This window comes from Pseudomonas sp. GD04019, assembly GCF_029837695.1.
GTDB lineage: Bacteria > Pseudomonadota > Gammaproteobacteria > Pseudomonadales > Pseudomonadaceae > Aquipseudomonas.
The window spans coordinates 277,974-335,232 of record NZ_JAOEEA010000001.1; the positions used below are offsets into that span (position 1 = coordinate 277,974).

The 57,259-nt window shown below is 66.5% G+C and carries 50 protein-coding genes (2 of these 50 only partly in view); 22 read left to right on the top strand and 28 right to left on the bottom strand.

Annotation, left to right across the window (positions count from 1 at the left end; translation table 11 throughout):
- The 7 genes from ispC to rpsB all read right to left on the bottom strand — a co-directional run.
- A protein-coding gene (gene ispC, locus N7607_RS01320; RefSeq protein ID WP_279866746.1) for a 1-deoxy-D-xylulose-5-phosphate reductoisomerase crosses the window boundary here: on the bottom strand, positions 1-220 show its beginning. Its footprint begins 971 nt before the window's first position; 220 of the gene's 1,191 nt are visible here — the first part of the coding sequence; the start codon lies at positions 218-220; its stop codon lies beyond the left edge, outside the window.
- Positions 217-1,032 carry a phosphatidate cytidylyltransferase gene (locus tag N7607_RS01325; protein WP_279866747.1) on the bottom strand — a complete coding sequence of 272 codons (816 nt, stop codon included), beginning with the start codon at positions 1,030-1,032 and terminating at the stop codon, positions 217-219. Before N7607_RS01325 ends, ispC begins: the two co-directional genes overlap by 4 nt.
- Complete coding sequence (gene uppS, locus N7607_RS01330; RefSeq protein ID WP_137974326.1) at positions 1,026-1,784, bottom strand: polyprenyl diphosphate synthase; 759 nt, start codon at positions 1,782-1,784, stop codon at positions 1,026-1,028. Before uppS ends, N7607_RS01325 begins: the two co-directional genes overlap by 7 nt.
- A gap of 1 nt (position 1,785) precedes the next feature.
- The gene (gene frr, locus N7607_RS01335; RefSeq protein WP_043306946.1) at positions 1,786-2,343 is read right to left on the bottom strand and encodes a ribosome recycling factor; all 558 of its coding nucleotides are present in this window, start codon (positions 2,341-2,343) and stop codon (positions 1,786-1,788) included.
- Positions 2,340-3,083, bottom strand: coding sequence for a UMP kinase (gene pyrH, locus N7607_RS01340; protein WP_192396766.1), 744 nt, complete (start codon positions 3,081-3,083; stop codon positions 2,340-2,342). Before pyrH ends, frr begins: the two co-directional genes overlap by 4 nt.
- Before the next feature lie 152 nt (positions 3,084-3,235).
- Entirely contained in the window at positions 3,236-4,099 is an 864-nt protein-coding gene (tsf, locus tag N7607_RS01345; RefSeq protein WP_279866748.1) for a translation elongation factor Ts, read from the bottom strand.
- Positions 4,100-4,222: 123 nt separating this feature from the next.
- Complete coding sequence (gene rpsB / locus N7607_RS01350; RefSeq protein ID WP_043306949.1) at positions 4,223-4,963, bottom strand: 30S ribosomal protein S2; 741 nt, start codon at positions 4,961-4,963, stop codon at positions 4,223-4,225.
- A gap of 261 nt (positions 4,964-5,224) precedes the next feature.
- Between rpsB and map the strand changes: the two genes are divergently transcribed.
- The 7 genes from map (at position 5,225) to N7607_RS01385 (ending at position 13,480) form a co-directional block, all read left to right on the top strand.
- Positions 5,225-6,025 (top strand): type I methionyl aminopeptidase, encoded by an 801-nt coding sequence (map, locus tag N7607_RS01355; protein WP_279866749.1) that lies wholly within the window; start codon positions 5,225-5,227, stop codon positions 6,023-6,025.
- 31 nt (positions 6,026-6,056) lie between these two features.
- Complete coding sequence (locus N7607_RS01360; RefSeq protein ID WP_279866750.1) at positions 6,057-8,759, top strand: [protein-PII] uridylyltransferase; 2,703 nt, start codon at positions 6,057-6,059, stop codon at positions 8,757-8,759.
- A gap of 48 nt (positions 8,760-8,807) precedes the next feature.
- A complete protein-coding gene (gene dapC / locus N7607_RS01365) occupies positions 8,808-10,001 on the top strand; it encodes a succinyldiaminopimelate transaminase (protein WP_279866751.1) in 1,194 nt (397 codons plus the stop codon).
- A 196-nt stretch (positions 10,002-10,197) separates the two neighbouring features.
- Positions 10,198-10,545: an ArsC family reductase gene (locus N7607_RS01370; protein WP_279866752.1), complete on the top strand. Its 348-nt coding sequence runs from the start codon at positions 10,198-10,200 to the stop codon at positions 10,543-10,545.
- 51 nt (positions 10,546-10,596) lie between these two features.
- Positions 10,597-11,631 carry a 2,3,4,5-tetrahydropyridine-2,6-dicarboxylate N-succinyltransferase gene (dapD, locus tag N7607_RS01375; protein ID WP_279866753.1) on the top strand — a complete coding sequence of 345 codons (1,035 nt, stop codon included), beginning with the start codon at positions 10,597-10,599 and terminating at the stop codon, positions 11,629-11,631.
- Positions 11,632-11,870: 239 nt separating this feature from the next.
- Entirely contained in the window at positions 11,871-13,076 is a 1,206-nt protein-coding gene (locus N7607_RS01380) for a cysteine desulfurase (protein WP_279866754.1), read from the top strand.
- Positions 13,073-13,480, top strand: a complete 408-nt coding sequence (locus N7607_RS01385; protein ID WP_279866755.1) for a SufE family protein — start codon at positions 13,073-13,075, stop codon at positions 13,478-13,480. The genes N7607_RS01380 and N7607_RS01385 overlap by 4 nt, the downstream gene beginning before the upstream one ends.
- Here N7607_RS01385 and N7607_RS01390 read toward each other — a convergent pair whose 3' ends face one another.
- Entirely contained in the window at positions 13,481-14,212 is a 732-nt protein-coding gene (locus N7607_RS01390; protein ID WP_279866756.1) for a helix-turn-helix transcriptional regulator, read from the bottom strand.
- 118 nt (positions 14,213-14,330) lie between these two features.
- On the opposite strand from N7607_RS01390, the gene N7607_RS01395 reads away from it, so the two are divergent.
- Positions 14,331-15,089: a hypothetical protein gene (locus N7607_RS01395; RefSeq protein ID WP_279866757.1), complete on the top strand. Its 759-nt coding sequence runs from the start codon at positions 14,331-14,333 to the stop codon at positions 15,087-15,089.
- Here the strand turns inward: N7607_RS01395 and N7607_RS01400 are convergent.
- The 3 genes from N7607_RS01400 to tcdA all read right to left on the bottom strand — a co-directional run bounded on the left by N7607_RS01400 (position 15,086) and on the right by tcdA (position 17,321).
- Positions 15,086-15,859, bottom strand: a complete 774-nt coding sequence (locus N7607_RS01400; RefSeq protein WP_279866758.1) for a transporter substrate-binding domain-containing protein — start codon at positions 15,857-15,859, stop codon at positions 15,086-15,088. The genes N7607_RS01395 and N7607_RS01400 overlap by 4 nt on opposite strands.
- Positions 15,860-16,010: 151 nt before the next feature.
- The gene (locus tag N7607_RS01405; RefSeq protein ID WP_279866759.1) at positions 16,011-16,472 is read right to left on the bottom strand and encodes a DUF1456 family protein; all 462 of its coding nucleotides are present in this window, start codon (positions 16,470-16,472) and stop codon (positions 16,011-16,013) included.
- A 39-nt stretch (positions 16,473-16,511) separates the two neighbouring features.
- On the bottom strand, positions 16,512-17,321 hold the full coding sequence (gene tcdA / locus N7607_RS01410; protein ID WP_279866760.1) for a tRNA cyclic N6-threonylcarbamoyladenosine(37) synthase TcdA: 810 nt from the start codon (positions 17,319-17,321) through the stop codon (positions 16,512-16,514).
- A 91-nt stretch (positions 17,322-17,412) separates the two neighbouring features.
- Here tcdA and N7607_RS01415 point away from each other — a divergent pair, with 91 nt between their 5' ends.
- The 6 genes from N7607_RS01415 to N7607_RS01440 all read left to right on the top strand — a co-directional run bounded on the left by N7607_RS01415 (position 17,413) and on the right by N7607_RS01440 (position 24,695).
- A complete protein-coding gene (locus tag N7607_RS01415) occupies positions 17,413-18,555 on the top strand; it encodes an iron-containing alcohol dehydrogenase (protein ID WP_279866761.1) in 1,143 nt (380 codons plus the stop codon).
- A 167-nt stretch (positions 18,556-18,722) separates the two neighbouring features.
- Positions 18,723-21,320: a glycosyltransferase gene (locus N7607_RS01420; RefSeq protein WP_279866762.1), complete on the top strand. Its 2,598-nt coding sequence runs from the start codon at positions 18,723-18,725 to the stop codon at positions 21,318-21,320.
- A gap of 240 nt (positions 21,321-21,560) precedes the next feature.
- Complete coding sequence (dapE, locus tag N7607_RS01425) at positions 21,561-22,712, top strand: succinyl-diaminopimelate desuccinylase (RefSeq protein ID WP_279866763.1); 1,152 nt, start codon at positions 21,561-21,563, stop codon at positions 22,710-22,712.
- Positions 22,713-22,915: 203 nt separating this feature from the next.
- A complete protein-coding gene (locus N7607_RS01430; protein ID WP_279866764.1) occupies positions 22,916-23,719 on the top strand; it encodes a putative RNA methyltransferase in 804 nt (267 codons plus the stop codon).
- Between the two features lie 10 nt (positions 23,720-23,729).
- Complete coding sequence (locus N7607_RS01435) at positions 23,730-24,101, top strand: hypothetical protein (RefSeq protein ID WP_279866765.1); 372 nt, start codon at positions 23,730-23,732, stop codon at positions 24,099-24,101.
- 63 nt (positions 24,102-24,164) lie between these two features.
- The gene (locus N7607_RS01440; RefSeq protein WP_279866766.1) at positions 24,165-24,695 is read left to right on the top strand and encodes a demethoxyubiquinone hydroxylase family protein; all 531 of its coding nucleotides are present in this window, start codon (positions 24,165-24,167) and stop codon (positions 24,693-24,695) included.
- Between the two features lie 67 nt (positions 24,696-24,762).
- Here N7607_RS01440 and N7607_RS01445 read toward each other — a convergent pair whose 3' ends face one another.
- The 5 genes from N7607_RS01445 to N7607_RS01465 all read right to left on the bottom strand — a co-directional run bounded on the left by N7607_RS01445 (position 24,763) and on the right by N7607_RS01465 (position 29,748).
- Positions 24,763-24,972, bottom strand: a complete 210-nt coding sequence (locus N7607_RS01445) for a cold-shock protein (protein ID WP_137974306.1) — start codon at positions 24,970-24,972, stop codon at positions 24,763-24,765.
- 229 nt (positions 24,973-25,201) lie between these two features.
- Entirely contained in the window at positions 25,202-26,179 is a 978-nt protein-coding gene (locus N7607_RS01450; protein WP_279866768.1) for a DUF4340 domain-containing protein, read from the bottom strand.
- A gap of 85 nt (positions 26,180-26,264) precedes the next feature.
- On the bottom strand, positions 26,265-28,097 hold the full coding sequence (locus N7607_RS01455) for a Gldg family protein (protein WP_279866769.1): 1,833 nt from the start codon (positions 28,095-28,097) through the stop codon (positions 26,265-26,267).
- Positions 28,098-28,099: 2 nt separating this feature from the next.
- Positions 28,100-28,831, bottom strand: a complete 732-nt coding sequence (locus N7607_RS01460) for an ABC transporter permease subunit (RefSeq protein WP_192316304.1) — start codon at positions 28,829-28,831, stop codon at positions 28,100-28,102.
- Positions 28,828-29,748 (bottom strand): ABC transporter ATP-binding protein, encoded by a 921-nt coding sequence (locus tag N7607_RS01465; RefSeq protein WP_279866770.1) that lies wholly within the window; start codon positions 29,746-29,748, stop codon positions 28,828-28,830. Before N7607_RS01465 ends, N7607_RS01460 begins: the two co-directional genes overlap by 4 nt.
- A 251-nt stretch (positions 29,749-29,999) precedes the next feature.
- Here N7607_RS01465 and plsB point away from each other — a divergent pair, with 251 nt between their 5' ends.
- Both plsB and N7607_RS01475 read left to right on the top strand, forming a co-directional pair.
- Positions 30,000-32,486, top strand: a complete 2,487-nt coding sequence (plsB, locus tag N7607_RS01470) for a glycerol-3-phosphate 1-O-acyltransferase PlsB (protein ID WP_279866771.1) — start codon at positions 30,000-30,002, stop codon at positions 32,484-32,486.
- Between the two features lie 280 nt (positions 32,487-32,766).
- Complete coding sequence (locus N7607_RS01475; RefSeq protein ID WP_279866772.1) at positions 32,767-33,534, top strand: transporter substrate-binding domain-containing protein; 768 nt, start codon at positions 32,767-32,769, stop codon at positions 33,532-33,534.
- Between the two features lie 10 nt (positions 33,535-33,544).
- Here the strand turns inward: N7607_RS01475 and N7607_RS01480 are convergent, their stop codons facing one another.
- Positions 33,545-34,513, bottom strand: a complete 969-nt coding sequence (locus N7607_RS01480; RefSeq protein WP_279866773.1) for a helix-turn-helix domain-containing protein — start codon at positions 34,511-34,513, stop codon at positions 33,545-33,547.
- Between the two features lie 90 nt (positions 34,514-34,603).
- On the opposite strand from N7607_RS01480, the gene N7607_RS01485 reads away from it, so the two are divergent.
- The 4 genes from N7607_RS01485 (at position 34,604) to N7607_RS01500 (ending at position 39,365) form a co-directional block, all read left to right on the top strand.
- Positions 34,604-35,407, top strand: coding sequence for an MBL fold metallo-hydrolase (locus tag N7607_RS01485; protein ID WP_279866774.1), 804 nt, complete (start codon positions 34,604-34,606; stop codon positions 35,405-35,407).
- 92 nt (positions 35,408-35,499) lie between these two features.
- Positions 35,500-35,706 carry a hypothetical protein gene (locus N7607_RS01490; protein WP_279866775.1) on the top strand — a complete coding sequence of 69 codons (207 nt, stop codon included), beginning with the start codon at positions 35,500-35,502 and terminating at the stop codon, positions 35,704-35,706.
- A 246-nt stretch (positions 35,707-35,952) separates the two neighbouring features.
- Complete coding sequence (locus N7607_RS01495) at positions 35,953-38,532, top strand: PAS domain-containing protein (protein ID WP_279866776.1); 2,580 nt, start codon at positions 35,953-35,955, stop codon at positions 38,530-38,532.
- 155 nt (positions 38,533-38,687) lie between these two features.
- Complete coding sequence (locus N7607_RS01500; RefSeq protein WP_279924010.1) at positions 38,688-39,365, top strand: DUF4197 domain-containing protein; 678 nt, start codon at positions 38,688-38,690, stop codon at positions 39,363-39,365.
- A gap of 448 nt (positions 39,366-39,813) precedes the next feature.
- Here N7607_RS01500 and putA read toward each other — a convergent pair whose 3' ends face one another.
- The 3 genes from putA to N7607_RS01515 all read right to left on the bottom strand — a co-directional run bounded on the left by putA (position 39,814) and on the right by N7607_RS01515 (position 48,180).
- Entirely contained in the window at positions 39,814-43,749 is a 3,936-nt protein-coding gene (putA, locus tag N7607_RS01505) for a trifunctional transcriptional regulator/proline dehydrogenase/L-glutamate gamma-semialdehyde dehydrogenase (RefSeq protein ID WP_279869424.1), read from the bottom strand.
- Positions 43,750-43,992: 243 nt separating this feature from the next.
- A complete protein-coding gene (locus tag N7607_RS01510; RefSeq protein WP_279869426.1) occupies positions 43,993-47,073 on the bottom strand; it encodes an efflux RND transporter permease subunit in 3,081 nt (1,026 codons plus the stop codon).
- Positions 47,074-47,076: 3 nt separating this feature from the next.
- Complete coding sequence (locus tag N7607_RS01515) at positions 47,077-48,180, bottom strand: efflux RND transporter periplasmic adaptor subunit (RefSeq protein ID WP_279869427.1); 1,104 nt, start codon at positions 48,178-48,180, stop codon at positions 47,077-47,079.
- Between the two features lie 94 nt (positions 48,181-48,274).
- On the opposite strand from N7607_RS01515, the gene N7607_RS01520 reads away from it, so the two are divergent.
- Entirely contained in the window at positions 48,275-48,913 is a 639-nt protein-coding gene (locus tag N7607_RS01520; RefSeq protein WP_192396736.1) for a TetR/AcrR family transcriptional regulator, read from the top strand.
- Here N7607_RS01520 and N7607_RS01525 read toward each other — a convergent pair.
- Positions 48,910-49,689, bottom strand: a complete 780-nt coding sequence (locus N7607_RS01525) for a class I SAM-dependent methyltransferase (protein ID WP_279869428.1) — start codon at positions 49,687-49,689, stop codon at positions 48,910-48,912. The two genes, N7607_RS01520 and N7607_RS01525, sit on opposite strands and share 4 nt — an antisense overlap.
- Before the next feature lie 107 nt (positions 49,690-49,796).
- Here N7607_RS01525 and N7607_RS01530 point away from each other — a divergent pair, with 107 nt between their 5' ends.
- On the top strand, positions 49,797-50,549 hold the full coding sequence (locus N7607_RS01530) for a hypothetical protein (protein ID WP_279869430.1): 753 nt from the start codon (positions 49,797-49,799) through the stop codon (positions 50,547-50,549).
- A gap of 13 nt (positions 50,550-50,562) precedes the next feature.
- On the opposite strand, the gene N7607_RS01535 is transcribed toward N7607_RS01530, so the two are convergent.
- The 7 genes from N7607_RS01535 to ppc all read right to left on the bottom strand — a co-directional run.
- Positions 50,563-51,252 (bottom strand): extensin family protein, encoded by a 690-nt coding sequence (locus tag N7607_RS01535; RefSeq protein ID WP_279869431.1) that lies wholly within the window; start codon positions 51,250-51,252, stop codon positions 50,563-50,565.
- Between the two features lie 4 nt (positions 51,253-51,256).
- Positions 51,257-52,081 (bottom strand): isocitrate lyase/phosphoenolpyruvate mutase family protein, encoded by an 825-nt coding sequence (locus N7607_RS01540; protein ID WP_279869432.1) that lies wholly within the window; start codon positions 52,079-52,081, stop codon positions 51,257-51,259.
- A gap of 72 nt (positions 52,082-52,153) precedes the next feature.
- Entirely contained in the window at positions 52,154-53,008 is an 855-nt protein-coding gene (locus N7607_RS01545; protein WP_279869433.1) for a DUF72 domain-containing protein, read from the bottom strand.
- Positions 53,008-53,355 carry a hypothetical protein gene (locus N7607_RS01550; RefSeq protein ID WP_279869434.1) on the bottom strand — a complete coding sequence of 116 codons (348 nt, stop codon included), beginning with the start codon at positions 53,353-53,355 and terminating at the stop codon, positions 53,008-53,010. Before N7607_RS01550 ends, N7607_RS01545 begins: the two co-directional genes overlap by 1 nt.
- Positions 53,356-53,593: 238 nt before the next feature.
- Positions 53,594-54,277 carry a tRNA (adenosine(37)-N6)-threonylcarbamoyltransferase complex dimerization subunit type 1 TsaB gene (gene tsaB, locus N7607_RS01555; protein ID WP_279869436.1) on the bottom strand — a complete coding sequence of 228 codons (684 nt, stop codon included), beginning with the start codon at positions 54,275-54,277 and terminating at the stop codon, positions 53,594-53,596.
- 184 nt (positions 54,278-54,461) lie between these two features.
- Positions 54,462-55,109: an adenylate kinase gene (gene adk / locus N7607_RS01560; RefSeq protein ID WP_279867197.1), complete on the bottom strand. Its 648-nt coding sequence runs from the start codon at positions 55,107-55,109 to the stop codon at positions 54,462-54,464.
- A gap of 160 nt (positions 55,110-55,269) precedes the next feature.
- Positions 55,270-57,259: the 3' portion of a phosphoenolpyruvate carboxylase gene (ppc, locus tag N7607_RS01565; RefSeq protein WP_279867196.1), read on the bottom strand. The gene runs 647 nt beyond the window's last position; only the last 1,990 of its 2,637 coding nucleotides appear in the window; its start codon lies off the right edge, out of view; its stop codon occupies positions 55,270-55,272.

Here is a 57,259-nt window from a genome sequence, read left to right on the forward strand (position 1 = left end):
CCTGCAGCGCGCTCTGCAGCGCACGCGCGCTACCTTCATCGGCGGTCACGGCAAACTGCGGACGATGCCTGAGGCACAGCTGTTCGAGCTCGGCCAGACGAGAGAAACCACTGAGGGCGAAAGCCTGATAGCGCTGCGGGTGGCGCGCGATCACATCCAGGGTGCTGAGGCCGATAGAGCCGGTCGCTCCCAGTACAACTATGCGTTGCGGCTGACTCACTGCGCGCCCCAGCCTGCCAGCCAGAGCAGCACGGCGAACAGCGGAATGGCGGCGGTCAGGCTGTCGATACGATCCAGCACGCCACCATGACCGGGCAGCAGGTTACTGCTGTCCTTGATCCCGGACTGGCGCTTGAACATGCTCTCGGTCAGATCACCGATCACCGACGCCGCCACCACCAGCATGGCACCGGCCAGCGCCAGCAGCAGTCCGGAGGTCTGCCAGCCCTGCTGCAGACCAACCGCCAGGGTGATCAGCAGACTGGCGGCTAGGCCACCAAAGAAACCTTCCCAGCTCTTGCCTGGACTGACCCGCGGCGCCAGCTTGCGCTTGCCGAACGCCTTGCCGGCGAAATAGGCGCCGATATCGGCACCCCAGACCAGCACCATCACCGCGATGATCAGGCCATTGGCCTGCGGCCACTGCTTGAGCTGCACCAGCCCCTGCCAGGCCGGCAGCAAGATCAGCAGCCCGATCAGCAGCTTGCCTGGCAGGCCGCCCCAGCAGCGGCTGCTATCCGGATAGTTCAGCACCAGCAGGGTCGCCACCAGCCACCAGAGCACCGCAGCACCCAGCAACCAGGGCGCCAGAGCCGGAACCAGGTACGCACCGTAGAGCAACACCGCCACCACCAGCGCATAGGCCACACGCTGCGGCTGGGCTGGCAGCCCCGCCAGGCGCGCCCACTCCCAGGCACCCAGGGTGACGACGGCGCCGATGAACAGGGCGAACGCCCAGCCATCGAGCAGGAAGAAACCGCCCAGGGCGATGGGCAACAGGATCAGGGCAGTGATGATGCGCTGCTTCAGCATTGGCGAGCCTCGGCTTCCACCTGCTCGCTGGTCTTGCCGAAGCGACGCTGGCGGGTAGCGAAATCGGCCAGCGCCTTGCGCATGGCCTCGTGCTTGAAATCCGGCCAGAACAGGTCGGAGAAGTACAGCTCGGAATAGGCCAACTGCCAGAGCAGGAAGTTGCTGATGCGATGCTCGCCGCCGGTGCGGATGCACAGGTCAGGCAGTGGCAGATCACCGGTAGCCAGACAACTCTGTAGCAACTCGGGCGTAATGTCTTCGCTCTGCAGATGACCGGCCTGGACTTCCCGCGCCAGACGCTGGGCAGCCTGGGCGATATCCCACTGGCCGCCATAGTTGGCGGCAATCTGCAGGACGAAACGGTTCTCGCCGGCGGTCTGCAGCTCGGCATCGCGCATGGCGGCCTGCAGCTCCGGGTGGAAGCGCGAGCGATCACCGATGATGCGCAGGCTGATGGCGTTGTCCTTGAGCTTGCGCGCCTCGCGACGCAGGGCCCCGAGGAACAGCTCCATCAGCGCACCGACCTCCTCGGCCGGACGCTGCCAGTTCTCGCTGGAGAAGGCGAACAGGGTCAGCACCTCGACGCCGGCTTCGGCACATACCTCGATGACCGCACGCACCGCATCGACACCCGCCTTGTGCCCGGCCACGCCGGGCAACAGGCGCTTCTTCGCCCAGCGGTTGTTGCCATCCATGATGATGGCGACATGGCGCGGTATCGCCGGCGGCGCTTCCTGCTTGGCCTTGCTCACATCACACCGCCATCAGGTCGGCTTCTTTGGCTTCCAGGGCCTTGTCGACTTCTGCAACGAACTTGTCGGTGAGCTTCTGCACTTCGTCGGCGGCGCGGCGCTCTTCGTCCTCGCTGATTTCCTTGTCCTTGGACAGCTTCTTCAGCTCGGCCAGGGCATCGCGACGCACGTTGCGCACGGCCACCTTGGCATCTTCGGCAACGCCACGCGCCTGCTTGGTGTAGCCCTTGCGGGTCTCTTCGGTCAGGGCGGGCATCGGCACACGAATGGTGGCACCGGCGCTGCTCGGGTTCAGGCCGAGGTCGGAAGTCATAATGGCCTTCTCGATCGCCGCGCTGAGGGTCTTGTCATGGGCGACGATCTTCAGGGTGCGGGCATCTTCCACGGTGATCGCGGCAACCTGGTTCAGCGGCATGTCGCTACCGTAGGCCGGGACCTTGACGCTATCCAGAATGCTCGGATGCGCACGACCGGTACGAATGGAGGCCAGATTGCGCCCCAGGGACTCCAGGGATTTGACCATGCGCTCTTGGGCGTCTTTCTTGATCTCGTTGATCATTGTGCATCCTCCTCGATCAGGGTTCCTTCGGCGCCGCCCACCACGATATTCAGCAGGGCGCCAGGCTTGTTCATATTGAAGACCCGCAGCGGCATCTTGTGATCGCGCACCAGGCAGATGGCCGTCAGGTCCATCACGCCGAGCTTGCGGTCAAGCACCTCGTCATAGGTCAGGCGCTCGAACTTCTCCGCGTTGGGGTCCTTGAAAGGATCGGCAGTGTACACGCCATCGACCTTGGTGGCTTTCAGCACCAGGTCGGCATCGATCTCGATGGCGCGCAGGCAGGCCGCCGAGTCGGTGGTGAAGAACGGGTTGCCGGTGCCGGCGGCGAAGATCACCACTTCACCGGTGCCCAGGTGGCGCATGGCCTTGCGGCGATCGTAGTGATCGGTCACACCGACCATGGAGATGGCAGACATCACCAGTGCCGGGATGTTCGAACGCTCCAGGGCGTCGCGCATGGCCAGGGCATTCATCACGGTGGCCAGCATGCCCATGTGATCGCCGGTAACCCGATCCATGCCGGCAGCGGAGAGGGCCGCGCCGCGGAACAGGTTGCCGCCGCCGATCACCAGACCGACCTGCACGCCGATGCCGACCAGCTGGCCGACTTCCAGCGCCATGCGATCCAGCACCTTGGGATCGATACCGAACTCTTCCGAACCCATCAGGGCTTCGCCGCTTAGTTTGAGCAGAATGCGTTTATAGCGAGGTTGACGACCACTCACCTGCTGAGCCATTGCGAATCTCTCCTGCGGCGTTGTTTGGCGACTTATCTTACCCGGCAGTCAGACTGCTGCCCGGTGAATTCGTGCGGGATGCTCCCGCGCTTTGCAAAAGAGGCTGCACGCGTGAGCGGGCAGCCTCTTCGATGCGACAGTGTAGAACCGTCTTACTGCTTGGCAGCGGCTACCTGAGCGGCCACTTCGGCAGCGAAGTCAGCCTCGACCTTCTCGATACCCTCGCCCACTTCGAAGCGGGTGAAGGAAACGATTTCGGCACCGGCTTTCTTGACCAGGTCGCCAACCTTGACTTCCGGGTCCATGACGAAGGCTTGCTCGACCAGGCTGGCTTCGGCCAGGAACTTGGCGATACGGCCTTTGACCATGTTCTCGACGATGTTCTCCGGCTTGCCGGCGATCTTCTCGGCGTTCAGCTGCAGGAAGATTTCCTTTTCCTTGGCGATCAGCTCTTCGGAAACGTCCGACGGGCTCAGAACGGCAGGGTTGGAGGCAGCGACGTGCATGGCAACGTGCTTGGCCAGCTCTTCGTTGCCGCCTTTCAGGACAACCAGAACACCGATGCGGTGGCCGTGCAGGTAGGAGCCTACGACGTCGCCTTCAACGGCAGCCAGACGACGGATGTTGACGTTCTCGCCGCACTTGGCAACCAGAGCCTCACGAGCGGATTCGCGGGAAGCGATCAGCGGAGCGGCGTCGGTCAGTTTCTGGGTGAAGGCTTCGTCCAGGCTTTCTTTGACGAAGGCCTTGAAGTCGTCCTGCAGGGCCAGGAAGTCGGTCTGCGAGTTGACTTCGATCAGCAGGCCACGGCCACCTTCGACGCGAGCGGCGATGGCGCCTTCGGCGGCGACGTTGCCGGCTTTCTTGGCGGCCTTGATGGCACCGGAAGCACGCATGTCGTCGATGGCTTTCTCGATGTCGCCACCAGCGGCAACCAGCGCCTTCTTGCACTCCATCATGCCTTGGCCGGTACGCTCGCGCAGTTCTTTAACCAGGGCTGCAGTGATTTCTGCCATGTTCCTAATCCTCTTGAAGTGGTGTTTCGACCATTCAACCCGGCCACGCCGGGCACAAAATTCGTAAGTGGCAAAAAGGGGGCCTAGCCCCCTTCTCGCACAACGGGATGTTTTATCCCGTTATCAGCCTTCGCTGGCCTCGGAGGCAGCTTCTTCGACGAACTCGTCGGTGCCGCCAGCGGAGTTGCCACGACCACGGATCACGGCGTCAGCCATGGCACCCATGTACAGCTGGATGGCGCGGATGGCGTCGTCGTTACCCGGGATGATGTAGTCAACGCCTTCCGGGCTGCTGTTGGTATCGACGATGCCGATGACCGGAATGCCCAGCTTGTTGGCTTCGGTGATAGCGATGCGCTCGTGGTCAACGTCGATCACGAACAGAGCGTCCGGCAGACCGCCCATGTCCTTGATGCCGCCCAGGCTGCGATCCAGTTTTTCCAGATCACGGGAGCGCATCAGAGCTTCTTTCTTGGTCAGCTTGGCGAAGGTGCCGTCCTGGGACTGGGTTTCCAGTTCGCGCAGGCGCTTGATCGAAGCACGGATGGTCTTGAAGTTGGTCAGCATGCCGCCGAGCCAGCGGTGATCGACGTACGGGGAACCGCAACGTGCGGCTTCTTCGGCGACGATCTTGCCAGCGGAGCGCTTGGTGCCGACGAACAGAATCTTGTTCTTACCGGAAGCCAGCTTCTCGACGAACGACAGGGCGTCGTTGAACATCGGAAGGGTCTTTTCCAGGTTGATGATGTGGATCTTGTTACGCGCGCCGAAAATGAACTTGCCCATTTTCGGGTTCCAGTAACGGGTCTGGTGGCCGAAGTGCACACCGGCCTTCAGCATATCGCGCATGTTGACTTGGGACATGATAGTTCCTTGATAAGTCGGGTTAGGCCTCCACGCATCCCAATCTCCAACCCTTGCGGGCACCCAGGAAATCGTGTCGATACGTGTGCGGGTTAGTGCTTCACGAGCCTACTGGCCGTAAAGCGGCGCGTTTTATACCACACAAAGCCAGGACAGGCTAGCCAAACCCCACTTTAGCGCCATGCCGCCGCCGGGCGGCTTTCTGCTAGAATCGCCGTCTTCCCCGATTTGCCTAGCGCCGCCGGCGCCGAGAGAGACCGCATGACCGTCACCATCAAGACTCCTGCCGAAATCGAAAAGATGCGCGTGGCCGGCCGCCTGGCCGCCGAAGTGCTGGAGATGATCGGCGAACACGTCAAACCCGGGGTCACCACCGAGGAAATCGACCGCATCTGCCACGACTATATCGTCAACGTACAGAAGGCCATTCCCGCCCCGCTCAACTACGGCGCCGCACCGGGCCGCCCGGGTTTCCCCAAGTCGGTCTGCACCTCGATCAACCACGTGGTCTGCCACGGCATTCCCAACGACAAGCCGCTTAAAGATGGCGATGTGCTGAACATCGACGTCACCGTGATCAAGGACGGCTACCACGGCGACACCAGCAAGATGTTCATGGTTGGCAAGGTGCCGGAGTGGGCCCAGCGCCTGGCGCAGGTCACCCAGGAATGCATGTACAAGGGCATCCAGCTGGTCAAGCCGGGCGCGCGTCTGGGCGATATCGGCGAAGTGATCCAGAAGCACGCCGAGAAGCAGGGCTTCTCGGTGGTACGCGAATACTGCGGCCATGGTATCGGCGCCGTGTTCCACGAGGAGCCGCAGGTCCTGCACTACGGCCGCGCCGGCACCGGCATGGAGCTCAAGGAAGGCATGACCTTCACCATCGAGCCGATGATCAACCAGGGCCGCCCGGAAACCCGCCTGCTCGGCGATGGCTGGACCGCCATCACCAAGGACCGCAAGCTCTCCGCCCAGTGGGAACATACCGTGCTGGTCACCGCCGACGGCTACGAGATCCTCACCCTGCGCCAAGACGACACCCTGCCGCGCACCTCGGCCTGAGCCCATACATATAGATAGAAGGTAGGCACGCATGCCGCAGATGGACCCGGAGTTGTTTGATCGCGGCCAGTTCCAGGCGGAGCTGGCGCTCAAGTCCAGTCCCATCGCCGCCTTCAAGAAGGCCATCAAGCAGGCGCGCGAGGTGCTCGACGGGCGCTTCCGCGAGGGCCGCGACATTCGCCGCCTGGTCGAGGACCGCGCCTGGTTCGTCGACCAGATCCTGCAGGAGGCCTGGAAGCGCTTCGCCTGGAGCGAGGACGCCGACATCGCCCTGCTGGCCGTCGGCGGCTACGGCCGCGGCGAGTTGCACCCCAACTCCGACATCGACCTGCTGATCCTGCTCGACAGCGCCGACCACGAGGTCTTCCGCACGCCGATCGAGGGCTTCCTCACCCTGCTCTGGGACATCGGCCTGGAAGTCGGCCAGAGCGTGCGCAGCGTCGACGAGTGCGCCGAGGAGGCGCGCGCCGACCTGACGGTAGTCACCAACCTGATGGAAAGCCGCACCATCGCCGGCCCCGAGCGCCTGCGCCAGCGCATGCAGGATGTCACCAGCAGCACGCAGATGTGGCCGAGCAAGCACTTCTTCCTGGCCAAGCGCAAGGAAGCCAAGGCGCGCCACGCCAAGTACAACGACACCGAATACAACCTGGAGCCCAACGTGAAGGGCTCGCCCGGCGGCCTGCGCGATATCCAGACCATCCTCTGGGTCGCCCGTCGCCAGTTCGGCAGCCTCAACCTGCACTCCCTGGTGCAGCAGGGCTTCCTGGTCGACAGCGAGTACAGCATGCTGGCCTCCGCCCAGGAATTCCTGTGGAAGGTGCGCTACGCCCTGCACATGCTGGCCGGCCGCGCCGAGGACCGCCTGCTGTTCGACCACCAGCGCAAGATCGCCGGCCTGCTCGGCTTCGAGGATGGCGACGGCAAGCTGGCCGTCGAGCGCTTCATGCAGAAGTACTACCGGGTGGTGATGGGCGTCGCCGAGCTGTCCGAACTGATCAACCAGCACTTCGAGGACGTGCTGCTGCGCGAGGGTGAGCGCGGTGCGGCGCAACCGCTGAACAGCCGCTTCCAGGTGCGCGATGGCTATATCGAGGTAACCAGCCCCGGCGTGTTCAAACGCACCCCGTTCGCCATCCTCGAGGTCTTCGTGCTGATGGCCCAGCACCCCGAGATCAAGGGCGTACGCGCCGACACCATCCGCCTGCTGCGCGACAGCCGCAGCCTGATCGACGACGAATTCCGCCGCGACATCCGCAACACCAGCCTGTTCATCGAGCTGTTCAAGTCGCCCCAGGGCATCCACCGCAACCTGCGGCGGATGAACCGCTACGGCATCCTCGGCCGCTACCTGCCGGAGTTCGGCCACATCGTCGGGCAGATGCAGCACGACCTGTTCCACATCTACACGGTGGACGCGCACACCCTCAACCTGATCAAGCACCTGCGCAAGCTGAAGTGGCCTGAGCTGGCGGAGAAATTCCCGCTGGCCAGCAAGGTCATCGACAAGCTGCCCAAGCCCGAGCTGATCTACCTGGCCGGCCTCTACCACGACATCGGCAAGGGTCGCGGCGGCGACCACTCCGAGCTCGGCGCGGTGGATGCCGAGGCCTTCTGCGCGCGCCACCAGCTGCCGCTGTGGGATAGCCGCCTGATCGTCTGGCTGGTGCAGAACCACCTGGTGATGTCGACCACCGCCCAGCGCAAGGACCTGTCCGACCCACAGGTGATCTTCGACTTCGCCCAACTGGTCGGCGACCAGACCCGCCTGGACTACCTCTACGTGCTGACCGTGGCCGATATCAACGCCACCAACCCCAGCCTGTGGAACTCCTGGCGCGCCAGCCTGCTGCGCCAGCTGTACACCGAGACCAAGCGTGCACTGCGCCGCGGCCTGGAGAACCCGCTGGATCGCGAGGAACAGATCCGCCAGACCCAGACCTCGGCCATCGACATCCTGGTGCGCAACGGCACCGACCAGGACGACGCCGAGCAGCTGTGGAGCCAGCTCGGCGACGACTACTTCCTGCGCCACGCCGCGGCCGACGTGGCCTGGCACACCGAGGCCATCCTCCAGCATCCGGCCGGCAACGATCCTCTGGTGCTGATCAAGGAAACCGCCCAGCGTGAGTTCGAGGGCGCCACCCAGATCTTTATCTACGCGCCGGACCAGCACGACTTCTTCGCCGTGACCGTGGCCGCCATGGACCAGCTCAACCTGAACATCCATGACGCCCGCGTCATTACCTCCACCAGCCAGTTCACCCTCGACACCTACATCGTCCTGGACGCCGACGGCGGCCGTATCGGCGACAACCCGGCGCGCATCAAGGAGATCCGCGACGGCCTGGTGGAAGCATTGAAGAACCCGGACGACTACCCGAACATCATCCAGCGCCGTGTGCCGCGCCAGCTCAAGCACTTCGCCTTCGCGCCGCAGGTCACCATCCACAACGACGCCCAGCGCCCGGTCACCGTGCTGGAGATCACCGCGCCGGACCGCCCCGGCCTGCTGGCGCGGATCGGCAAGATCTTCCTCGACTTCGACCTGTCGCTGCAGAACGCCAAGATCGCCACCCTCGGCGAACGCGTGGAGGACGTGTTCTTCATCACCGACGCCCACAACCAGCCGCTGTCCGACCCGGAGCTGTGCGCCCGCCTGCAGGACGCCATCGTCCAGCAGCTGTCGCAGGCCAACGGCGAGACCCTCAACCTCGGCTCGATCAGTATCTGAACCGGGCCACGGCACAGCCGGTGGCCCGCCCCGCAAGAAAGAGACGCCATGAACCACGCCCTGACCCAGCTGCAGCCCTACCCCTTCGAGAAGCTGCGCGCCCTGCTCGCCGGCGCCACTCCGCCAGCAGACAAGCGCCCGATCGCCCTGTCCATCGGCGAGCCCAAGCACAAGTCGCCGGACTTCGTGGCCAAGGCCCTGGCGGACAATCTCGACCAGCTGGCCATCTACCCGACCACCCTGGGCATCCCGGCCCTGCGTGAGGCCATCGCCGCCTGGTGCGAGCGCCGCTTCGGCGTGCCGACCGGCTGGCTGGACGCCGCTCGCCACGTGCTGCCGGTCAACGGTACCCGCGAGGCGCTGTTCGCCTTTACCCAGACCGTGGTGCAGCGCGATGTCGGTGGCCTGGTGGTCAGCCCCAACCCGTTCTACCAGATCTACGAAGGCGCGGCCCTGCTGGCCGGCGCCGAGCCGCATTACCTGCCCTGCCTGGCAGATAACGGCTTCAACCCGGACTTCGACGCCGTGTCGGTAGAGGTCTGGCAGCGCTGCCAGATCCTCTTCCTCTGCTCGCCGGGCAACCCCACCGGCGCGCTGGTGCCGATGGAGCAGTTGAAGAAGCTGATCGCCCTGGCCGACGAGCACGACTTCGTGATCGCCGCCGACGAGTGCTACAGCGAGCTGTACTTCGATGAAGAGAATCCGCCGCCCGGCCTGCTGACCGCCTGCGCCGAGCTGGGCCGCAGCGACTTCAAGCGCTGCGTGGTGTTCCACAGCCTGTCCAAGCGCTCCAACCTGCCGGGCCTGCGCTCCGGCTTCGTCGCCGGCGACGCCGATATCCTCAAGGCCTTCCTGCTGTATCGCACCTACCACGGCTGTGCCATGCCGATTCAGACCCAGCTGGCCAGCGTCGCCGCCTGGCAGGACGAGACCCATGTGCGCGCCAACCGCGACCAGTACCGCGCCAAGTACGACGCGGTGCTGGAGATCCTGCAGCCGGTGCTGGACGTACAGCGCCCGGACGGCAGCTTCTACCTGTGGGCCAAGACCCCAGGCGACGACACCACCTTCACCCGCGAGCTGTTCGCCCAGGAGCACGTCACCGTGGTGCCCGGCTCGTACCTGTCGCGCGAAGTGAATGGCGACAACCCGGGCGCCGGCCGCGTGCGCCTGGCCCTGGTCGCGCCATTGGCCGAATGCATCGAAGCGGCCGAACGCATTCGCCGCTTCGTGCAGGGCTGATGGCCGGAAAAAAGAAGCCCGGCACGAGGGCCGGGCAGTAGGAGCGTCACGCTCACCCTGCCCGGCCACGAGTGAAAGGATCGTGAAACGATCATCCGGCAGCATGCCGGGCTGTCGCTCGTCCGACATGGCATAATCGCCACCCCGATTTACACGATGCAAGCGCAGTGGGCCGACAGCCCCGCGAGGAACTCCAATGTCCTACACCCTCTACGGCATCAAGGCCTGTGACACCATGAAGAAGGCCCGCACCTGGCTCGACGAGCAGGGCGTGAGCTATGCCTTCCACGACTACAAGACTGCCGCCATCGACCGCGCCAACCTGCAGAAATGGTGCGCCGAACATGGCTGGGAAACCGTGCTGAACCGTGCCGGCACCACCTTCCGCAAGCTGGACGAGGCGCAGAAGGCCAACCTGAACCAGGACAAGGCCATCGAACTGATGCTGGCCCAGCCATCGATGATCAAGCGCCCGGTACTGGACCTGGGCGACAAGACCCTGGTCGGTTTCAAGCCGGATATCTACGCCGCAGCACTCAAGTGAACGGGCGCGCCGCCTGATCTCCACCCTATTTCGAGTTACGAGGAACACACCATGTCGCAATCCCTGTTCAGCCTGGCCTTCGGCGTCGGCACCCAGAACCGCCAGGGCACCTGGCTGGAAGTCTTCTACGCCCAGCCGCTGCTGAACCCGGCCGCCGAGCTGGTCGCCATCGTTGCCGAGAAGCTGGGCTACAGCGGCGGCAACCAAGCCATCGCCATCACCACCAACCAGGCTGGCGAACTGGCCAACGCGCTCAAGGCCATCGATGCCACCCAGGCCGCCCTGCTCACCCGCCTGGCCGAGAGCCAGCGCCCGCTGGTAGTCACCCTGCTGGCCGAAGACGCCGCGCTGACCTCCACCCCCGAGGCCTACCTCAAGCTGCACCTGCTGTCGCACCGCCTGGCCAAACCGCATGGTCTGAACCTGACCGGCATCTTCCCACTGCTGCCGAACGTGGCCTGGACCAGCCAGGGCGCCGTCGACCTCGGCGAAGTGGCCGAGCGCCAACTGGAAGCCCGCCTGAAGGGCGAACTGCTGGAAGTCTTCTCGGTGGACAAATTCCCCAAGATGACCGACTACGTGGTGCCGGCCGGTGTGCGTATCGCCGACAGCGCTCGCGTGCGCCTGGGCGCCTACATCGGTGAAGGCACCACCGTGATGCACGAAGGCTTCGTCAACTTCAACGCCGGCACCGCCGGCCCGGGCATGATCGAAGGCCGTGTCTCCGCCGGCGTATTCGTCGGCAAAGGCTCCGACCTGGGCGGCGGCTGCTCGACCATGGGCACCCTGTCCGGCGGCGGCAACATCGTTATCAGCGTCGGCGAAGGCTGCCTAATCGGCGCCAACGCCGGCATCGGCATCCCGCTGGGCGACCGCAATACGGTCGAGTCGGGCCTGTATATCACCGCCGGCACCAAGGTGGCCCTGCTCGACGAGCAGAACAACCTGGTCAAGGTACTCAAGGCCCGTGACCTGGCCGGCCAGCCGGACCTGCTGTTCCGCCGCAACTCGCAGAGCGGTGCGGTGGAGTGCAAGACCAACAAGACCGCGATCGAGCTCAACGAAGCGCTGCACGCCCACAACTGAAAATCGGAGCTGAAGCGTCGCGAGCGACGGCCAGGCAAGGCGAAATCAGGCGAGGGCGCGCAATTTACTGAGTGTAAATGAGCAGCCCGACCGGGCTGGCGATCCAGCCTGATTTCAACGCCGCATGGCCTAGCGCAGCAGCTTCAGACCGATTTTCGGCCGTGTGATGGTGAACAGGCCGGGCTAATGCCCGGCCTGTCTATTTATACTCAGCACATCTCCCAGCAGTGCCGCAGCCCATGTCCCTCACCTCCCCCTGGCGCGCCGACTTCCCCGGCATCCTGGCCCTCGACGCCGAAGGCCAGACCTACCTGGACAGCGCCGCCACCGCGCAAAAGCCCCAGGCCATGCTGGACAGCCTGCTCGGCTATCTGGCCAGCGGCGCCGCCAACGTGCACCGCGCCCAGCACCTGCCCGGCGAGCGCGCCACCCGCGCCTTCGAAGCGACCCGGGACAAAGCCGCGGCCTGGCTGAACGCCGCCAGCCGCGAGGAGATCGTCTTCACCCGTGGCACCACCGAATCCTTGAATTTGCTGGCCTACGGCCTGGAGCACCTGTTCCAGCCAGGCGAGCAGATAGTCGTCAGCGCCCTCGAACACCACGCCAACCTGCTGCCCTGGCAACAGCTGGCGCTGCGCCGCGCCCTGGAACTGGTGATCCTGCCGCTGGACGCCAGTGGCAGCATCGACCTGCAGCAGGCGGCCACGCTGATCGGCCCACGCACCCGCCTGCTGGCGGTGTCGCAGCTGTCCAATGTACTCGGTCGCTGGCAGCCAGTGCATGAATTGATCGCCCTGGCCCACGCCCAAGGCGCGCTGACGGTGATCGACGGCGCCCAGGGCGCGGTCCACGGCCGCCACGATATCCAGATGCTGGGCTGCGACTTCTACGTCTGCTCCAGTCACAAGCTCTATGGCCCGGAGGGTGTCGGCCTGCTATACGGCCGCAGTACGGCACTGGAGCAGCTGCGCCACTGGCAGTTCGGCGGCGAGATGGTGCTGCAAGCCGACTACCGGGAATCCCGCTTCCGCCCTGCCCCGCTGGGTTTCGAGGCCGGTACGCCACTCATCTCCGGCGTCATCGCCCTGGGTGCGACACTGGATTATCTGGCCGGCCTGGACGCCGCCGCCGTGGCCGGCCATGAGGCCGCGCTGCACGCCAAGCTGCTCGCCGGCCTGGCCGTGCGCGACGGCGTGCGCCTGCTCGGCGAGCCACAACTGACCCTGGCCAGCTTCACCGTGGACGGCGTACACAGCGCCGACCTGGCCCACCTGCTCACCGATCAGGGCATCGCCGTGCGCACCGGTCACCACTGCGCCATGCCGCTGCTCAAGCAGCTGGGCCTGCCCGGCGCGATCCGCGTCTCCCTCGGCCTGTACAACGACGGCGCCGACCTGGAGCGTTTCTTCGCCGCTCTGGACAAGGCCCTGGAGCTGCTGCGATGAGCCTGCCGGCCGCCGCCCAGGAAGCGCTGGACGCCTTCGCCGCCTGCCCCGGCTGGGAACAGCGCGCACGCCTGCTGATGCAATGGGGTGAACGTCTGCAGCCATTGAGTGAGGGCGAACGCAGCGAGGCCAACCGGGTCAGCGGCTGCGAAAGCCAGGTCTGGCTGGTCGGCGCGCGCCACGGCGGTGCCTGGCAGTTCCGCGCCGCCAGCGACGCGCGCCTGATTCGCGGCCTGCTCGCCGTGCTGCTGGCCAGGATCGATGGCTTGGATGGCGCCGAACTGCAACAGCTAGATCTGCCCGACTGGTTCAACCAGCTGGGCCTGGCCCGCCAGCTCTCCCCCTCGCGCAGCAACGGCCTGAACGCAGTGTTGCAGCGCATGCGCGAGCTGGCAGCGGGCTGATCAGCGACGCATCGCCTCGAACAGGGCGAACTCCCAGCGCCGCATCGCCAGCACCAGGGTGTAACCCTCGCGCTCGGTCTCGGCCAGCTTCTGGTCGGCCAGGTGCTGCTGGGCGAATTCCTGCGCCACTCGCTGCAGGCGCTCGACGAAGGACGGCGCCAGCGCCCGGCTGATGCGCCCATGCACCAGCAGCAGGCCCTCGTCGCTGCCGGCGAAGTCCCCGGCGTAGTAATCCTGCAGCGCCTGCTTGCGGAAGTAGCGCATCACCGGCCCGTCCGGCTGCCAGCGGAAGGTCTTGGCCAGTTTCAGGCGGTAGCGGTTGAGCGGCTTCAGCTCGATCACCCCGAGCCGGTCCAGGCGGATCAGCGCGCGCACCGCCTCGGCATCGCTCAGCCGGTAGGCCGCCACCATCTGCTCGAAGGTCCACTGGCTGAGCACGCAAATGGCCACCAGCAGCAGCTTCTCGTCGCCCACCACGGCCTGCTCCTGCTCCAGGCTCAGGGTAGCGAGCAGCGGCTGGGCATCCGCCACCTGGCGGGCCAGGTCGGCGAACTCCAGCTGCAGCACCCGGCAGATCGCGTCCACCCGCGACAGCGGCATATCCGCCTTGGCCAGCATGCGCTTGACGTTGGACTCGGACATGTCCAGCTCGCGCGCCAGGTCGGCGTAGGTGAGCTGCTGCGCCTTCAGCTCGCGCTTGATGATGTCGATCAGATCCGTGGTTGCGCCCATAAGTATCGCCCTGATGAACCAGATAGGCAGTTATACGCTACCGAGCACATCAGGAAGAGACTTTCAGTGCGAAGAAAACCAGACTGCCGCCCACAGCAACGACCTGAAGGAGCAGGCCATGCATAGCACCTCGGCACTACCACGCAGTAACGGCAGCACTTCCATTCTCGGCCTGTTCGGCCTCTGCCTGGTGCTCATCGCCGCCTTCGGCCCGACCGTGCAGCAACCAGCCCTGTACCACGCCTTCGCCGACCAGCGCGCTCTGCTCGGCATCCCCCACGCCCTCGACGTACTTAGCAATCTGCCGTTCCTGCTGCTCGGCCTGTTCGGCATGAGCCGCCTGCGGCAGATCGTCGATGCCCGCTGGCAAGGCCTGTATCTGCTGCTGTGCCTGGGACTGCTGCTGACCTTTCTCGGCTCCAGCGCCTATCACCTGGCACCCGCCGACGCCGGCCTGCTCTATGACCGACTCGGCATGCTGGTGCTGTTCGCCGCCATCCTCGGCCTGGCCGCGGCCGATCGTCTGGGCTTCACCGCGGCGCGCATGACCGCACTCGGCGTGGCACTCGGCGGCAGCGCGGCGCTCTGGGCCTGGTACACGAGCGGCAACCTGCTGCCCTGGATAGTGCTGCAGGCCGGCGGCATGCTCCTGCTGGTCATGCTCGCCTGCTGCCGGCCGCGGCGCGATGCCCACGCGCTCAGGCTGGGCCTGTGCGTGGTCTGGTATGCCCTGGCCAAGCTGTGCGAGCTGAACGACAGCGGCCTGTTCCACCTGAGTGGCGAGTGGTTGTCCGGCCACAGCCTCAAGCACCTGCTCTCCGGCCTCGCCGTGCTGCCGCTGCTGCTACCGCTGTTTGCCAATCGCACGAAGCACTAGAGACGCGGCCGCCAGCTATCGGCATCGCCGGAGTACAGCGCCTCCTGCAAACGCTTGAGCTCACCGCGCTGGGCGAAGCGCGCCAGCTCCTCGTTGAAGCTGCGCAGCAGCGCCTCGGCCGCCGGGTCATCCTTGCGGAACAGCAGGCGCAGCGGCTCGGTATTGAGGTAGCGCGGGTGGTGGGTGATGGCCTGCTCGCCGGGGAACAGGCGGCGCAGCATGGAATAGCCCACGGCGCGGTCCTGTGGGTGCAGGTCGATGCGTTTGAGTTCGAGCAGGCGGAAGGCGGTGTCTTCCTTGCTGTTCTGCTCGATGCGCAGCAGGCCTTTCTGCAGGGCCGCGTCGAACTGCGGGCCGTAGGAGTAGCCGAGGGTGGTACCGATGCGGTAGTTCTTGAGGTCTTCGACGCGGGCCCAGTCGAACGACAGATCCTTGCGGTGGAACAGCACTATCTCCCCGCGCACCAGCGGCTCGCTGCACACCCCGTAGTCCAGGCGCATGGGGCTGCAGCTGTAGGGCATGATCGCGTCCAGCGCGCCCTGCTGCAGCATCAGCACATTGCGATCCCAGGGATAGAAGACGAACTCCACCTGGCGGCCGGCGGCGGCGAACACGGCCTTGACCAGGCGCGCCAGGGCCCCGGCATCCGCGCGCTGCTGGTCGACGTAAGGCACCCAGTCGCCGGTGCCGATGCGCACCACCCGCTCGGCCTGGGCCAGCGGAACGAATGCCAGTAGCACGCCCAGCAGCAGACCGCGCAGCAGCGGCAAGCGTGACAACCTGTGGCAAGGGCAGACAGACGACTGAAACACTGGGCACCTCACGACACGGACCACTGTGCGTCCCTGTGTTCGAGTGGCCTGGCCACTCCACACCCGTTACAGCTTAGTCGAGCCGCACATTGAGGGCGGCCCCCACCCGTCAGCCGCGCAGACGCTGGGTCAGGCCGCGGAGGAAGTTGCGCAGCAGCTGGTCACCACAGGCGCGGTAGTTCTTGTGCTCGGGGCTGCGGAACAGGGCGCTGAGCTCGGCCTTGGTCATCGGCAGGTCGGCGGCACGCAGGATCTCGTGCATGTCGTCGTCACGCAGTTCGAAGGCCACCCGCAGCTTCTTGAGGATGATGTTGTTGGTCAGGCGCTTCTCCACCGGCAGTGGCGGGCGACTCTCGTCGCGGCCGCGCTTGTGCAGTACCAGACCGGCTAGAAAGTGCCCCAGCACCTCATCGGTGCAGGGCTGGAAGCCCTCTTCGTCGTCCTTCTTCAGCAGCGGCGCCACCGCCTCGGGGGCGAGGCTGTAGTCGGCCAGCTGGCAGATACCGGCCAGCTGGGCATCGCTGATATCCAGCAGGTAGCGCAGGCTGCGCAGCACGTCGTTGTTGTTCATCGGGAAACTCTCAGTGGCGCCCTCGGGCGCGGAAGAAGACTAGTCGGATTTGCCCGCGCGCTCGGCCGGGCGCCGCGCGCCAGCCACCAGCTTGTCGATGATGCGCGCCGCCGCGGCCATGCCGAAGCTCGCGGTGACCATCATCACCGCGCCGAAACCACCGGCGCAGTCGAGTTTCACTCCCTCGCCGACGAAGCCCTTGGCCTGGCATACAGTGCCGTCCGGCTTGGGGTAGCGCAGCTGCTCGGTGGAGAACACGCAGGGCACGCTGTAGGTGCGCCCCGGCGTACGGGAGAAGTTGTAGTCGCGGCGCAGGGTGCTGCGCACCTTGGCGGCCAGCGGGTCGTTGAAGGTCTTGTTGAGGTCGGCGACCTGGATCTGCGTCGGGTCGACCTGCCCACCAGCACCGCCGGTGGTGACGATTTGGATCTTGCGCCGCTTGCACCAGGCAATCAGCGCCGCCTTGGCCGCCACACTGTCGATGCAGTCGATCACCGCATCGAGCTGCTCGGTGATGTACTCGGCCATGGTCTCGCGGGTGACGAAGTCGGCCACCGCGTGCACGGTGCAGGCCGGGTTGATGGCGCGGATGCGTGCGGCCATCTCGTCGACCTTGGCCTTGCCCACGGCGCCGTCGATGGCGTGGACCTGGCGATTGGTGTTGGTGATGCACACGTCGTCCAGATCGAACAGCGAGATCTCGCCGACCCCGGAGCGGGCCAAGGCCTCGGCCGCCCAGGAGCCGACGCCGCCGATGCCGACCACCGCCACGTGCGCCGCCGCCAGGCGCTCCAGCCCCTCGCGCCCGTACAACCGGGCTATACCGCCGAAGCGCTGTTCGTCTGCCATCTCACCGCCCTCAAGAATCGGCCGGCATTATACGGCCAGGGGCCGACGCACGCTTCGCTATAGTGCATGGACGGTCCGCGTGGAGTTCGCCATGCGCAACTTCAACTATTACAACCCGACACGCATCCTGTTCGGCGCCGGACAGATCGCCGGCCTGGCCCAGCAGATTCCCGCCGACAGCCGGGTGCTGGTCACCCACGGCGGTGGCAGCATCCTGCAGAACGGCGTGTGGCAGGAGGTCGAGCAGGCCCTGGCCGGCCACTGGATCAGCCGCTTCGCCGGCATCGAGGCCAACCCGCAGTACAGCACCCTGCTGCGCGCGGTGGAACAGGCCCGCCACGAACATTGCGACTTCATCCTCGCCGTCGGCGGCGGCTCGGTGATCGATGGCAGCAAGTTCATCGCCGCCGCCCTGGCCTACCCCGGCGAGCCGTTCGACCTGCTCAGCGGCACGCCGATCCGCCGTGCCCTGCCCCTGGGCTGCGTGCCGACCCTGGCCGCCACCGGCTCGGAGAGCAATCCCCACGGCGTGCTCTGCCACGCCGGCCTGCAGGCGCGCCTGCCGTTCTCCAGCCCCTGCCTGTACCCGCGCTTCGCCGTGCTCGACCCCTGCACCACCTTCAGCCTGCCGCCACGGCAGATCGGCAACGGCGTGGTCGCCACCTTCGTGCATACCCTGCAGCAGTACCTCGCCCTGCCCAGCGACACGCCGCTGCAGAGCCGCCAGGCCGAGGGCCTGCTGCTGACCCTGCTGGAGGAAGGCCCCAAGGCCCTGGCCAACCCGCTGGACTACGCCAGCCGGGCCAACCTGATGTGGTGCGCCAGCCAAGCGCGCAGCGGCCTGCTCGGCTGCGGCGCGCCGCAGGACGACGGCCTGGACGTGCTCGGCCGCCAGCTCAGCCTGCTCTATCACCTCGACCACGCGCAGAGCATGGCCCTGCTGCTGCCGGCGCTGCTCGGCGAGCGCGAACCGGCGCACCTGGCCAAGCAGCTGCAGTACGCCGAGCGGGTGTGGGGCCTGCAGGGCGGCTCGGAGCAGCGCATCGTCGCCGCCATCGCCGCCACCGAGGGTTTCTTCCGCCGTATGGGCGTGGCCACCCGCCTGTCCGCCCACGGCCTGGACGCCGAAGCCGTGGAGGAAGTGCTGACCCAGCTGCAACGCCGCGACGCCAGCGGCGAGCGCCCGGCGATCGACCTGCCGGCCTGCGCACGCATCCTCCTGCGCGCCCTGTGACGACGCGCGATGGAACTCCGCGGCGGCTGCGCCTGCCCAAGCCGGACAGGCGCGCCTGTCGCAGGTCCGGCGGTGCTATACAGGCCAGTGGCTGCGGGGTAGCATGCGCGCCGACCGGCGTCCGCCGGCCCTTTCCCTGTTCCTTTCTGCGGAACCTCTAAGCAGCCATGCCAACGCGCAAACTCGGTATCAATCTGGTGGTCATCGTGGCGGTCGCCGCCCTGTTCACCGGCCTCTGGGCACTCTACAACCGTCCGGTCAGTGCCCCGGACTGGCCGGAGCAGATCTCCGGCTTCTCCTTCTCGCCGTTCCGTGTCGGGCAGAGCCCGCAGACCGGCGTCTACCCGAGCGACGCGCAGATCCGTTCCGACCTGGAACTGCTGAGCAAGCAGACCGACAGCATCCGCACCTACTCGGTGGACGGCAAGCTGGCGGACATCCCGCGCCTGGCCGAGGAATTCGGCCTGCGCGTGACCCTCGGCGTGTGGATCGGCAACGACCTGGAGCGCAACGAGCGCGAAATCGCCAAGGCCATCGAGTTGGCTAACGAGTCGCGCAGCGTGGTGCGGGTCACCGTGGGTAACGAGGCGCTGTTCCGCCAGGAGATCGAGGTCAAGGACCTGATCGCTTACATCGACCGGGTCCGCGCCGCGGTCAAGGTGCCGGTGAGTACCTCCGAGCAGTGGCACATCTGGCAGGAAAACCCCGAGCTGGCCAAGCACGTCGACCTGATCGCCGCTCACGTGCTGCCGTACTGGGAATTCGTGCCGATGGAGGACTCCACCGAGTTCGTCCTCGAGCGCGCCAAGGACATGAAGCGCCTGTTCCCGAAGAAGCCGCTGCTGCTCTCCGAAGTGGGCTGGCCGAGCAACGGCCGCACCCGTGGCGGCGCCGAGGCGGATCAGGCCGAACAGGCCGTGTACCTGCGCAACCTGGTCAACACCTTGAACTCCAAGGGCTACAACTACTTCGTCATCGAGGCCTTCGACCAGCCGTGGAAGGCGAGTGAAGAAGGTTCGGTAGGCGCCTACTGGGGCGTGTACAACCTCGACCGCCAGGCCAAGTTCGCCTTCGAAGGCCCGGTAGTGGCCATTCCGCAATGGCGCATGCTGGCCGTGGCTTCGGTGGTGATGGGCATGCTGGCCCTGGCCCTGATGCTGATCGACGGTTCCGCCCTGCGCCAGCGCGGCCGCACCTTCCTGACCTTCGTCGCCTTCGTCGGCGGCTCCGCCCTGGTGTGGATCGCCTACGACTACAGCCAGCAGTACAGCACCTGGTTCAGCCTGACTGTCGGCGGCCTGCTCGGCATCGGCGCGCTGGGCGTCTTTATCGTCCTGCTCACCGAAGCCCATGAGCTGGCCGAAACGGCCTGGACCCGCACCCGCCGCCGGCCGTTCCTGCCAGTGCTGACCGACACCGCCTACCGGCCCAAGGTGTCGATCCACGTGCCCTGCTACAACGAACCGCCGGAGATGGTGAAGCAGACCCTGGACGCCCTGGCGGCCCTGGACTACCCGGACTACGAAGTCATCATCATCGACAACAACACCAAGGACCCGAAGGTCTGGGAACCGGTCGAGGCTTATTGCCAGCAGCTCGGCGAGCGCTTCCGCTTCTTCCACGTGGCGCCCATCGAAGGCTTCAAGGGCGGCGCGCTGAACTACATCCTGCCGCACACCGCGCCGGATGCCGAAGTGATCGCGGTGATCGACTCCGACTACTGCGTCAACAAGAACTGGCTCAAGCACATGGTGCCGCACTTCAGCGATCCGCAGATCGCCGTGGTGCAGTCGCCGCAGGACTACCGCGACGGTGACGAAAGCACCTTCAAGAAGCTCTGCTACGCCGAGTACAAGGGCTTCTTCCACATCGGCATGGTCACCCGCAACGACCGCGACGCGATCATCCAGCACGGCACCATGACCATGATCCGCCGCAGCGTGATGGACGAGCTGAAGTGGGCCGACTGGACCATCTGCGAAGACGCCGAGCTGGGCCTGCGCGTGTTCGAGAAGGGCTACTCGGCGGCCTACGCCCACGAAAGTTTCGGTCGTGGCCTGATGCCCGACACCTTCATCGACTACAAGAAGCAGCGCTTCCGCTGGGCCTATGGCGCCATCCAGATCATGAAGGGCCACGCGCGCAGCCTGTTCCGCGGCGAAGGCTCGGAGCTGACCCGCGGCCAGCGCTACCACTTCATCGCCGGCTGGTTGCCGTGGATCGCCGATGGCCTGAACATCTTCTTCACCGTCGGCGCCCTGCTCTGGTCGGCGGCGATGATCATCGTGCCGAACCGGGTCGACCCGCCGCTGATGATCTTCGCCATCCCACCGCTGGCGCTGTTCTTCTTCAAGTTCGGCAAGATCATGTTCCTCTACCGCAAGGCGGTGGGCGTGGACCTGGCGCGCTCGTTCCAGGCGGCCATCGCCGGCCTGGCGTTGTCGCACACCATCGCCAAGGCGGTGCTGTACGGGACCTTCACCAAGACCATCCCGTTCTTCCGCACGCCGAAGATGGCCAGCAACCACGGCATCATGGTGGCCCTGGCCGAGGCCCGCGAAGAGGTGTTCGTCATGCTCCTGCTGTGGGGCGCGGCGATCGGCATCAGCTTCGCCCAGGACATCGGCAACGCCGACGTGAAGTTCTGGGTCGCCACCTTGCTGGTGCAGTCGCTGCCGTACCTGGCGGCGCTGCTGATGGCCCTGCTGTCCTCCCTGCCCAAGCCGCAGGAAAAGGACGCCGGTGAGCCGGCTGGCGCGGCCTGATAGCTCGCGGGGTGGATGTCGCCTTGTACATTCACCTGGACTGCGCTCGGTGGATCGATGAAGCGCGATCCACCCTACGAAACGGCGGCCTTGGGGCCGCCGTTTTGCTTTGTAGGAGCGAGCTCTGCTCGCGAACTGCGCGGTAACACTTCGCGAGCAGAGCTCGCTGCTACCGTCTTCGGCACCATCGTTTTGCTTTAGAATGGCCGCCTTTCTGACTTCCGCCGTTCCGGAGCCGCAATGACCGCCCCCTCTCCTAGCCTCACGCCTACCCTGGAGCTTGCCTTCGACCTGATCCGCCGCCCGTCGGTGACCCCGGTCGACGAAGGCTGCCAGGAGCTGATGATGCGCCGCCTGGCCGCACTCGGCTTCGCGGTGGAGCGCATGCGTATCGAGGACGTGGAAAACTTCTGGGCCAAACGCGGTAGCGACGGCCCGGTACTGTGCTTCGCCGGCCACACCGACGTGGTGCCGACCGGCCCGCTGGAAGCCTGGCAGTACCAGCCGTTCGACGTGCGCGTGGACGACGAAGGCATGCTCTGCGGCCGCGGTGCGGCAGACATGAAGGGCAGCCTGGCGTCGATGATCATCGCCGTGGAGCGCTTCGTCGCCGACCATCCGAACCACAAGGGCGCCATCGCCTTCCTCATCACCAGCGACGAGGAAGGCCCGGCCCACCACGGCACCAAGGCCGTGGTCGAGCGCCTGCGCGAGCGCGGCGACCGCCTGGACTGGTGCATCGTCGGCGAACCCTCCAGCACCACCCTGCTCGGTGACGTGGTGAAGAACGGCCGCCGCGGCTCCCTCGGCGCCACGCTCACCGTGCGCGGCAAGCAGGGCCACGTGGCCTACCCGCACCTGGCCAAGAACCCGATTCACCTGGCCGCCGGCGCCCTGGCCGAGCTGGCCGCCGAGCACTGGGACGACGGCAACGCCTACTTCCCGCCGACCAGCTTCCAGGTGTCCAACCTCAACTCCGGCACCGGCGCGACCAACGTGATCCCGGGCGAGCTGAAAGCGGTGTTCAATTTCCGCTTCTCCACCGAGTCGACCGTCGAAGGCCTGCAGCAACGGGTCACCGCCATCCTCGACAAGCATGGGCTGGACTACCACATCGACTGGGCCCTCTCCGGCCTGCCGTTCCTCACCCAGCCGGGCGAACTGCTCGACGCCGTGGCCGCCAGCATCAAGTCCGTCACCGGCCGCGACACCACGCCGTCCACCTCCGGTGGCACCTCGGACGGTCGCTTCATCGCCACTCTGGGTACGCAAGTGGTCGAGCTGGGCCCGGTCAACGCCACCATCCACCAGATCAACGAGCGGGTGCTGGCCAGCGACCTGGACCTGCTCACCGAGGTCTACTACCAGACCCTGGTCAAACTGCTCGCATGAAAATCCATGAACATGCCTGCTACGCAACCCGATAGCTGCGTGACTCGCGATGCTCGCCCTTCGGGCCCGCCTGCGGCGGTTCAGCCGCAATCGGCTGTGAGGCGGTACTCGCTCCTCGCCTATCTATTCGATATGTCTCATCGCTGCGTTCCGTCCGCCTTGCTCTCGGGCCGCTCGCGACGGCCTGTTCATGGATTTTTCGCATGCTGATCTGCCCGATCTGCCAGGCGCCGCTGAGCGCGGTCGACAATGGCCTGGCCTGCCCGGCCAACCACCGCTTCGACCGCGCCCGCCAGGGCTACTACAACCTGCTGCCGGTGCAGCACAAGAACAGCCGCGCCCCTGGTGACAACCAGGCCATGGTCGAGGCACGCCGGCGCTTCCTCGACGGCGGTCATTACGCGCCGCTGGCCAGGCGCCTGGCCGAACTGGCCGCCGAGCGCGGCCCACGCACTTGGCTGGATATCGGTTGTGGCGAGGGCTACTACACCACGCAGCTCGCCGAGTTGCTGCCCGGCGCCGACGGCTATGCCCTGGACATCTCCCGTGAGGCGGTGAAGCGCGCCTGCAAGCGTGCGCCGGAGCTCAGCTGGCTGGTAGCGAGCATGGCCCGCGTGCCGTTGAGCGATGCCAGCTGCGACCTGCTGGCCAGCGTGTTCAGCCCGCTGGACTGGCAGGAGGCGCTGCGCCTGCTCAAGCCCGGCGGCGGCCTGCTGCGCATGGGCCCGACCCGCATGCACCTGATAGAACTGCGACAGAAGCTGTACGACGAGGTGCGCGACTACGACGACCAGAAGCACCTGGAGCTGATCCCCGCGGGCATGCGCCTGGCCCACAGCGAGACCATCACGTTCCCGCTGCAGCTGACCGACGCCCAGGCCCGCGCCGATCTGCTGGCCATGACCCCGCACGGCTGGCGCGCCAGCGCCGAACGCCGCGCCGCTGTGATCGCCGAAGACTTCGAAGTGACCGTATCCATTCGCTACGATTGGATCGAGAAAATCTAGAGAGCCCACCATGCGCCAACCCGATATCGAGATCTACCTCAAGGACGCCAGCCAGGACGCCATCACGGCCTGGTTGAGCGAGGTCTTCGGCTCCTGCAGCGAGTGGCAGCAGCGCGGCCAGACCTTCAAGTGCCAGGCCGGCGCGATTCCGGTGGTGTTCCTGCCCAAGGCCGTGGGCAAGTGGCACAGCCTGATGCTGGAGAGCGAGGCCACGCCCTGGGCCGACGACGTCGCCTGCGCCCATGCCGCCTTCGCCGCGCTCGGCGTGGAGATCCGCTGCTCCACCGGCGGCTGGAGCGAGGAACAGGGCGAGGAAGACGCCGACCGCTGGATCAAGGTCAACGCCGAAGGCGAGCAGGAATTTATCTGGCGTACGGAGTGAGCAGGTAAGCGGCGGCACGCTGACCACCCACTCTCATCACGAAGCCTCTGAGTAGTTCCACACATGCAAACGCTACTTTCAGATCGGTCCTACCAACGTCATCTGCGCATCATTCATGCATGCGAGAAAGGCGCCACCGGGGTTTATTGGGGTCACCGACTGATAGCAACGCTGCTGTACCGGAATATGCTTTCTCAGCTAAACGAGATGCACCGACATGAGGTAGAGCATTTCGAAATTTTCGGAAAACTCATGCATGCCAGAGGGGTGAGGACAGTGATAGCTCCTGTTTTCTGGTGCATAGGAGGAATTCTGTATGGCGTCGTCACAGCTCTCGCAGGGCGCCGCGCGATCTGGAGAAGTACTGCCGTCATTGAGGCAATTGTTGAGCGAGAGCTGAACGAGGCCGCCGATTACTTTCGGAGTCGGGACCCTGAGGTCTATCAAGCGATCCAGCAGATCCTGATCGATGAGCTAGAACACAAGCTCGCAGGTGAAGCCAACAGCCCGGGAATAGCCCACATAGATAAGGTCGTAGAGCCCGCCGCAAAGGTTGGTGCAGCCGCTTCAAAGGAGCTGGCGAAACGTCTCTGACCTGTCCAAGCCTGAAAAGCAAAAGGCCCGTCGCTGACGGGCCTTTTGTCGTGTAGCGGGTCTTCGGTCAGACCTTGGACACGTCTTCCGCTTGCAGGCCTTTCTGGCCCTGGATCACGGAGAACTCGACCTGCTGGCCTTCAACCAGAGAACGGTGACCCTCGCCACGGATGGCGCGGTAGTGGACGAATACGTCCGGACCGCTTTCGCGTTGAATGAAGCCATACCCCTTGGAATCATTGAACCACTTGACGGTTCCGACCTCACGATCAGCCATTACCACTTCCCTCGATTCTCGATTTTGTTGTTGCCCCGATGGGCTTCGACGGTTCGGCGCAAACGTTCTTCTTCTTCTTTCCGACCCCGGCCAACACGAGCGTGGAGCGGTATTCCGAAAGGCGTCCTGATGCGACCGCCTCGCGAGTATAAAACAAGCGTTCGTCTTGCCAAGGGATTTTTTCGGCCGTCTGCAAGGCCCATGGCACAGGGCCTGCAGCCGTTTTTGCTCAGCCCGCGGCGAGCAGTTCGGTCAGCTTTTTCGCCAGGCTCTGGTACTGATAAGCCTCCAGACGGTAGGCCCAATCGCTACGCCCCGACAGCTCGGCAGCCGATAGATCACTACCCTGATCGAGCAGCAGCCAGTACTGGTCGGCCTTGCCATACAGGCTGCCCGAAAGGCGCTTGCCGGCGAGGGTGACCAGGCTGAATTGCAACGCTGGCTTGCCCTCGAAGGTCAGCTGCGCCAACGGCGCGGCGTCGGCGAAACGCAGGTCGGCGAAGAACTGGCCCATGCTATCGGCGGCACCGTTGAAGGCCAGGCGCTTACCCTTGGGCAACTCGCGCACCTGCAGGTGAGCGTCCTCGGCCTTGTCGCGGAACAGGGTCAGACGCTCGCCACTGGCATGCCGCAGCTGCAACTCGCGCACCGAGGTGAACGGCACCGCGGTGACGCGGCGATCCAGCCACTCCAGTTCGGTGGCAGGCAGTTCGATGCGCTGGCTGACCAGCCAGCTCTGCGCCTCGTCGCCACGGCGCACCAGCTGTCCGGACTGCTGACCGGGCTTGCCGATCAGCAACGACAGCGGCGGCTGGCCTTCCGACTGCAGGGTGACGCGCACGCCCTGCTGCTCGGGCTCGCCCTTGTCGGCCAGGCCGAGGCGCCCGTACAGCTCGGGGTTGGCCGTGCGCGGCTCGACCTTGCGCGCCTCGGCCAGCGCCTTGAGCAGCGCGCCGATGGCCGCCTGATTGGCCGAGTAATCGGCCTTGTCCGGCAACACCCAGCCGGACTCGCGACGCTGCAGGCGCACCAGCGGCTGGCCGACGCGCCGGATCTCGATGGCCTCGACCTGCGCCGTCTGCAGGCCCGGCAACCAGGCCTCGGCCTGCACGGGCGCGCGGGGTTTCTGTACCTGACTGGTGAAGTACCAGCCGGCCACCAGGGCGAGCGCCAGCACGCCCAGCACGAACAGGGTTTTGCGATTCATAGGCTGTTCTCCTCAATCAAGGAGTCGGTCAATACGAAAAGGGAAGGCGAAGGGGAAAGGGCCATGCCCTCCCCCCTTGCACGGGTCATGCGGCCTTGCGCCGGCGCCACAGCCACAGGGCCAGCACGCCGAGGGTCAGCAGCAGCGGCACGGCGAGGATATTGACCAGCTTGAGGGTGCGGCCAAGGTCCTCGATCTGCGCGTTCAGCTGGAAGCGCACCTCGCGCAGTTCCTTGCGGATGCGCAGCTTCTCGGCGATGAACTGCTGCACCGTGGCCTGCTGCTCGGGGGTCAGCTCCAGCGGCTTGCTCGGGTCCTGCTGCTGCAGCGAGGCGAGCTTCTGGTCGGTCTCGGCCAGGCGCTTCTGCAGGTCCTCTTCCTTGACCCGGAACTGCGCCTCGGCATCGCGCTGCAGGGCCTCGACCACCTCGAACGGACGGCTGAAGCGGCCGCGCGAACGCACGCTGATCAGCGCATCGCTGCCGGACAGGTTGTCCAGGGCGTTGATGGCGAAACCGGCGTTGTCGGCAAACGGCTGCGGCACGCGCTGGCCGAAGAAGTCCTGCACCTGCACCCACATGCGGTCGGTCAGCAGGTCGGTGTCGGCCACGGCTATCACATTGATGTTCTCCGCCGACTTCAGACCGTCCTTCTGCCCTTCGATACCGTTCGGATAGGCCGACTGCGCCGGGCCGCTGATGCGCGCGGCGATGGCATAGCGCTCGCCGGTCGGCTCCAGGTCGCGGATCAGCTCTTCTGGGTTGGCCAGGGTGGCGAAGCGCGCGGCATCGAACGGCATGGCGTACTCGGAGCTCTGCAGCAGCGGTACGAACTGGGTCTTGGCGCCCTCGACCGGCTCGAGGATGCCGGCGGTGGCGATGTTCAGGCTCTCCAGGCTGGAGGTGGCCACGTCGTCCTGGTTCATCGCCCGCTTCGGCAGCGCCAGCCAGGCGGCATGGCGCGCCGGGCGCTGGCCCTGGCCCATGCTCACGGACAGCGCGTAGGAGCCGTCACCGAGCACCTTGTCCGGCACCATGCGCAGGCCCCAGGCCTTGAACAGCGGCTCCAGGTCGGAGGCCTTGCCCTCGTCATCGCCCGGCATCATCGGCGGTGCGTTGTCCGCCTCGCTGAGCGGGTCGACGAACACCAGCAGCTTGCCGCCGCGCAGGACGAACTGGTCGATGGCGTACAGGGTCGGCTGCGGCAGGTTCTTCGGGTGCACCAGCAGAAGCACCGAGACCTGGTCCGGAATCTTGTCGATGCCGGCCTTGAGGCTGTCGATCTTGAACAGCTGGCGCACCTCTTCCATCACCATCCAGGGCGCCATCGGCTGGCGCGCCATCATGTCGAAGCCGCCATTGAGCTGCAGCCCACTGAGCAGGCCAATCACCGGCCGCTCCGGTTTGGCCAGGCCCTGCACCAGCTGGCTCAGCTGGTATTCGAGGAACTCCTCCTGGTCCAGCGGGAAGAACGGGATGACCTGCTTGTCGTCCACCGCGTTGGTGCCGGCCAGGCCGAAGTAGATCTGCTCGCCGCTCTGGTTCGCCGGCACGGCCTGCAGGCCGAAGCCGGCGGCCTTGTCCTCGTCCTCGGAGAACGGCTCGGGGTCGATGATGTGCAGCTTGATCTTGCCGTTGGCCGCACGCTCGTAGGCCTTGAGCATCTCCTCCACACGCACCGCGTAGTTGCGCAGCACGGCCAGGTCGCGGGCGGACTTGTCGGAGTAGAAGAAGTACAGGTTGATCGGCTCGTCCAGCTCGCCAAGGATGCGCTCGGTGCCTTCGGAGATGGTGTAGAGCTTCTGCTCGGTCAGGTCCAGGCGCACATTGCCCAGGCCCAGGGCCGAGAGCATGTTGAAGGCCAGAAAGGCCACGGCGATCAGCAGCAGGCCGGCGCCGGAATACATCAGTTTCTTCATGGTCAGTCAGCCTTCTTCAGATCGACCACGATGGCGGTGGCAGCCAGCCAGGCGCCCATCAGGGTGATGAAATAGAGCAGGTCGCGCAGGTCGATCACGCCCTTGCTGATCGCGTCGAAGCGGGTCAGGAAGGACAGCGAGGCGACCGCGTCGACGGCCCACTGCGGCGCCCAGGCCAGTGCGTCGAGCACCATCGGGAAGCCGCTGACGATGAACAGGAAGCAGGCGCTGACGGCGAGGATGAAGGCGATCACCTGGTTCTTGGCCAGGGCCGACATGCACGAGCCGATGGCCAGATAGGAGCCCGCCAGCAGCCAGCTGCCGAAGTAGCCGGTGAAGATCGCACCGTTGTCCGGCTCGCCCAGGTAGTTGACCGTGATGATCATCGGGAAGGTCAGCAGCAGGGCGATGCCAGCGAACACCCAGGCGGCGAGGAACTTGCCCAGCACCGCCTCGGCGCGGGTGATCGGCAGGGTCATCAGCAGCTCGATGGAGCCGGACTTGCGCTCCTCGGCCCACAGGCGCATGGCGATGGCCGGCACCAGGAACAGGTACAGCCAGGGGTGGAAGTTGAAGAACGGCGACAGGTCCGCCTGGCCGCTTTCGTAGAAGCCGCCGAGGTAGAAGGTGAAGACCCCGGACAGCACCAGGAAGATCAGGATGAACACGTACGCAAGAGGAGTAGCGAAATAGCTGGCCAGCTCGCGTTTGAAGATCACGGGCAACTGCTTCATGCCGCCTCTCCCCGGGTCAGGCTGCGGAACACTTCATCGAGCCGGCCGCGTTCCACGTCCAGCTCCGTCACCTGCCAGCCGCGCTGGCGAATCAGTTCGTTGACCTGCGGGAAGATCACCTGGCCGGGCGCGGCCACCAGAGTCAGGCTGCCCTCGGCGTTGTCTTCCACGGCGATCACGCCCGGCAGCGCCGCCAGGGCCTCGCGGTCCAGCTCGCCGGCGGCGACCAGGGTCACCGCCTGGTGGTAGCGCGAACGGCTCTCCAGCTCCAGCGGCGTACCGTCGGCCACCAGCTTGCCGGCGGCGATCACCACGGCGCGGGTGCACACCGCCGACACCTCTTCGAGGATGTGGGTGGAGATGATCACGATCTTGTCCTTGGCCAGGCTCTGGATCAGCTGGCGCACCTGGTGCTTCTGGTTCGGGTCGAGGCCGTCGGTGGGCTCGTCGAGGATCAGCACGCGCGGATCATGCAGGATCGCCTGGGCCAGGCCGACGCGGCGCTTGAAGCCCTTGGACAGGGTCTCGATGCTCTGCTCCAGCACATGCTGCAGCTCCACCTGCTCGACCGCGCGCTGCACGCGCTGCCTCTTCTCGACGCCGCGGAAACCACGGACCTCGGCGATGAATTCGAGGAAGCCACGCACCGTCATGTCGCCATAGCAGGGCGCGCCTTCGGGCAGGTAGCCGATCTGCTGCTGGGCCTTGAGGGTGTCGTTCTGGATGTCGAAACCGAGAATGCTGGCGGTGCCGGAGGTCGGCGCCAGGAACCCGGTGAGCATCTTCATGGTGGTGGATTTGCCGGCGCCGTTGGGGCCGAGAAAGCCCAGCACTTCCCCCTGCTGGACCTGAAAGCTGAGGCCATCGACGGCCGTATGTTGGGCAAAACGCTTGGTTAGATTTTTTATTTCGATCATGGCTCTTGTCCCTACGGGATAAGCCCCGGGCCATGCTGACCTCGGGGGCCTTTGCAAACGCTGGCGGACTATAAAAGTCGACCCGCGGCAAGGCAAGACAACGGCCATGAGGAAAAGTTGCAGGATGGTCTGCAGGCCAGGAAATCCGCGGCCTGGTGAACACTTGTACTGCATGGCTTTTTTGCCGCCGCTCACCGAATACGGCACACTAGCCGCCCCGAGCGCTTGCTCGTTTCCACAGTCGCCCACGTATGACCCGCTCCCCGCTTCACCGCCTCGCCTTTGGTGCCCTGCGTCGTCTGCTGTACCTCTGGGTACGCTCGGAAACCATCAACCAGTCGTCCTTCAACCTGCGCCTGGATCGCAGCAAGCCGGTGTTCTACGTGCTGCAGCAGCCCTCGGCGGCGGACCTGGCAGTGGTCGACAAGGAATGCACCAAGGCCGGCCTGCCACGCCCGGTATTGCCGGTGGCGCTCGGCGAGCAACTGGAGCCGGCCGGTTTCTTCTACCTGACCCGCTCGCCCAGCTGGTTCGGCGGCCACGACAAGCGCGGTACCCCGCCGACCCTGCAACGCATTCTCGCCAGCCTCGACGGCAACGCCCTGGATGACGCGCAAATCGTCCCGGTCAGCGTGTTCTGGGGCCAGTCGCCGGACCGCGAAACCAGCCCGTGGAAGCTGCTGTTCGCCGACACCTGGGCCGTCACCGGGCGCCTGCGCAAGCTGGTCAGCATCCTGATCCTCGGGCGCAAGACCCGCGTGCAGTTCTCCGCCCCGATCCACCTGCGCGAACTGCTCGACCAGAACAAGGGCCGCGAGCGCACCCAGCGCATGGTCCAGCGCATCCTGCGCGTGCACTTCCGCAACCTGAAGACCACGGTGATCGGCCCGGACGTGTCGCACCGGCGCAACCTGGTGAAAGGTCTGATCCACGGCCCACTGGTCCGTCAGGCCATCCGCGAGGAGATGGAGCGCGAGAAGATCAGCCAGGAGAAGGCCGAGGCCCAGGCCCTGCGCTACGGCAACGAGATCGCCTCGGACTACACCTACACCGCCATCCGCTTCCTGGAGACGGTGCTCAGCTGGTTCTGGAACAAGCTGTACGAGGGCATCCAGGTCAACCACCTGGAGGCGGTGCGCGACATCGCCCACGGTCACGAGATCATCTACGTGCCCTGCCACCGTAGCCATATCGACTACCTGCTGCTGTCCTACCTGCTGTTCCGCAACGGTCTGACGCCGCCGCACATCGCCGCCGGCATCAACCTCAATATGCCGGTGGTGGGAGGCATCCTGCGCCGCGGCGGCGCCTTCTTCATGCGCCGCACCTTCAAGGGCAATCCGCTGTACACCGCGGTGTTCAACGAATACCTGCACACCCTGTTCAGCAAGGGCTTCCCGGTCGAGTACTTCGTCGAGGGCGGTCGCTCGCGTACCGGCCGCACCCTGCAGCCGAAGACCGGCATGCTGGCCATCACCCTGCGCAGCTTCCTGCGCTCGAACCGCCTGCCAATCGCCTTCGTGCCGGTCTATATCGGCTACGAGCGCGTGCTGGAAGGCCGCACCTACCTGGGAGAGCTGCGCGGCGCGGCGAAAAAGAAGGAGTCGATCTTCGACATCTTCAAGGTCATCGGCGCCATTCGGAAGCAGCGCTTCGGCAGCGTTCACGTCAACTTCGGCGAGCCGATCAAGCTGGCCGAGTTCCTCGACGCCGAGCAGCCGGGCTGGCGCACCCAGGATCATGGCGAGCAGTTCCGCCCGGCCTGGTTGAACGCGACCACCAACCGCCTCGGCGAGCGCGTGGCGCAGCACCTCAACGAGGCGGCGGCGATCAACCCGGTCAACCTGGTCGGCCTGGCCCTGCTTTCCACCGCCAAGCTGGCGCTGGACGAGCAGGCCTTGACCCGCGTGCTCGACCTGTACCTGGCGCTGCTGCGCAAGGTGCCCTACTCGCCCCACGCCACCCTGCCGCAGGGCGATGGTCAGGACCTGATCCGCTACGTGCAGAGCATGGACCTGCTGGCCGAGCAGAAGGACGCCCTGGGCAAGATCCTCTACCTGGACGAGCAGAACGCCGTCCTGATGACCTACTACCGCAACAACGTGCTGCACGTGTTCGCCCTGCCTGCCCTGCTGGCCAGCTTCTTCCTCAGCAGCTCGCGCATGAGCCGCGAGCAGATCCTGCGCTACGTCGGTGCGCTCTACCCGTACCTGCAGTCGGAGCTGTTCATCCGCTGGTCCGTGGACGAGTTGGAAGGCGTGGTCGACCAGTGGCTGGAGGCCTTCGTCGAACAGGGCCTGCTGCGCCGCGAGGACGACATGTTCATCCGCCCGGCGCCCAGCTCGCGCCAGTTCGTCCTGCTCACCCTGCTGGCCCGCGCCATCGTGCAGACCCTGCAGCGCTTCTACATGGCCACCGCCTTGCTCCTCAACGCCGGGCAATATGCCCTGAGCGCGGAAGAGCTGGAGAACCTCTGCGTGGTCATGGCCCAGCGCCTGTCGATCCTCCACGGCCTCAACGCCCCGGAGTTCTTCGACAAGAGCCTGTTCCGCCACTTCATCCAGACCCTGCTGGACCAGGGCGTGCTGCGCCAGAACGGCGAAGGCAAGCTCAGCCACCATCCGCAGCTGGCGGAACTGGTGGAAGGCGCGGCCAAGCGCGTACTGCCGGCAGAGATTCGCCTGTCGATCCGCCAGGTGGCGCTTGAGCGTGGCGAGGAAGCGCAAGAGCCGGTCTGAGGCTGACGCCAGCACCGCAGAAGGGCCGCTCATGCGGCCCTTTTGCTTTCAGTGGCGCGTCAGGCCTCATGGCCACAGCTGCAAGCCGCCAAGCGGATCGGCAGTACCTTCAGTCCGACCGCGTCTGCCACAATGGAATTATGAGGAGGGCAATGCAGTCAGTTGTGTAGGTCTCATTCGCTTCATCCTGAGCCGGGGACGGCCAGAGCTACGCAGTCATTCCGAGACGCGCCTGAAAATATCTCCGCAGGTGCGGCGCCCGGAACAGGGAGATTAGTCAATGAGATGGACTCTACCCGGCTTGCAGGTGTCGTTCAGGCTTGTGCTGCTGAGCCTCTGCTTGCTATGCGCCTCGGCACACGCAGTCGAGGAGATCACCCTGTTCAGCTATCAGCACAAGCCACCCTATGTGATCGATGGCAAGCGCCAGCAGGGGCTGTATTACGACCTGGCCGAGCAATTGAACGCTTACCTGCCCCAGTACCGCTTCGTCGTGCGGCAGATTCCACGCAGGCACCTGGACTACCTGTTGTCGAAGGACCAGCTCGACGGCATCGTGTTGGGCACCAGCCCCGACTGGTTCAGAGACGCGCCACGCCATCTATGGACGGAGGCCTTCATCGACGATGCCAACCTACTGGTCTCCCGCAGCCAGGGCGAGGTCAGCAGGCTTTCCGCCGACCAGCTTGGCGGGCGACGCCTGGGCGTGGTCAGTGGGCATCGCTACCCGGAGCTGGACGACCTGCTCGGCAAGGAGCGGATCAGCCGCGAGGCAGGCATCAGCGAGAGCGCCAACCTGCTTCGGCTGCAACGTGGCTGGCTAGACGCCGCCGTGATTGGCAAGCGCACCCTCGATTTCTATTTCCAGGAGCAGCAAGGTCTGCGCAGCCAGCTATATGTCGCCCAGCCGCCGTTGCGCACCTATCAACGCTCCCTGCTGGTGCCGACTGGTTATGCCCGGTTGCTTCCGGAGCTGAATCGGACAATCGGCACGCTGAAACAGGCACCATCCTGGCAACACCGACTGGAACAGTACCGCACCCCCTAGAAGCCCAGCGCTAGAGCCGCCCGAAGCGCTGGCGATACTCGGCCGGCGTCAGCCCGGTCAGTTCCTTGTACATGCGCCGCATATTGGAATCGCTGCTGAAGCCCAGCTCGGCACTGATGGTGGTGACGGACGCCGCCGTCAGCATGAGCCGCTCGCTGACCTGGTTCAGCTTGATCCGCCGGGCGTAGCTCGCCACCGCCTGCCCGGTCTCGCCCAGCACCTTGCGCGCCAGCGTGCGCTCCGACATGCCCAGCCGGTTCGCCAGCACCGCCACCGTGATCTGCTCGGCCGGCAGCCGTTCGACCAGGGCGTGCAGCTGGCGCAGCAGCGTGCCGGCCTGCTCCATCAGGCTCATGCCCTGAAATGCAGGATGTGGCACCACCGGGCGCGGCAATACCATGAGCCTGGTGAGATCGCGGACCACCTCGGCGCTGACGCTGCGCTCGATCAGAGCCTGGGCAATCGGCAGATAGCCATTCACTCCGGACGCCGTGGCGGTGTTCGCGTTGAACACGCAGTTCTGCTCGCTCTGCCAGTGTACCCGGGGAAAACGCTGGCGCAGCGTCTCCGCCAGCCACCAGGTCACCGTGGCCGGCTGCCCATCCAGGCGACCGCTGGCCGCCAGCAGGCCGACGCCCGTGCAATAGCTCCACAGCTGCAGACGCCGGCTGCCCGTCGACAGCTCGCGTATCAACGGCGCATGCCCGGCCAGCACCTCGTCCACCTGCTGCGCCGACTCCGCCCAGAAGCCCGGGATCAGCAAGGCATCCAGTTCCCGCTCGGCGAGAGAAGCCGTCGCCTGCAGGGTGACGCCGTGGGCGCACTCGACCGGCCCAGCCTGCAAGGCGACATAGTCGGCCTCGAACAAGCCGCGCCCGCTCCGCCGATTGGCCGCATGCAGGAGATCGGCAAAGGCGAACAGCCCGGCGGGCATGCAGCGGGGAAACAGCAGGAGACCGATTCGCATGGCGGCGAGCATGACCTAAAAGGAATCAATTATGTCTGTTCCCGCCATTATGGCGCCGCGTCCCACTGGGCACCATAGAGCCATTATCCAGAGGGACAGCCGATGAACATCCAGCAGATCCGCAACGCCACCATCATTCTCCAACTCGGCCCGCACCGCGTCCTCGTCGACCCCATGCTGGCCGCCAAGGACGCGCTGCCGCCGCTGCGCCTGTTCGGCGCCCGGCAGCGCAACCCGCTGGTCGAGCTGCCGGCCGGCACCAGCGCCGCGCTCGAGTCGGTCACCCACTGCCTGATCACCCATTGCCAGCGCGGCCACTTCGACCACCTGGATCGCGCCGGCGCGCGCTGGCTGCGCGAGCGGCAGACTCCGGTGATCTGCACACCCCACGACGCGCCGCATCTCGCGCGGCTGGGCCTGAACGTGCAGCCGCTGCCGCAACAACACGCCCAGCCGAGCCCCTTCCTCGGCGGCAGCATCCGCACGATCGCCTGCACCCACGGCCTGGGGCTGGTCGGCAAGCTCATGGAGCACGGTGTTGGCTACCTGATCGAGATGCCCGATGCCCCCAGCCTCTACCTGGCGGGCGACACCATCCTCACCCCGACCGTGCGCGATTTCCTCCTGCGGCATCAGCCCCAGGTCAGCGTGGTGCCCGCGGGCGGCGCCCGCTTCGACCTGGGTGGCGACATCATCATGGGGCTCGAGGAGGTCATCGAGTTTGTCCAACTGGCCCAGGGCATGGTGCTGGCCAACCATCTGGAGGCCATCAGCCACTGCCCCGTCAGCAGAACGGCGCTGGCCAGCGCGGCGCGCAGCGCGGGGGTGAGCGCCAGGCTGCTGATTCCCGAGGACGGCCAGACCCTGGCGTTCGACACCGCACAGTCCACGCAGCTGCGCGCCTGAGACCCGGTATGACCGCCCCGCCGATTGCTTGAACCGCGCGCAGCCCGGCGTCATCGAATTCCTACAGGCCATCTCGGCCTGGGAGGTGAATCATGAGCCAGATCCACTACGCCAATCCCATGGGCGCTGACGACCCGCAGGATCCTGTGCCGCCCATCGAGCCGGGGATCTACCCCGACGAAGGCGAGGAGCAGTCGCCGGACCGGCAGCGCCCGGAAGACTGGAGAGATCCCAACGACCCCGGCATCGAGCAGCCCAGCAAGCCCGATGAGGGCAGCCCGCTCAACGCGCCCAACTGAACGTCCCTGCGACTGCTGCCACCTTCCCGCACATCGGAGCGTGGCAGCGCCAGGCTCCTGCGCTGGAACGCCCGACTGGCCTGGCGGACGAATGCCTGCGCGTGCTGCAGATGGCCAACCACCGCTCAGTCGCCGCATCACCTCGATGCCGCGCCTCATTCAGATGGAACACAACGTGCCCTCTGCTTTCATAGTGAATGACTGAACTCACGCTCGATTTCAGCTCCTGCCTTGTTGAGCACAAACATGGAACTGCTCTTCGCTAACGGCCCTGATCGCAGCCTTCAGGAACACGACCACCCGCTGGATAGCGGGACCATCGGCGCGTTGCTGCAGAGTCACGACTGGTCCGAGTCGCCCCTGGGGCCACCCATCGGCTGGTCATCCAGCCTCAAGACCCTGATGGCCACGGTGCTGCCGGCCAAGGCGCAGATCGTGCTGTTCTGGGGGCCGCAGTTCGTCGCCCTGTACAACGACGCCTACGCACCCAGCATCGGCGCCAAGCACCCGCGGGCGCTGGGCCGCCCGGCCGTGGAGAACTGGAGCGAGCTGTGGGACGACCTCGAACCGCTGCTGCGCGGGGTGCGCGAGACCGGCGAAACCTTCTCGGCCAAGGACCGCCCCTTCTACATCGAACGCCACGGGCACGGCGAAACCGTCTACTTCGACGTGTCCTACTCGGCGGTACGCGAAACGGACGGCAGCGTCGGCGGCGTGCTGTGCATCGTCACCGAGACCACCGAACGCGTGCAGTTCGAGCGCCGTCAGGCATTCCTGCTGTCCCTCGGCCCGGCGCTGCCCGCCACCCTCGAACCGGAGCAGATCGAGGCCAGCGCCCTGCGCCGGCTCGGCGAGGCCCTGGGCGCCGCACGCGTGTTCTACGGCGAGGACAATGGCGACGGTGTGAGCTTCGCCGTCCATCAGGATCACGTGCAGGGCGTGCGCTCGGCCGTCGGCGTGCACCGCTACCGGGACTTCGGCAACGGCCTGCTGGCGGCGCTGCGCACCGGGCAGACCGTGGCCCGCGCCAACATCGCCAGCGAGGCCGGGCTGAGTGTCGGCGAAGCGGCGCTGTGCGCCGAGCTCGACCTGGCCGCGGCGCTCTATATCCCGGTCGTTCGCCTGGGCGCACTGGAGGCGACGCTGGTGATTCACTTCCGCCAGCCCCACGCCTTCGCCGAGCACGAGCTGCGCCTGGCCCAGGAGGCCGCGCAGCAAGCCTGGGCTTCGATCAGCCATGCACGGGCGGAAGCAGCACTGCGCGCCAGCTCCGCGCAGCTGTCGGCGATGTTCGACCAGGCCAGCGCCGGCATCGCCGTGTGCGACCGTTACTGGCGATTCATCCGGGTCAACGACCGTTACTGCGAGATCGTCGGCCGGCCGCGCGAGGCCCTGCTCGGGCTGCGCATGCAGGACATCACCCATCCGGACGACCTGGCCAGCCGCGCCCCCCAAGGCGAAGGCAAGCTCGATGACGGCGCGCCCTTCGAGGTCATCAAGCGCTACGCCCGCCCGGACGGCACGCCAGTCTGGGTGCAAAACCAGATCACCCCGTTGCTGGACGAACAGCACAACCCCAGCGGCGTGCTCTGCGTGTGCATGGATATCAGCGCCCGGGTCCGCGCCGAGGCCGAACTGCGTGAGCTGAACGAGGGCCTGGAGGAGCGTGTCGCGGCGATGGTCACGCAGCGCGAGGCGGCGATCGAGCAGCTGCACGAAGCGCGCAAGATGGAGACCATCGGCCAGCTCACCGGCGGCATCGCCCACGACTTCAACAACCTGCTGACACCGATCATGGGCACCCTGGAACTGATTCGCCGGCGCCTGGACGACGAGCGCTCGCGGGATCTAGTCGACGGTGCGCTGCAGGCGGCGGACCGCGCCCGCATCCTGGTCGGCCGCCTGCTGGCCTTCGCCCGCCGGCAGACCCTCAAGCCGCAAACGGTGGAGCTGAAGACCCTGGTCGATGGCATGCACGAACTGATGGAACGTTCGATCGGCCCGATGATTGCGGTGACCATCGAGATTCCGCAGCAGCTGCCAGCCGTGGTGGTCGACCCGCACCAGCTGGAGCTGGCGATTCTCAACCTGGCGGTGAACGCCCGCGATGCCATGAGCGACGGCGGCCGGCTGGAAATCGGCGCCGCGCTGGACACGGTCGCGGCCGACCAGGTCAGCGGCCTGTCCGCCGGGCGCTACGTCTGCCTCAAGGTGGGCGACAGTGGCAGCGGCATGAACGAGGAAACCCTGCGCCGCTGCGTGGAACCCTTCTTCTCCACCAAGGGCGTGGGCAAGGGCACCGGCCTCGGCCTGTCCATGGTGCAGGGCCTGGCCGCCCAATCCGGCGGCGGCCTCGCCATCGCCTCGCAGCAGGGCCAGGGTACCCAGGTGAGCATCTGGCTGCCGATCGCCGCCGAGGCGGCGACGGGCCCAGGCAGCGAACAGACCGACGCCCCACTGGCACCACGGCCCACCCAGGTACTGCTGGTGGACGACGAGGAGATGGTCCGCCAGACCACCAGCCTGCAGCTGCAGGACCTGGGCTATGCGGTCAGCGAAGCCGCTTCGGCGGCGGCGGCCTTTCAATTGATCGAAGCGGGACTGGCGCCCGATGTGCTGGTCACCGACCACATCATGCCGGACAAGACCGGCGCCCAACTGGCCCAGGAAATGCGCCTGCGCCTCCCCGACCTGCCGGTGCTGATCATCACCGGCTACTCGAACCTGTCGCCGGCGCAGATGCATGGCTTCGAGGTGCTCGCCAAGCCGTTCCGCCGTGCCGAACTGGCCGTGCGGCTCTCGCAACTGGCGCACGGCAAGGACTGAATTGCTCCAGGCCCGACATCCTGCCGCCTGCGGGATGGCAGTGCTCAGCGGTGAAAACCACATAAGCGCAGCCAGTGGACGCCGCCCCAGGGTTTGGCTCTCCTGCCCCACTCCGCTAAGCTCGCCGGAATCTCATCGCTGTAAGGAAGCCCCCAATGCTCCGCCTCACCACCCTCGCCGCCGGCCTGCTGCTGTCCGCTGGCGCCTATGCCCTGTCCCTTTCCGACCTGACCCAGAGTGACGCCAGCGGCGGCCTCAAGGACGCGCTGACCCAGGGCGCGCAGGTCGCGGTGAAGCAGCTCGGCAAGCCGGGTGGTTTCAGCAACAACGACGAGGTGCGCATCGAGCTGCCCGGCAAGCTGGGCAAGGCCGCGCAGACCATGAAGATGATGGGCATGGGCGAGCAGGTGGAAGAGCTGGAAACCAGCATGAACAGGGCCGCCGAAGCCGCCGTACCGCAGGCCCAGGCGATCCTGGTGGACGCGGTGAAGAAGATGACCGTGAGCGATGCCAAGGCCATCCTCGCCGGCGGCGAAGACTCCGCCACCCAGTACCTGAACAAGACCAGCCACGAACAGATCCGCGCCAAGTTCCTGCCCATCGTCAAGCAGGCCACCGACAAGGTCGGCGTGGCCAAGCAGTACAACAGCTTCGCCGGCCAGGCCGCGGCCCTGGGCGTAGTGGACGCGAAGAGCGCCAACGTCGAGAACTACGTGACCGAGCAGGCCCTCAACGGCCTGTTCAAGATGATCGCCGAGCAGGAAGCCAGCATCCGCCAGAACCCGGCCGGCGCGGCCACCAGCCTGGCGAAGAAGGTTTTTGGCGCGCTGTAAGCTGCAGCGTAGGGCGGGTGAAACCCGCGGGTCCGAACGCGGGTTTCACCCGCCCTACGCTAGCTCGCTCGATCATCGCGGGATGAAAGAGACCGTAGCCCGGATGCCATCCGGGAAGCAGGCGACTCCGCCCCGGATGGCATCCGGGCTACATGAGAAAGCAAAAGCCCGGCAGATGCCGGGCTTTTTTGTGGCCGGGCTTGTGGCCCTGCCGGGTGCCGGAACGAGTCCGGCTTCGGGGAGTAACGCGGCGTACCGGGCGGGTAGCCCCCACTAGGGTGTACGGCGCGTGGCGCGGGCGAGAATCCGCCATTGCCGGGTCGGGCGCCATAAGCGTCCGCAATCACACACTCTGCGCAGCATGCCAGGGAAAGCTTTCAGCCAGCTTTCCCTGGCGCGACCTGTTCGGTCATCTCGCCCGTACGCATCGCTGCGCACGGGCTTGATCTCAGCCGATGGTCATCAGGCTGGCGTTGCCGCCGGCGGCCGCGGTATTCACGCTCAGGGCGTGCTCGATCAGCAGGCGCTCCAGCGGAATGTCGGTCTCGCCCTTGTTCAGGCCGTGCACGCTGACGATGGCGCCCTTGCGCTGGGCAGCCTGCTGGCTGACTTCACGCAACTGGTCGGAATCGCCGTGGTGCAGGATGGCGTCGAACTCGGCCTCCAGGCTGGTCCAGTCGGCCACCGTGGCGATGCGCTTCTGCACCTCCTTGGGCAGCTTGCCGATCAGCTCGCGCTGGGCTTCCATCAGCAGCGCGTGGCTACCGACTGCCAGCGTGGCAGCCAGTTGCGCCAGCAGGTCGCCGCGATCATCGGCCAAGCACAGCACGCGTTCGCGCGGCAGCAGGCTGTAGGTGTTGCGCTCGCCGGTCGGGCCGCTCAGCACGTGGCTGGTGTAGCTCTGCGACAGCTCGCCGTACCGGGCGAACAGCGCGGCCACGGCCGGCTCGTGCTTGGTCGCCCACTCGGCGAAGGCGGCACGCGCCTTGTCCAGCTCGGCCGGCGCGCCGATGGCGTGCACGTTGTCGCCCTTGAGCTGCTGGGCCACGGCGTCCTGCGGGCGGGTCGACAGCAGGCGATAGAGGTACAGCGGGCCGCCGGCTTTCGGGCCGGTACCGGACAGGCCTTCGCCACCGAACGGCTGCACGCCGACCACGGCGCCGACGATGTTGCGGTTGACGTAGAGGTTGCCGACCTTGGCGCTGTCCACCACCTGGGCGATGGTCTCGTCGATGCGGGTATGCACGCCGAGGGTCAGGCCGTAACCGCTGTCGTTGATCTGCTGCAGCAGGTTGCCCAGCTCGGCGCGCGGGTAGCGCACCAGGTGCAGGACGGGGCCGAAGATCTCGCGCTTCATCTCATCGAAGCTGTCCAGCTCGATCAGGGTCGGCAGCACGAAGGTGCCGCGCTTGATCTCGTCGCCATCGGCACGGGCGGCCTGGAACACCTTGCGGCCCTTCTCGCGCATGGCGGCGATGTGTGCCTCGATGCCAGCCTTGGCCTCGGCGTCGATCACCGGGCCAATGTCGGTGCACAGGCGCTCCGGCGAGCCGACGCGGTATTCGGCCATGGCGCCTTTGAGCATCTCGATCACGCGGTCGGCCACGTCGTCCTGCACGCACAGCACGCGCAGGGCCGAGCAGCGCTGGCCGGCGCTGTCGAAGGCGGAGCTGACCACGTCGATCACCACCTGCTCGGCCAGGGCCGAGGAGTCGACGATCATGGCGTTGAGGCCGCCGGTCTCGGCGATCAGCGGCACGGTGCGGCCCTGGGCATCCAGGCGCCCGGCGATGTTGCGCTGGAGGATGCCGGCCACTTCGGTGGAACCGGTGAACATCACGCCACGCACGCGCTCGTCACCCACCAGGCGCGCGCCGACGGTTTCGCCACGGCCCGGCAGCAGCTGCACGGCGCCAGCCGGCACGCCGGCCTCCAGCAGAATGCGCACGGCTTGCGCTGCGATCAGCGGAGTCTGTTCGGCCGGCTTGGCCAGCACGGTGTTACCGGCGGCCAGCGCGGCAGCAACCTGGCCACTGAAGATCGCCAGCGGGAAGTTCCACGGGCTGATGCACACCACCGGGCCCAGCGGGCGGTGGCTGTCGTTGCCGAAGGCACGCGCCTGGGCGGCGTAGTAGCGGAGGAAGTCCACTGCCTCGCGCACTTCGGCGATGGCGTTGGCGAAGGTCTTGCCGGACTCGCGCACCAACAGGCCCATGAGCTGCTGAATCTCGCTCTCCATCTGGTCGGCGGCGCGCTCCAGCACGGCAGCGCGCTCGGCGGCCTGGGTCGACTGCCAGATCTGCCCGCTGGCCTGGGCGCAGAGGATCGCGCTCTTCACGTCGGCCTCGCTGGCCTCGTGTACGTGGCCGACCAGGTCACGGTGATCGGCCGGATTGCGCACCGGTTCGGCCGGGCCCGGGTTCGGCGTGTCGCCACCGAGCATCGGCGCGGCGACGTAGCTGGTGTTGGTCGACGACAGCAGCGCCGAGCTCAACGAGCCCAGGCGGTGTTCGTTGGCCAGGTCAATGCCTTCGGAGTTCAGACGGGCGTCGCCGTACAGGTCACGCGGCAGCGGAATGCGCGGGTGCGGCAGGCCGAGGGTGCCTTCCTGCGCGGTCATGCGCTCGACCTGCTCGACCGGGTCCAGCACCAGCTCTTTCAGCGAGATGCTCTGGTCGGCGATGCGGTTGACGAAGCTGGTGTTGGCGCCGTTTTCCAGCAGGCGGCGAACCAGGTAGGCCAGCAGCGTTTCGTGGCTGCCGACCGGGGCGTAGATGCGGCACGGACGGTTGAACTTACCGTCGGCGACCTTGCCCACCACCTGCTCGTACAGCGGCTCGCCCATGCCGTGCAGGCACTGGAACTCGTACTGACCCGGGTAGTAGTTCTGCCCGGCGATCTGGTAGATGGCCGATAGCGAGTGGGCGTTGTGGGTGGCGAACTGCGGATAGATGGCTTCCGGCACGGCCAGCAGCTTGCGCGCACAGGCGATGTAGGAGATGTCGGTGTAGGGCTTGCGGGTGTATACCGGGTAGCCTTCCAGGCCCTCGACCTGGGCGCGTTTGATCTCGCTGTCCCAGTAGGCGCCTTTTACCAGGCGGATCATCAGGCGGTGACGGCTGCGCTTGGCCAGGTCGATGACGTAGTCGATCACGTACGGGCAACGCTTCTGGTAGGCCTGGATGACGAAGCCGATGCCGTTCCAGCCGGCCAATTCGGGGGCGAAGCACAGGCGCTCGAGCAGGTCGAGGGAGATTTCCAGGCGGTCGGCTTCCTCGGCGTCGATGTTCAGACCGATGTCGTACTGCTTGGCCAGCTTGGTCAGGCCCAGCAGGATCGGGTACAGCTCGTCCATCACGCGGTCGTACTGGGCGCGGCTGTAACGCGGGTGCAGGGCGGAGAGCTTGATCGAGATGCCCGGGCCTTCGTAGATGCCGCGGCCGTGGGAGGCCTTGCCGATGGCGTGGATGGCCTGCTCGTAGGAGGCCAGGTAGCGCTTGGCGTCTTCCTCGGTCAGCGCGGCCTCGCCGAGCATGTCGTAGGAATAGCGGAAGCCCTTGCTCTCCATGTTGGAAGCATTGGCCAGGGCTTCGCCGATGGTCTCGCCGGTGACGAACTGCTCGCCCATCAGGCGCATGGCCATGTCCACGCCCTTGCGGATCACCGGCTCGCCGCTCTTGCCGATCAGGCGATTGAGCGAGGAGGACAGGCCGGCTTCGTTATGGGTAGCCACCAGCTTGCCGGTGATCAGCAGGCCCCACGAGGCGGCGTTGACGAACATCGACGGGCTTTGGCCCAGGTGCTGGCTCCAGTTGCCGTTGGCGATCTTGTCGCGGATCAGCGCGTCGCGGGTGGCCTTGTCCGGGATGCGTAGCAGCGCCTCGGCCAGGCACATCAGCGCCACGCCTTCCTGGGACGACAGGGAGAACTCCTGCAGCAGGCCCTGCACCAGGCCCTGGCGGCCGCCGGCGTTCTTCTGGTTGCGCAGCTTCTCGGCGATGCCGAGCGCCATCTTCTGGGTGGCCTCGGCCTGCTCTTTCGGCAGACGGGCCTGCTCCAGCAGCATCGGCAGCGCCTCGGTCTCCGGACGACGATAGGCGCCGGTGATGGCGGCACGCAGCACGGACTGCGGCAAGATGCTCTCGGCGAAATCGAGGAATACCTGCAGGCCCTGCTCGCTCAGCGCATCGACCGACTCTTCACCCGCCGCGGCGGCCAGGCCGGAGTGCTCGGCCGGGGTCAAACCACCTTCCACCTGCTCCAGATAGTTGAAGATCGCCTGCTTGATCAGCCAGTGCGGCGTGCGGTCGAGCTGCTGGGCGGCTTGCTTGAGGCGTTCGCGGGTGGCGTCGTCGAGTTTCACGCCGAGGGTGGTGGTGGCCATCGGTAATCCTGTCTGAGTGGTGCGCGGTTGGCGCGCGTGACCGAAGAGTAAACCTCCCGACAACAATGGTGCAACTAAGTGCAACCCATATCTCCGACGAGAGGCATAACCCAGTGCAACCAGGAAACGATACTGACTACAGACAACCTTAGCCGCACCAAACCAGGCTGCGGCGCAAACCGACGATCGAGCGCCCATGAAAAAGCCCGGCAGTTGCCGGGCTTTTCATCATCGCTTGCAACCTCAGCGTAGCTGCGGCTCGCTCTCCTTGACCCTGAACCAGGCCGCATACAGCGCCGGCAGGAACAGCAGGGTCAGGGCCGTGGCGACGATCAGGCCACCCATGATGGCCACCGCCATCGGCCCGAAGAACACGCTGCGCGACATCGGGATCATCGCCAGCACCGCCGCCAGGGCGGTCAGCACGATGGGACGGAAGCGCCGCACGGTGGCCTCGATGATCGCGTGCCAGCGATCCAGGCCGGCAGCGATGTCCTGTTCGATCTGGTCCACCAGGATCACCGAGTTGCGCATGATCATGCCGGACAGGGCGATGGTGCCCAGCATGGCAACGAAGCCGAACGGCTGCTGGAACACCAGCAGGAACAGGGTCACGCCGATCAGCCCCAGCGGCGCGGTGAGGAACACCATGGCCGCCCGCGACATGCTCTTCAGCTGCAGCATCAGCAGGGTCAGCACCACCAGGATGAACAGCGGGATGCCGGCGTTGACCGACTTCTGCCCACGGGTCGAATCCTCCACCGTGCCGCCCACTTCCAGCAGGTAGCCGCTGGGCAGCTCGGCGCGGATCGGCTCCAGGGTCGGCAGGATCTGCTTGGTCAGGCTTGCTGGCTGTTCGTTGCCGTAGATGTCGCCAAGGATGGTGACGGTCGGCAGGCGGTCGCGATGCCAGATCACGCCCTCCTCGAAGCCGTACTCCAGGGTGGCGATCTGCGACAGGGCCACGCTCTGGCCACTGCTGGTCGGCACCGCCAGGCTCGGCAGCAACTCCAGGGCCTGGCGCTCACGCACGGTGCCGCGCAGGAGAATCTCGATCAGCTCGTTGTCCTCGCGGAACAGGCTGACGCTGGAGCCGGTCAGCGAACTCTGCAGGAACTGCGACAGGTCGGCGCTGCTCACGCCCAGGGCACGAGCACGCTCCTGGTCGATGTTGAGGTAGACGACCTTGCTCGGCTCTTCCCAGTTCAGGTGCACGTTGGACACGTGTGGGTTCTCGCGCACCTTGGCTGCCACCTGGCGGGCGATGGCGCGCACTTCGTCGATGTGCTCGCCACTGACCCGCAGCTGGATCGGGAAGCCCACGGGCGGGCCGTTCTCCAGGCGCGAAACGCGGGTACGGGCGAACGGGAAGTCCTCGTTCATCACCTCGATCAGCCAGGTCCGCAGCCGCTCGCGATCCTCGATGCTCTTGGCCAGGATGACGAACTGGGCGAAGCGGGTCGCGGCCAGTTGCTGGTCCAGCGGCAGGTAGAAGCGCGGCGAACCGTTGCCGACGTAGGCGACGTAGTTGTCGATGCCCGGCTGGTCCTTGAGCTTGGCTTCCAGGCGCTTGACCTGCTCCTCGGTGGCCTTGAGCGATGAGCCCTCGGTGAGCTTGATGTCGACCATCAGCTCCAGGCGGCCGGAGGCCGGGAAGAACTGCTGCGGCACGAAGCGGAACAGCACGATGGAGGCGACGAACAGGCCGATGGTGACCAGGATCACCGTCTTGCGCCGGCGCACGCACCACTCCACCACTTCGCGCACGGTCTGGTAGAAGGTGGTCGAGTAGGGGTCATGCCCTTCCGGGTTGCCGCCATGCTTCTTCGCGTGCAGCTTGGCCAGGTCCGGCAGCAGGCGGTCGCCCAGGTAAGGCACGAACACCACGGCGGCGACCCAGGACACCAGCAGGGCGATGCACACCACCTGGAAGATCGAGCGGGTGTATTCGCCGGTGCCGGATTGCGCGGTGGCGATCGGCAGGAAGCCGGCGGCGGTGATCAGGGTGCCGGTGAGCATGGGGAAGGCCGTGCTGGTCCAGGCGAAGCTGGCCGCCCGGAAGCGGTCGTAGCCCTGCTCCATCTTGATCGCCATCATCTCCACCGCAATGATCGCGTCGTCCACCAGCAACCCGAGCGCCAGCACCAGCGCACCGAGGGAAATCTTGTGCAGGCCGATGCCGAAGTAGTGCATCAGGGCGAAGGTCATCGCCAGCACCAGCGGGATGGACAGCGCCACCACCAGGCCGGTACGCAGGCCGAGAGAGAAGAAGCTGACCAGCAGCACGATGATCAGCGCCTCGACCAGCACCTGGACGAACTCGCCCACGCCGGTCTTCACCGCCGCCGGCTGGTCGGACACCTTGTGCAGCTCCATGCCCACCGGCAGGGTCTGCTGCAGGCGGGCGAACTCGTGCTCCAGGGCCTCGCCCAGCACCAGGATGTCGCCGCCGGCCTTCATCGACACGGCGATGCCGATGGCGTCCTGGCTCATGAAACGCATGCGCGGCGCCTGCGGATCGTTGAAACCGCGATGCACCTCGGCCACGTCGCCGAGGCGGAAGGTACGGTCGCCGACGCGGATGGGGAAATCGCGAATCTCGTCGACCGAGGTGAAGCGCCCGGACACGCGCATCTGCACGCGGTCGGTCGGCGTTTCGAAGAAGCCCGAGTAGGCCACCGCGTTCTGCTCGTCCAGCGCCTGCTGCACGGCCGCCAGCGGCAGGCCGAGGGTGGCCAGTTTGACGTTGGACAGTTCGATCCAGATTTTCTCGTCCTGCAGGCCGAGCAGCTCGACCTTGCCCACGTCCTTGACCCGCTGCAGCTGTAGCTGCAGGCGGTCGGCGTAGTCCTTCATCACCGCGTAGTCGAAGCCCTCACCGGTGAGCGCGTAGATGTTGCCGAAGGTGGTGCCGAATTCGTCGTTGAAGAACGGCCCGCGGATGCCCGGCGGCAAGGTGTGGCGAATATCGCCGACCTTCTTGCGCACTTGGTACCAGAGCTCGGGGATGTTCTTCGAGACCATGTCGTCGCGGGCCATGAAGGTGACCACCGACTCGCCCGGGCGGGAATAGGAGTTGATGAAGTGGTAGTCACCGGTCTCCATCACCTTCTTCTCGATGCGCTCGGTGATCTGCCGCGAGACTTCCTCGGCAGTGGCGCCCGGCCAGTCGGTACGGATGACCATGGCCTTGAAGGTGAACGGCGGGTCTTCGCTCTGGCCCAGCTTGGTGTAGGACAGCGCGCCGATCACCGCCAGCACCAGCATCAGGTAACGCACGATGCTGCGGTTGCGCAGCGCCCATTCGGACAGGTTGAAGGACATGGCTTACTCCTTGTGCGCCAGTGCAACCAGGCGGTTGTCGCGATCCACCGGGCGCACCTTCTGCCCATCGAGCAGCACGTGCACACCGGCGGCGACAACCCAGTCGCCCTCCTTCAGGCCTTCCAGGATCGATACGCGCTCCTGGCCGTAGGCGCCGACCCGCACCGGAGTGCGCACGGCCTTGGATTCCTTGGGATCGATGACCCAGACGAACGGCTTGCCCTTCTCCGCGCTGAGTGCGGACAGCGGCACCGACAGCGGCACCTCGCCGTCGGCCTTGATCGCCACGCGGGCGCTCTGCCCCACATCGGCCTTGACCTTGGCGTCGCTGAAGGTGACGCGGGCGGCGAAGGTGCGCGACTGGGCGTCGGCGGCCGGCGACAGCTCGCGGATGCGCCCGGGGAATTGCTTGTCCGGCTGCGACCACAGCTCGATGCTGACTTCCTGGCCGATGCGCAGGCGCTCCAGCGACTGCTCGGGCACGCTGATCAGCACCTCGCGTTCGCCGTCGACAGCCAGGGTGAACACGGTCTGGCCGGCGGCGACCACCTGCCCCACCTCGGCCAGGCGCCGCGCCACCACGCCGTCCTGGGAGGCGCGCAGCACCGCGTAGCCGGCCTGGTTGTTGGCCACGTCGAACTCGGCCTTGATCTGCTTCACCCGCGCCTCGCCGGCACGGTACTGGTTCTCCACCGTGTCGTACTGCGACTGGCTGATCAGCTGGCGGGCCAGCAGGGTCTTGTAGCGGTCACGCTCGGAGCGCACCAGCTTGAGGTTGGCCTCGGCGGCATTGACCTGGGCCCGGGCCGCCTCCAGCTGCAGCTTGACGTCCTGCGCGTCCAGCTCGGCCAGCGGCTGATCCTTGCGTACCCGGTCACCGGCGTCCACCAGGCGCTTGGTGATCTTGCCACCGATGCGAAACGCCAGCTCCGGCTCGAAGCGCGCACGCACTTCGCCGGGGTAGGTATCCACCGCATCCGCCGCCGGCAGCGGGTGCACCACCATGGCCGGCCGCGCCGGTGCCTCGACGGTTTCACCGTTGCCACAGGCAACCAGCAGGGAGATCAGCGACAGAGGCACAGCGAGCGACAGAGCATGACGGAGCATGATGGACGACCTTTCGCAAAAAGATGCTTGGAATACTTATACTGCCCGGTATAGTAAAAATAGCGAACTCGCCAGTCCAGTATTAAAAAGCCAAATGTCCGACAAATCTTTTCAGTCCACCGGCGGCCCCGGACGGCCCAAGGATCCCGCCAAGCGCCTGGCCATTCTGGAAGCCGCCAAGCGCCTGTTCATGCACAACGGCTACGACGGCAGCAGCATGGATGCCATCGCGGCCGAGGCCGGGGTTTCCAAGCTCACGGTGTACAGCCACTTCACCGACAAGGAGACGCTGTTCGCCTGCGCGGTGGAGTCCAAGTGCGCGGAGCAGCTGCCGCCGCTGTTCTTCGAGTTGCGCCCGGACAGCAGCATTGAGCAGGCCCTGCTGGCCATCGCCCGCGGCTTCAACGCGCTGATCAACAGCGAGGAATCCCTGGCCATGCATCGTCTGATGGTGGCTCAGGGCGCGCAGAATCCGCAGCTGTCGCAGCTGTTCTTCAGCGCCGGCCCGCAGCGGGTGATCGATGCCATGCAGCATCTGCTGGAGCAGGCCAACAGCCGCGGCCAACTGCAGGTCGACAACCCGCAGCACGCCGCCGAACACTTCTTCTGCCTGATCAAGGGCGGCTGCCACTTCCGCCTGCTGATGGGCGTGGCCCAGCCACTGGGCGCCCAGGAGGCCGAGGAGCACGTGCAGGAAGTGGTGAAACTGTTCGTGCGCGCGTACAGGCCCTAGGGCTTCAGCGCCTTCTTCGGATAGATGTCGTAGCGGCTGGACTTGCCCTCCAGCGCGTAGCTCGGTTTGGCGCCCTCGATGATCGGCGCCTTGCGCGGGCGCTTGACCACCACCCGGTGCGTGGCCAGGGCCAGGGCGGCCTCGAGCAGCGCCGGGGCGTCCAGGTCGTCGCCCACCAGCGGGCGGAACAGGCGCATCTCCTTCTTCACCAGCGCGCTCTTGTCGCGGTGCGGGAACATGGGGTCGAGGTAGATCACCTGCGGCGGCTCGCCCTGCCAGTTACCCATCAGCTCGATAGCATTACCCTGCAGCAGACGCATCTGCGCGGCGATGGGCGCCACCTCGGCGTCCTGTGCGGCACGCGCCAGGCCGTCTTCGAGCAGGGCGGCGATGATCGGCTGGCGCTCGCTCATGGTCACCGCGCAGCCCAGGCTGGCCAGGACGAACGCATCGCGCCCCAGCCCCGCCGTGGCATCCAGCACGCTTGGGCGCACGCCTGGCTGCACACCGACCGCCTTGGCGATCATCTGCCCGCTGCCGCCGCCATACAGGCGACGGTGCGCCACGGCGCCCTCGACGAAGTCCACGCGCACCGGCCCCGGCGCCTGCGGCCCCAGCTCGGCCAACTGCAGCCCCTCCTCGCCCAGCTGCAGGGCGAATTCGGCCTCGCTCTCCAGTTGCAGGTCGAGGCGTTCGGCCCAGGCACGCACCTCGTCGGCATAGGCAGGCAACAAGGCCTCGGCGCGGATTCTGGTTACAGGCCGTTCGTCACTCATCAGGAAATATGCTCAAGAAACGCTCAATCGAGGCGGCGCGCGGCCGATAGCAGGGTGAAGCCCTATTCTGCCAGACGCGGCCCGCGACGGCCGCACCGAGTTCGATGATGTTCGATAGTCTCTCCGCGCCCCGCCCCTCCGCGCTGGACAAACAGCTGGATGCCGGCCTGCGCGACTCCCTCGATTACCAGATCCTGCGCCGCACCCTGATGCCCAAGGGCGATCAGCCCGCTCCCACGCAGACCGCAGAGGCAAGCCAACCAGCCGCCGACGCTCCACCGGTGGAAGCCATGGCGCAAGCCGCCAGCTTCCAGCAGGTACTGCAGCAACGCGAGCTGCAGCTGAACGTGACCGCCAACCCGCAACCGCAGAAGACCGACCCGCTGGTGCTGGACCTGGCCAGCAACGGCTTCACCACCCGCGGCCTGGATGACGCCGTGCGCTTCGACCTGGATGCCGACGGCCGCACCGACAGCATCAGCGCCCCCAGCGGCGACGACGCCCTACTGGCGCTGGACCACAACGGCAATGGCCGCATCGACGATGGTCGCGAGCTGTTCGGCGACCAGAACGGTGCCGCCAATGGCTTCGCCGAGCTGGCCAAGCACGACGACAACCGCGATGGCCGCATCGATACCCAGGATGCAGTGTTCGAACGCCTGCGCCTGCTGCGCTTCGACGCCGCCGGCAAGCAACACACCCAGAGCCTGTCCCAGGCCGGCGTGGCCGCCATCGAGCTGCAGGCCCATGACGTCAAGCAGGCCCTCGGCGCCTACGACGAAATCGCCCAGCTCGGCCAGTTCGAATTCGCCGACGGTCGCCGCGGCCAGGCCGCCGACCTGCTGCTGGCGCGCCGCTAGCAGTTACGCAGCGCTAGCGACAGAGGCGAAACAATCCCATATCCAGGTGAAAGTGGTCGCGATGGGCGGCGTTGTACTCCGGCCCCAGGGTGACATTGAAACTGGAGCACGCCGCATCGCGCACCTGGCGCAGGAACAGCGCCTCCTGCCCCGCCCCTTCCCAGTGCCTGGCCACGCTGATGCGCCGCCCATCTTTCAGGCGAAAGCCGGCGATATCCAGGGCGTTGGCGCTGGCGTGCTGGCTGCGCCGCTGACTGGTACCGATGTTGCGGCAGGCGAAGCTGCCCAGATGTTCAATGCGCGCCACCGGCTGGCCGAATGCCTGGCGCGCGGCCGGCTGCAGGCCGTGCTCCTCGAACAGGGCGTAGGCCACGGCCAGCTTGCAGCTGGCGAGGAACGCCGAGCTGAACTGCACGCCGGCGCGCTGCACCCGCACCGCATTCTCCACCGCGCAGCCGGCGGCGGGCTCGCTGTCCGCCACTGCCGTGTAGCGCAGCACGCTGCTGTCCAGCGCCAGCCGGCACAGCTCGGGGTCGCGCTGCAGGCGCATCAGCTTATAGCCGGTCAGCAGGTTGGGCGGTTGGCGTACGTCCAGCGGCGTCCAGGGGTTCCACGCCGGCGGCACGGGCAACCAGCCGCGATAGACCGCCAGGGGCGTGCCGAGCAGCATCAGCAGCACCAGCCAGCAGAACGCCCGGCGCATACCGTCAGCCGAACAGGTCGTTGATCTCGTCGAACGGCATGGCCTCGCCCATCGCCGCCAGGCTGCCACGGGCCAGTTCGCCGGCGGCGAAGAAGAACTCGCCGTAGGCGACCCGCGCCAGGTTGGAGCCGACGCTGACCCGCTTCACCCCCAGCTCGATCAGTTCGGCCAGGGAAAGGCGCAAGCTGGGTGAGCCGACCAGCACATTGACCGGCCGCGGCGCCACGGCCTCGACCACCGCCTTGATCTCCTCGCGGCTGCGCAGTCCGGGGGCGTAGAGCACATCGGCACCGGCCTCGGCATAGGCCACCAGGCGGCGGATGGTGTCATTCAGATCGGCGCGGCCGTGCAGAAAGTTCTCGGCCCGCGCGGCCAGGGTGAAGGGGAAGTCCAGGGCACGCGCGGCCGCGACGGCGGCGCGAATGCGCTCCACGGCCAGGTCCTGTGGATAGATCGGCATATCGGCACGGCCGGTAGCGTCCTCGATGGAGCCGCCCACCAGGCCGACCCCGGCGGCCAGGCGAATGGTTTCCGCGCAGTGCTCGGGCGCGTCGCCGTAGCCGTTCTCCAGGTCGGCGGCCACCGGCAGAGACGTCGCCTCGACGATGGCGCGGGCATTGGCCAGGCATTCATCGCGGCTCACCGCGCCTTCTGCGTCGCGCCGCCCCAGGGAGAAGGCCAGGCCCGCGCTGGTGGTGGCCAGGGCCTGGAAGCCGAGCTGGGCGAGCATCTTCGCCGAGCCGGCGTCCCACGGGTTGGGCAGGACCAGCAGGCCCTCGCCCTGATGCAGAGCCCGAAAGGCTTCGCCACGCTCTCGCTGGGTACTCATGGTGCTGCTCCTTGCGCTGAGTGAAGTGGCAACCCTAGCCGCCCGCATGGCGAACGGAAAGGCTGGCCCCTGTCAGAGCAGACCGAGCTGTTCCACCTCGGGTTCCGCCGGCGCCAGCTCCGGCAGGCCGGGCAGGCGCTCGCCCAGCAGGGCATGGAAGCGCAGGGCCTGGGCGGCGGCCAGGTGATTGTCCGGGGTATGCAGGAACACGTGGGGCGTCAGGCCCTGTTCGATCCAGGCGGCGACCTTGTCCAGCCAGGGTTCGAGGAACGCCTGGTTGGCCTCCAGGTCCGGCCCGCCGATGAAACGCAGCTGCGGGCTGGCGCTGAAGGCCGTCGGCCGCGGCGGCAGGCGCGGCTTCTTCGACTGGGCATGCAACACCGCGGCATCGCGCAAGGTGCAGGCGAACAGCGCCCGCGAGTCCAGGCAGATGCGTTCCACGCCGCGTTCCTGCAGGCTGCGATTGAGCAGGCGCTCGTCCTCTTCCCTGGCGAAGAACGCCGGATGGCGCAGCTCCACGGCAATGGCGCGGCCAGAAAATTCATCGAGCCAGGCCAGCAGCTCACCCAGGCGCGACGGGCCGAAGCTGGCGGGCAGCTGCAACCACAAGGGGGCGACCCGCTCGCCGAGCGGCGCCAGCAGCTGCAGGAAGTCCACCGTGGCAGCGAAGTGATCGCGCAGATCGCCGTTATGGCTGATATCGCGCGGCAGCTTGGCGCAGAAGCGGAAGTGCCCCGGCATCTGCTCTGCCCAGCGCTGCACGGTCTGCGCCGCGGGGCGGGCATAGAAGGTGGTGTTGCCCTCCACCGCATTGAAGGTGGCGGCGTAGTGGCTCAGGGTATCGGCGGGACGCAGATCGGCGGGATAGAAGCTGCCGCGCCAGGCCGGCTCGTTCCACGACGGGCAGCCGAGGAAGTAAGGGAGCATCAGGCGTAGAGGTCGAGACCGAGAACTTCGCTGGCGTCGCGGTCTTCGGTGTAGCTGGCGGCGCTGCCATAGGCGGCCAGGGCCTGGTTGGCCTTTGCACTGAAGCCGCGCTGCTGCTGGCTGACATTGTCCTGGTAGCGCGCCGGCAGGCTGTCGCTGCTGGCGTTGCCGGCCTGCACCTTGCGCGGCTGGGCGAGCTGCTCGTAACCCTGGGTGGCGGACGGCGAAGCGGGTTGTTCGCGGCGTTGCTCGACCTCGCGCTGTGCCTCGCGGAAAGGCGTGACCGCGCTGCCCGGGCGAGAGCTGCGATCCAGCGGATAAGAGGATGAGAGGCCGTCGAGACGCATCAGTTACTGCTCGGAATACGTGGGTGGCAATTTAGCGGCGCCAAAGAAAAATGGCAATTTGCTCAGGCCGGCAGCGGACGGAAGGCGTGACAGCGAAGCGGCAGGCCGAGAATCTGTTTCGGATATTTTGAGCTAGAGCCAGGCAAGGCGAAATTGGGTGAGGACGCGGAGTTTACGAAGTGTAAATGAGCAGTCCGAACGCAGCATGGCCGACGATCAAGAGATCCGAGACAGGTTCTCAGGGCTTGGGCGCCTTGGGTGTGGCCACGTTGTCGCGCAGGTAGACCGGCTGCGCTTCGTCGGCGGGCAGTGCCTCGCCGCGCTGCCAGGCGAAGGTGGCCAGGCTCAGCAGATCCTGGGCATGCGGCAGCATGGCGTTGTCGCTGCCACTCGGCGCCAGGGCAATGCGCGCGCCATAGGTGCCCCAGCCGGTGCCAGCGGCGAACCAGTCGCCACTGGCACCACGCGGCAGCTCGGCACGCTCCGGCGCCAGCACCGCCTCGATGCCCTGCAGGCGCATCTCGCCCTGCTCGGCGGCGTAGCAACCCCAGTACACCTCGTCCATGCGCGCGTCGATGGCCGCGGCCACCTGCCGCGCACCATGCTCGCGCAGCGCACGCTGGGCCAGCACCGCCAGGTTGGAAACCGGCAGCACCGGCTTGTCCAGGGCGAAAGCCAGACCCTGGACCACGCCGATGGCGATGCGCACGCCGGTGAAGGCACCCGGGCCACGGCCAAAGGCGATGGCATCCACCGCGGCCAGGGCCACCCCGGCCTCGCCGAGCAGGTCGTGGATCATCGGCAGCAGGCGCTGGGCATGCAGGCGTGGCGCCACTTCGTAGTGGCTGAGCACCTTGCCGTCATGCAGCAGGGCGACGGAGCAGGCTTCGGTGGCGGTATCCAGGGCCAGCAGGGTGGTCATCGGCATGTCCGGTGGGGCAGAAAAAGGCGGCGATTATAACTGGTGGGAGCGGCCTTGGCCGCGATGGTTACCGGCGGCAATCGAGCTTCGCGGCCAAGGCCGCTCCCACAGAAAGTTGCTAGCGCAGAAAGCACAACGGCCCGCAATGCGGGCCGCTGGTTAAAGCGATCAGCCGATCAGCTGATCAGCTGAGGGCGGCGAATACCTTGGCGGTGATCTCATCCACCGAGCCAACGCCGGCGATGGCGCTGTACTTCGGGGTGCCTTCGGCGGCGGCCAGCTTCTGGTAGAAGTCCACCAGCGGCTTGGTCTGCGAATGGTAGACGGACAGGCGATGACGCACGGTTTCCTCGGTGTCGTCCTTGCGCTGGACCAACTCGTCGCCGGTCTCGTCGTCCTTGCCTTCCACCTTCGGCGGGTTGTAGACCAGGTGATAGACGCGGCCGCTGGCCTCGTGCACACGGCGACCAGCGATGCGCTGGACGATCTCTTCGTCGTCGACGGCGATCTCGACCACGTTGTCGATGGTCACGCCGGCTTCCTTCAGCGCTTCGGCCTGGGGAATGGTGCGCGGGAAGCCGTCGAACAGGAAGCCCTTGGCGCAATCCGGCTGAGCGATGCGCTCCTTGACCAGATTGATGATCAGGTCATCGGAGACCAGACCGCCGCTTTCCATGATGCTCTTGGCCTGCAGGCCCAGTTCGGTGCCGGCCTTGACCGCGGCACGCAGCATGTCGCCGGTGGAGATCTGCGGAATACCGAACTTCTTGGTGATGAAACCAGCCTGGGTACCTTTGCCGGCACCGGGCGCCCCCAGCAGAATCACGCGCATCGAAGTGCTCCTCAAAATAAAGACAGAAAGTCGTCGGATTCGCCTCGTGGGGCCAATCTCAATATTTGGGTTTCGGCGTCACTGAGCGGCCAAAAGGAGGGCCACAATACACAGCGCTTCGGTGCGGCACAAGCCACCGAAAGTCGGAGGCGGCGGGGCTTCAGCCGGTGTTGCGCAACCCTGCTGCGATACCCGCGACACTCACCAGTAAAGCCTGTTCCAGAGGGCTGTCCACCGGGTTCTCGCGCAGTCTGCAACGGGCCAGCAGCTCGGCCTGGAGCAGGTGCAGCGGGTCCAGATAGATGTTGCGCACGGTGATCGCCTCACGGGTCTCCGGACTGTGGGTGAGCAGCTCCGACTGATGGGTCAGGCCCAGCACCGCGGAGCGGCACTGCGACAATAGGTCGCGCAACTGCGCACCCAGCGGTTGCAACTCGGAACCGACCAGCCGCTCGTCATACAGTGCGGCAATCGCCAGGTCGGCCTTGGCCAGCACCATCTCCAGCATGTCGATGCGCGTGCGAAAGAACGGCCAGTGCTCGCGCATGTCCTCCAGCAGCCCCTTGCCGCCGCCCTGAATGGCCTTGTCCAGGGCCTGCTCCCAGCCCAGCCAGGCCGGCAGCATCAGGCGGGTCTGGGTCCAGGCGAAGATCCACGGGATGGCGCGCAGGCTCTCCACCCCACCGGCGCGGCGCTTGGCCGGGCGGCTGCCCAGCGGCAGGCGGCCGAGCTCCTGCTCCGGCGTGGCCTGGCGGAAGTACTCGACGAACTGCGGATGCTCGCGCACCACCGCGCGGTAGGCGGCCACGCCCTCGGCGGCCAGGCGATCCATGGACGAGCGCCAGGCCGGTTCCGGCGCGGGCGGTGGCTGCAGGGTCGCCTCCAGCACGGCGGCCAGGTAGAGGTTGAGGTTCTGCTCGGCCAGCTGCGGCAGGCCGAACTTGAAGCGGATCATCTCGCCCTGCTCGGTGGTGCGGAAACGCCCGGACACCGAGCCCGGCGGCTGCGACAGGATCGCCGCATGGGCCGGGCCGCCGCCACGGCCGACGGTGCCACCGCGGCCATGGAACAGCAGCAGCTCCACCTCGTGCTTGCGGCAAACGCTGACCAGGGTTTCCTGGGCGCGGTACTGGGCCCAGGCGGCCGCCGTGGTGCCGGCATCCTTGGCCGAGTCGGAATAGCCGATCATCACTTCCTGCGGCCCATGCAGGCGCGCGCGGTAGCCGTGCAGACCGAGCAGGCGGTCGATGGCCGGGCCGGCGTTGTCCAGGTCGGCCAGGGTCTCGAACAAGGGTGCAACCCGCATCGGTCGCTGCAGGCCGGCTTCCTTTAATAGCAGTTGCACCGCCAGCACATCGGACGGCGCACCGGCCATGGAGATGACGTAGGTGCCCAGCGAGGCCGCCGGCGCCGCGGCGATCACCCGGCAGGTGGCCAGCACCTCGGCGGTCTCGGCCGAAGGGCGATGGTGCGACGGCAAAAGTGGGCGTCGGCTGTCCAGCTCGCGCAGGAGGAATTCCAGGCGCTGCTCTTCATCCCACTCGGCGTAGTTGCCCAGACCCAGGTAGTCGGTGATCTCGGCCATGGCGGCGGCATGGCGCGCGGCATCCTGGCGGATGTCCAGGCGCACCAGGAACAGGCCGAAGCAGGCGGCGCGACGCAGGCAATCGAGCAATTCGCCCTCGGCGATCACGCCCATGCCGCTGGCGTGCAGGGAGTGGTAGCAGAGCTCCAGCGGCTCCAGCAGTTCGCGGTTGTCGTGCAGCACCTCGGGGCCGGGTGCAACCTCGTCGTCCAGCGCCGCCTCGGCCCAGGCACGGGTGGCGCGCAGGCGCTCGCGCAGCTGCTTGAGCAGGGCTCGGTAGGGCTCGGGATGCACGCCGACGCGAACGCGCAGTTCGTCGCTGGCCTGCTGCATGGACAGCTCGGCGGCCAAACGGTCGACGTCGCGCAAATACAGGTCGGCAGCCATCCAGCGCGCCAGCAGCAGCACCTTGCGGCTGACTTCGGCGGTGACATTGGGATTGCCGTCGCGATCACCGCCCATCCAGGAGGCGAAGCGCACCGGCGCCGCCTCCAGCGGCAGGCGCAGGCCGCAGGCGTCGTGCAGGGCCTGGTCGGCCTTGCGCAGGAAGCTCGGCAGCGCCTGC

Bases quoted from the DNA above. Each gene is read 5' to 3' on its own strand.
- N7607_RS01455 (WP_279866769.1), bottom strand. From the start codon at position 28,097: ATGAAGAAACTGATGTATTCCGGCGCCGGCCTGCTGCTGATCGCCGTG.
- frr (WP_043306946.1), bottom strand. From the start codon at position 2,343: ATGATCAACGAGATCAAGAAAGACGCCCAAGAGCGCATGGTCAAATCC.
- N7607_RS01520 (WP_192396736.1), top strand. From the start codon at position 48,275: ATGTCCGACAAATCTTTTCAGTCCACCGGCGGCCCCGGACGGCCCAAG.
- N7607_RS01435 (WP_279866765.1), top strand. From the start codon at position 23,730: ATGCGCCAACCCGATATCGAGATCTACCTCAAGGACGCCAGCCAGGAC.
- N7607_RS01510 (WP_279869426.1), bottom strand. From the start codon at position 47,073: ATGTCCTTCAACCTGTCCGAATGGGCGCTGCGCAACCGCAGCATCGTG.
- N7607_RS01420 (WP_279866762.1), top strand. From the start codon at position 18,723: ATGCCAACGCGCAAACTCGGTATCAATCTGGTGGTCATCGTGGCGGTC.
- N7607_RS01540 (WP_279869432.1), bottom strand. From the start codon at position 52,081: ATGAGTACCCAGCGAGAGCGTGGCGAAGCCTTTCGGGCTCTGCATCAG.
- N7607_RS01385 (WP_279866755.1), top strand. From the start codon at position 13,073: ATGAGCCTGCCGGCCGCCGCCCAGGAAGCGCTGGACGCCTTCGCCGCC.
- putA (WP_279869424.1), bottom strand. From the start codon at position 43,749: ATGGCCACCACCACCCTCGGCGTGAAACTCGACGACGCCACCCGCGAA.
- N7607_RS01430 (WP_279866764.1), top strand. From the start codon at position 22,916: ATGCTGATCTGCCCGATCTGCCAGGCGCCGCTGAGCGCGGTCGACAAT.
- N7607_RS01465 (WP_279866770.1), bottom strand. From the start codon at position 29,748: ATGATCGAAATAAAAAATCTAACCAAGCGTTTTGCCCAACATACGGCC.
- N7607_RS01360 (WP_279866750.1), top strand. From the start codon at position 6,057: ATGCCGCAGATGGACCCGGAGTTGTTTGATCGCGGCCAGTTCCAGGCG.
- plsB (WP_279866771.1), top strand. From the start codon at position 30,000: ATGACCCGCTCCCCGCTTCACCGCCTCGCCTTTGGTGCCCTGCGTCGT.
- N7607_RS01535 (WP_279869431.1), bottom strand. From the start codon at position 51,252: ATGCGCCGGGCGTTCTGCTGGCTGGTGCTGCTGATGCTGCTCGGCACG.
- N7607_RS01480 (WP_279866773.1), bottom strand. From the start codon at position 34,513: ATGCTCGCCGCCATGCGAATCGGTCTCCTGCTGTTTCCCCGCTGCATG.
- N7607_RS01395 (WP_279866757.1), top strand. From the start codon at position 14,331: ATGCATAGCACCTCGGCACTACCACGCAGTAACGGCAGCACTTCCATT.
- N7607_RS01545 (WP_279869433.1), bottom strand. From the start codon at position 53,008: ATGCTCCCTTACTTCCTCGGCTGCCCGTCGTGGAACGAGCCGGCCTGG.
- adk (WP_279867197.1), bottom strand. From the start codon at position 55,109: ATGCGCGTGATTCTGCTGGGGGCGCCCGGTGCCGGCAAAGGTACCCAG.
- N7607_RS01530 (WP_279869430.1), top strand. From the start codon at position 49,797: ATGTTCGATAGTCTCTCCGCGCCCCGCCCCTCCGCGCTGGACAAACAG.
- N7607_RS01390 (WP_279866756.1), bottom strand. From the start codon at position 14,212: ATGGGCGCAACCACGGATCTGATCGACATCATCAAGCGCGAGCTGAAG.
- pyrH (WP_192396766.1), bottom strand. From the start codon at position 3,083: ATGGCTCAGCAGGTGAGTGGTCGTCAACCTCGCTATAAACGCATTCTG.
- N7607_RS01495 (WP_279866776.1), top strand. From the start codon at position 35,953: ATGGAACTGCTCTTCGCTAACGGCCCTGATCGCAGCCTTCAGGAACAC.
- tsf (WP_279866748.1), bottom strand. From the start codon at position 4,099: ATGGCAGAAATCACTGCAGCCCTGGTTAAAGAACTGCGCGAGCGTACC.
- N7607_RS01380 (WP_279866754.1), top strand. From the start codon at position 11,871: ATGTCCCTCACCTCCCCCTGGCGCGCCGACTTCCCCGGCATCCTGGCC.
- N7607_RS01370 (WP_279866752.1), top strand. From the start codon at position 10,198: ATGTCCTACACCCTCTACGGCATCAAGGCCTGTGACACCATGAAGAAG.
- N7607_RS01445 (WP_137974306.1), bottom strand. From the start codon at position 24,972: ATGGCTGATCGTGAGGTCGGAACCGTCAAGTGGTTCAATGATTCCAAG.
- N7607_RS01490 (WP_279866775.1), top strand. From the start codon at position 35,500: ATGAGCCAGATCCACTACGCCAATCCCATGGGCGCTGACGACCCGCAG.
- map (WP_279866749.1), top strand. From the start codon at position 5,225: ATGACCGTCACCATCAAGACTCCTGCCGAAATCGAAAAGATGCGCGTG.
- N7607_RS01405 (WP_279866759.1), bottom strand. From the start codon at position 16,472: ATGAACAACAACGACGTGCTGCGCAGCCTGCGCTACCTGCTGGATATC.
- N7607_RS01325 (WP_279866747.1), bottom strand. From the start codon at position 1,032: ATGCTGAAGCAGCGCATCATCACTGCCCTGATCCTGTTGCCCATCGCC.
- N7607_RS01440 (WP_279866766.1), top strand. From the start codon at position 24,165: ATGCAAACGCTACTTTCAGATCGGTCCTACCAACGTCATCTGCGCATC.
- N7607_RS01485 (WP_279866774.1), top strand. From the start codon at position 34,604: ATGAACATCCAGCAGATCCGCAACGCCACCATCATTCTCCAACTCGGC.
- dapC (WP_279866751.1), top strand. From the start codon at position 8,808: ATGAACCACGCCCTGACCCAGCTGCAGCCCTACCCCTTCGAGAAGCTG.
- rpsB (WP_043306949.1), bottom strand. From the start codon at position 4,963: ATGTCCCAAGTCAACATGCGCGATATGCTGAAGGCCGGTGTGCACTTC.
- N7607_RS01415 (WP_279866761.1), top strand. From the start codon at position 17,413: ATGCGCAACTTCAACTATTACAACCCGACACGCATCCTGTTCGGCGCC.
- tsaB (WP_279869436.1), bottom strand. From the start codon at position 54,277: ATGACCACCCTGCTGGCCCTGGATACCGCCACCGAAGCCTGCTCCGTC.
- tcdA (WP_279866760.1), bottom strand. From the start codon at position 17,321: ATGGCAGACGAACAGCGCTTCGGCGGTATAGCCCGGTTGTACGGGCGC.
- N7607_RS01500 (WP_279924010.1), top strand. From the start codon at position 38,688: ATGCTCCGCCTCACCACCCTCGCCGCCGGCCTGCTGCTGTCCGCTGGC.
- dapE (WP_279866763.1), top strand. From the start codon at position 21,561: ATGACCGCCCCCTCTCCTAGCCTCACGCCTACCCTGGAGCTTGCCTTC.
- N7607_RS01525 (WP_279869428.1), bottom strand. From the start codon at position 49,689: ATGAGTGACGAACGGCCTGTAACCAGAATCCGCGCCGAGGCCTTGTTG.
- N7607_RS01515 (WP_279869427.1), bottom strand. From the start codon at position 48,180: ATGCTCCGTCATGCTCTGTCGCTCGCTGTGCCTCTGTCGCTGATCTCC.
- N7607_RS01550 (WP_279869434.1), bottom strand. From the start codon at position 53,355: ATGCGTCTCGACGGCCTCTCATCCTCTTATCCGCTGGATCGCAGCTCT.
- dapD (WP_279866753.1), top strand. From the start codon at position 10,597: ATGTCGCAATCCCTGTTCAGCCTGGCCTTCGGCGTCGGCACCCAGAAC.
- N7607_RS01475 (WP_279866772.1), top strand. From the start codon at position 32,767: ATGAGATGGACTCTACCCGGCTTGCAGGTGTCGTTCAGGCTTGTGCTG.
- N7607_RS01460 (WP_192316304.1), bottom strand. From the start codon at position 28,831: ATGAAGCAGTTGCCCGTGATCTTCAAACGCGAGCTGGCCAGCTATTTC.
- N7607_RS01450 (WP_279866768.1), bottom strand. From the start codon at position 26,179: ATGAATCGCAAAACCCTGTTCGTGCTGGGCGTGCTGGCGCTCGCCCTG.